Origin of the sequence: Streptomyces clavuligerus, assembly GCF_005519465.1 — a bacterium.
Taxonomy (GTDB): domain Bacteria; phylum Actinomycetota; class Actinomycetes; order Streptomycetales; family Streptomycetaceae; genus Streptomyces; species Streptomyces clavuligerus.
Genome location: NZ_CP027859.1, coordinates 346,029 through 403,699 on the forward strand (window position 1 = coordinate 346,029; position 57,671 = coordinate 403,699).

The 57,671-nt window shown below is 70.6% G+C and carries 46 protein-coding genes (1 of these 46 only partly in view); 15 read left to right on the forward strand and 31 right to left on the reverse strand.

All coding sequences use genetic code 11. The features are described from left to right. The 4 genes from CRV15_RS29820 to CRV15_RS29835 form a co-directional block, all read right to left on the reverse strand. A protein-coding gene (locus CRV15_RS29820) for a GNAT family N-acetyltransferase (protein WP_003963042.1) crosses the window boundary here: on the reverse strand, nucleotides 1-379 show its 5' portion. 608 nt of this gene lie to the left of the window's left edge; the window shows 379 of its 987 coding nt (coding positions 1-379); it begins with the start codon at nucleotides 377-379; its stop codon lies beyond the left edge, outside the window. Continuing rightward, on the reverse strand, nucleotides 376-1,887 hold the full coding sequence (locus tag CRV15_RS29825) for an APC family permease (RefSeq protein ID WP_003954635.1): 1,512 nt from the start codon (nucleotides 1,885-1,887) through the stop codon (nucleotides 376-378). Before CRV15_RS29825 ends, CRV15_RS29820 begins: the two co-directional genes overlap by 4 nt. A gap of 62 nt (nucleotides 1,888-1,949) precedes the next feature. Then, nucleotides 1,950-2,930 carry a fumarylacetoacetate hydrolase family protein gene (locus CRV15_RS29830; protein WP_003954636.1) on the reverse strand — a complete coding sequence of 327 codons (981 nt, stop codon included), beginning with the start codon at nucleotides 2,928-2,930 and terminating at the stop codon, nucleotides 1,950-1,952. Then, nucleotides 2,918-3,901 (reverse strand): MBL fold metallo-hydrolase, encoded by a 984-nt coding sequence (locus CRV15_RS29835; RefSeq protein ID WP_003963044.1) that lies wholly within the window; start codon nucleotides 3,899-3,901, stop codon nucleotides 2,918-2,920. Before CRV15_RS29835 ends, CRV15_RS29830 begins: the two co-directional genes overlap by 13 nt. Before the next feature lie 259 nt (nucleotides 3,902-4,160). Here CRV15_RS29835 and CRV15_RS29840 point away from each other — a divergent pair, with 259 nt between their 5' ends. From CRV15_RS29840 to CRV15_RS29855, 4 genes are all read left to right on the forward strand, one after another. Beyond that, nucleotides 4,161-5,141 (forward strand): GAF domain-containing protein, encoded by a 981-nt coding sequence (locus tag CRV15_RS29840; RefSeq protein WP_003963045.1) that lies wholly within the window; start codon nucleotides 4,161-4,163, stop codon nucleotides 5,139-5,141. Nucleotides 5,142-5,211: 70 nt separating this feature from the next. Beyond that, the gene (locus tag CRV15_RS29845) at nucleotides 5,212-6,462 is read left to right on the forward strand and encodes a metal-dependent hydrolase family protein (protein ID WP_003954638.1); all 1,251 of its coding nucleotides are present in this window, start codon (nucleotides 5,212-5,214) and stop codon (nucleotides 6,460-6,462) included. Between the two features lie 173 nt (nucleotides 6,463-6,635). Continuing rightward, on the forward strand, nucleotides 6,636-6,929 hold the full coding sequence (locus tag CRV15_RS29850; protein WP_009999065.1) for a hypothetical protein: 294 nt from the start codon (nucleotides 6,636-6,638) through the stop codon (nucleotides 6,927-6,929). After that, on the forward strand, nucleotides 6,926-7,306 hold the full coding sequence (locus CRV15_RS29855; protein ID WP_003963047.1) for a hypothetical protein: 381 nt from the start codon (nucleotides 6,926-6,928) through the stop codon (nucleotides 7,304-7,306). The genes CRV15_RS29850 and CRV15_RS29855 overlap by 4 nt, the downstream gene beginning before the upstream one ends. Nucleotides 7,307-7,739: 433 nt before the next feature. Here the strand turns inward: CRV15_RS29855 and CRV15_RS29860 are convergent, their stop codons facing one another. The 3 genes from CRV15_RS29860 to CRV15_RS29870 all read right to left on the reverse strand — a co-directional run bounded on the left by CRV15_RS29860 (nucleotide 7,740) and on the right by CRV15_RS29870 (nucleotide 10,165). Continuing rightward, nucleotides 7,740-8,567, reverse strand: a complete 828-nt coding sequence (locus CRV15_RS29860) for a hypothetical protein (RefSeq protein WP_003954641.1) — start codon at nucleotides 8,565-8,567, stop codon at nucleotides 7,740-7,742. A 443-nt stretch (nucleotides 8,568-9,010) separates the two neighbouring features. After that, nucleotides 9,011-9,499, reverse strand: a complete 489-nt coding sequence (locus CRV15_RS29865; RefSeq protein ID WP_029183234.1) for a GNAT family N-acetyltransferase — start codon at nucleotides 9,497-9,499, stop codon at nucleotides 9,011-9,013. A 216-nt stretch (nucleotides 9,500-9,715) separates the two neighbouring features. Continuing rightward, the gene (locus tag CRV15_RS29870; protein ID WP_230864327.1) at nucleotides 9,716-10,165 is read right to left on the reverse strand and encodes a hypothetical protein; all 450 of its coding nucleotides are present in this window, start codon (nucleotides 10,163-10,165) and stop codon (nucleotides 9,716-9,718) included. 168 nt (nucleotides 10,166-10,333) lie between these two features. Here CRV15_RS29870 and CRV15_RS29875 point away from each other — a divergent pair, with 168 nt between their 5' ends. Next, the gene (locus CRV15_RS29875; protein WP_003963050.1) at nucleotides 10,334-10,747 is read left to right on the forward strand and encodes a hypothetical protein; all 414 of its coding nucleotides are present in this window, start codon (nucleotides 10,334-10,336) and stop codon (nucleotides 10,745-10,747) included. A gap of 860 nt (nucleotides 10,748-11,607) precedes the next feature. Here the strand turns inward: CRV15_RS29875 and CRV15_RS29880 are convergent. Beyond that, nucleotides 11,608-12,450, reverse strand: coding sequence for a helix-turn-helix transcriptional regulator (locus CRV15_RS29880; RefSeq protein ID WP_003954647.1), 843 nt, complete (start codon nucleotides 12,448-12,450; stop codon nucleotides 11,608-11,610). Between the two features lie 125 nt (nucleotides 12,451-12,575). Here CRV15_RS29880 and CRV15_RS29885 point away from each other — a divergent pair, with 125 nt between their 5' ends. Both CRV15_RS29885 and CRV15_RS29890 read left to right on the forward strand, forming a co-directional pair. Beyond that, a complete protein-coding gene (locus CRV15_RS29885) occupies nucleotides 12,576-13,313 on the forward strand; it encodes an SDR family oxidoreductase (protein WP_003954648.1) in 738 nt (245 codons plus the stop codon). A gap of 14 nt (nucleotides 13,314-13,327) precedes the next feature. Next, nucleotides 13,328-13,804, forward strand: a complete 477-nt coding sequence (locus CRV15_RS29890) for a nuclear transport factor 2 family protein (protein WP_003954649.1) — start codon at nucleotides 13,328-13,330, stop codon at nucleotides 13,802-13,804. Nucleotides 13,805-14,111: 307 nt separating this feature from the next. Here CRV15_RS29890 and CRV15_RS29895 read toward each other — a convergent pair whose 3' ends face one another. Continuing rightward, nucleotides 14,112-18,026: an nSTAND1 domain-containing NTPase gene (locus CRV15_RS29895; RefSeq protein ID WP_009999069.1), complete on the reverse strand. Its 3,915-nt coding sequence runs from the start codon at nucleotides 18,024-18,026 to the stop codon at nucleotides 14,112-14,114. A 395-nt stretch (nucleotides 18,027-18,421) separates the two neighbouring features. On the opposite strand from CRV15_RS29895, the gene CRV15_RS29900 reads away from it, so the two are divergent. After that, nucleotides 18,422-18,748 (forward strand): hypothetical protein, encoded by a 327-nt coding sequence (locus tag CRV15_RS29900; RefSeq protein WP_009999070.1) that lies wholly within the window; start codon nucleotides 18,422-18,424, stop codon nucleotides 18,746-18,748. A 1,098-nt stretch (nucleotides 18,749-19,846) separates the two neighbouring features. Here CRV15_RS29900 and CRV15_RS29910 read toward each other — a convergent pair. Both CRV15_RS29910 and CRV15_RS29915 read right to left on the reverse strand, forming a co-directional pair. Beyond that, nucleotides 19,847-20,311: a hypothetical protein gene (locus tag CRV15_RS29910; RefSeq protein ID WP_003963057.1), complete on the reverse strand. Its 465-nt coding sequence runs from the start codon at nucleotides 20,309-20,311 to the stop codon at nucleotides 19,847-19,849. Nucleotides 20,312-20,473: 162 nt separating this feature from the next. Continuing rightward, nucleotides 20,474-20,926, reverse strand: coding sequence for a hypothetical protein (locus tag CRV15_RS29915; RefSeq protein ID WP_003963058.1), 453 nt, complete (start codon nucleotides 20,924-20,926; stop codon nucleotides 20,474-20,476). 28 nt (nucleotides 20,927-20,954) lie between these two features. Here CRV15_RS29915 and CRV15_RS29920 point away from each other — a divergent pair, with 28 nt between their 5' ends. Further along, nucleotides 20,955-21,293: a hypothetical protein gene (locus tag CRV15_RS29920; protein WP_029183236.1), complete on the forward strand. Its 339-nt coding sequence runs from the start codon at nucleotides 20,955-20,957 to the stop codon at nucleotides 21,291-21,293. A gap of 180 nt (nucleotides 21,294-21,473) precedes the next feature. Here the strand turns inward: CRV15_RS29920 and CRV15_RS29925 are convergent, their stop codons facing one another. The 7 genes from CRV15_RS29925 to CRV15_RS29955 form a co-directional block, all read right to left on the reverse strand. Then, nucleotides 21,474-22,604: a hypothetical protein gene (locus CRV15_RS29925; protein ID WP_003963059.1), complete on the reverse strand. Its 1,131-nt coding sequence runs from the start codon at nucleotides 22,602-22,604 to the stop codon at nucleotides 21,474-21,476. Further along, nucleotides 22,601-24,307 carry an S-adenosyl-L-homocysteine hydrolase gene (locus CRV15_RS29930; protein ID WP_003963060.1) on the reverse strand — a complete coding sequence of 569 codons (1,707 nt, stop codon included), beginning with the start codon at nucleotides 24,305-24,307 and terminating at the stop codon, nucleotides 22,601-22,603. The genes CRV15_RS29925 and CRV15_RS29930 overlap by 4 nt, the downstream gene beginning before the upstream one ends. A gap of 70 nt (nucleotides 24,308-24,377) precedes the next feature. Then, complete coding sequence (locus CRV15_RS29935) at nucleotides 24,378-25,445, reverse strand: phosphotransferase enzyme family protein (protein WP_003963061.1); 1,068 nt, start codon at nucleotides 25,443-25,445, stop codon at nucleotides 24,378-24,380. An 11-nt stretch (nucleotides 25,446-25,456) separates the two neighbouring features. Continuing rightward, nucleotides 25,457-26,272 (reverse strand): apurinic/apyrimidinic endonuclease family protein, encoded by an 816-nt coding sequence (locus tag CRV15_RS29940; protein WP_009999074.1) that lies wholly within the window; start codon nucleotides 26,270-26,272, stop codon nucleotides 25,457-25,459. Then, complete coding sequence (locus tag CRV15_RS29945) at nucleotides 26,269-26,994, reverse strand: MDR/zinc-dependent alcohol dehydrogenase-like family protein (protein ID WP_003963063.1); 726 nt, start codon at nucleotides 26,992-26,994, stop codon at nucleotides 26,269-26,271. Before CRV15_RS29945 ends, CRV15_RS29940 begins: the two co-directional genes overlap by 4 nt. A gap of 188 nt (nucleotides 26,995-27,182) precedes the next feature. Then, a complete protein-coding gene (locus CRV15_RS37520; RefSeq protein WP_009999075.1) occupies nucleotides 27,183-27,875 on the reverse strand; it encodes a hypothetical protein in 693 nt (230 codons plus the stop codon). 209 nt (nucleotides 27,876-28,084) lie between these two features. Then, nucleotides 28,085-29,185, reverse strand: a complete 1,101-nt coding sequence (locus CRV15_RS29955; RefSeq protein WP_009999077.1) for a hypothetical protein — start codon at nucleotides 29,183-29,185, stop codon at nucleotides 28,085-28,087. An 863-nt stretch (nucleotides 29,186-30,048) separates the two neighbouring features. Here CRV15_RS29955 and CRV15_RS29960 point away from each other — a divergent pair. After that, the gene (locus CRV15_RS29960) at nucleotides 30,049-31,086 is read left to right on the forward strand and encodes a hypothetical protein (RefSeq protein WP_003963067.1); all 1,038 of its coding nucleotides are present in this window, start codon (nucleotides 30,049-30,051) and stop codon (nucleotides 31,084-31,086) included. A gap of 186 nt (nucleotides 31,087-31,272) precedes the next feature. After that, nucleotides 31,273-31,572 (forward strand): hypothetical protein, encoded by a 300-nt coding sequence (locus tag CRV15_RS29965; RefSeq protein WP_003957406.1) that lies wholly within the window; start codon nucleotides 31,273-31,275, stop codon nucleotides 31,570-31,572. A 294-nt stretch (nucleotides 31,573-31,866) separates the two neighbouring features. Here the strand turns inward: CRV15_RS29965 and CRV15_RS29970 are convergent, their stop codons facing one another. From CRV15_RS29970 to CRV15_RS37525, 4 genes are all read right to left on the reverse strand, one after another. Beyond that, the gene (locus tag CRV15_RS29970; RefSeq protein WP_003963068.1) at nucleotides 31,867-32,766 is read right to left on the reverse strand and encodes an FAD-dependent oxidoreductase; all 900 of its coding nucleotides are present in this window, start codon (nucleotides 32,764-32,766) and stop codon (nucleotides 31,867-31,869) included. Beyond that, nucleotides 32,763-33,335, reverse strand: a complete 573-nt coding sequence (locus CRV15_RS29975) for a cysteine hydrolase family protein (RefSeq protein WP_003957404.1) — start codon at nucleotides 33,333-33,335, stop codon at nucleotides 32,763-32,765. Before CRV15_RS29975 ends, CRV15_RS29970 begins: the two co-directional genes overlap by 4 nt. 745 nt (nucleotides 33,336-34,080) lie before the next feature. Further along, nucleotides 34,081-34,323, reverse strand: coding sequence for a hypothetical protein (locus tag CRV15_RS36385; RefSeq protein ID WP_009999080.1), 243 nt, complete (start codon nucleotides 34,321-34,323; stop codon nucleotides 34,081-34,083). A gap of 333 nt (nucleotides 34,324-34,656) precedes the next feature. Beyond that, nucleotides 34,657-34,785, reverse strand: a complete 129-nt coding sequence (locus tag CRV15_RS37525) for a hypothetical protein (RefSeq protein ID WP_003957401.1) — start codon at nucleotides 34,783-34,785, stop codon at nucleotides 34,657-34,659. A 729-nt stretch (nucleotides 34,786-35,514) separates the two neighbouring features. On the opposite strand from CRV15_RS37525, the gene CRV15_RS37530 reads away from it, so the two are divergent. The 4 genes from CRV15_RS37530 to CRV15_RS30015 all read left to right on the forward strand — a co-directional run bounded on the left by CRV15_RS37530 (nucleotide 35,515) and on the right by CRV15_RS30015 (nucleotide 45,518). After that, entirely contained in the window at nucleotides 35,515-42,930 is a 7,416-nt protein-coding gene (locus tag CRV15_RS37530) for a LamG-like jellyroll fold domain-containing protein (RefSeq protein WP_009999081.1), read from the forward strand. A 506-nt stretch (nucleotides 42,931-43,436) separates the two neighbouring features. Then, complete coding sequence (locus CRV15_RS30000; protein ID WP_009999082.1) at nucleotides 43,437-43,970, forward strand: RICIN domain-containing protein; 534 nt, start codon at nucleotides 43,437-43,439, stop codon at nucleotides 43,968-43,970. A gap of 339 nt (nucleotides 43,971-44,309) precedes the next feature. Then, nucleotides 44,310-44,555 (forward strand): hypothetical protein, encoded by a 246-nt coding sequence (locus tag CRV15_RS30010; RefSeq protein ID WP_003957393.1) that lies wholly within the window; start codon nucleotides 44,310-44,312, stop codon nucleotides 44,553-44,555. Between the two features lie 147 nt (nucleotides 44,556-44,702). Further along, entirely contained in the window at nucleotides 44,703-45,518 is an 816-nt protein-coding gene (locus tag CRV15_RS30015; RefSeq protein WP_003963073.1) for a serine protease, read from the forward strand. A 429-nt stretch (nucleotides 45,519-45,947) separates the two neighbouring features. Here the strand turns inward: CRV15_RS30015 and CRV15_RS30025 are convergent, their stop codons facing one another. The 9 genes from CRV15_RS30025 to CRV15_RS30065 form a co-directional block, all read right to left on the reverse strand. After that, entirely contained in the window at nucleotides 45,948-48,542 is a 2,595-nt protein-coding gene (locus CRV15_RS30025) for a TniQ family protein (protein WP_003957390.1), read from the reverse strand. Continuing rightward, entirely contained in the window at nucleotides 48,539-49,675 is a 1,137-nt protein-coding gene (locus CRV15_RS30030; RefSeq protein ID WP_003957389.1) for an AAA family ATPase, read from the reverse strand. The genes CRV15_RS30025 and CRV15_RS30030 overlap by 4 nt, the downstream gene beginning before the upstream one ends. Next, on the reverse strand, nucleotides 49,672-51,852 hold the full coding sequence (locus CRV15_RS30035) for a hypothetical protein (protein WP_003957388.1): 2,181 nt from the start codon (nucleotides 51,850-51,852) through the stop codon (nucleotides 49,672-49,674). The genes CRV15_RS30030 and CRV15_RS30035 overlap by 4 nt, the downstream gene beginning before the upstream one ends. Continuing rightward, on the reverse strand, nucleotides 51,849-52,553 hold the full coding sequence (locus CRV15_RS30040; RefSeq protein ID WP_009999087.1) for a TnsA-like heteromeric transposase endonuclease subunit: 705 nt from the start codon (nucleotides 52,551-52,553) through the stop codon (nucleotides 51,849-51,851). The genes CRV15_RS30035 and CRV15_RS30040 overlap by 4 nt, the downstream gene beginning before the upstream one ends. 166 nt (nucleotides 52,554-52,719) lie before the next feature. After that, on the reverse strand, nucleotides 52,720-54,648 hold the full coding sequence (locus tag CRV15_RS37535; protein ID WP_003957385.1) for an ABC transporter ATP-binding protein: 1,929 nt from the start codon (nucleotides 54,646-54,648) through the stop codon (nucleotides 52,720-52,722). A gap of 179 nt (nucleotides 54,649-54,827) precedes the next feature. Then, the gene (locus CRV15_RS30050) at nucleotides 54,828-55,250 is read right to left on the reverse strand and encodes a lasso peptide biosynthesis B2 protein (protein WP_106428665.1); all 423 of its coding nucleotides are present in this window, start codon (nucleotides 55,248-55,250) and stop codon (nucleotides 54,828-54,830) included. Between the two features lie 5 nt (nucleotides 55,251-55,255). Next, nucleotides 55,256-55,549 (reverse strand): PqqD family peptide modification chaperone, encoded by a 294-nt coding sequence (locus CRV15_RS30055; RefSeq protein WP_003963075.1) that lies wholly within the window; start codon nucleotides 55,547-55,549, stop codon nucleotides 55,256-55,258. Then, entirely contained in the window at nucleotides 55,543-57,294 is a 1,752-nt protein-coding gene (locus CRV15_RS30060) for an asparagine synthase-related protein (protein WP_003957381.1), read from the reverse strand. The genes CRV15_RS30055 and CRV15_RS30060 overlap by 7 nt, the downstream gene beginning before the upstream one ends. 87 nt (nucleotides 57,295-57,381) lie before the next feature. After that, complete coding sequence (locus tag CRV15_RS30065) at nucleotides 57,382-57,564, reverse strand: hypothetical protein (RefSeq protein ID WP_009999089.1); 183 nt, start codon at nucleotides 57,562-57,564, stop codon at nucleotides 57,382-57,384. Between the last annotated feature and the right edge of the window lie 107 nt (nucleotides 57,565-57,671).

The following is a 57,671-nucleotide window of genomic DNA, read 5'->3' on the forward strand; positions in this document are numbered from 1 at the left end:
GCACGGCCACGGCCGCTCCGCGCAGGGTGCGCAGGGTGTGGTGTCCGGAGTGGGTCGTGGCGGCGGTGTCATGGGCCCAGCGGGTCAGTGACGCCTCCAGCGGTCCGTCCGACGGGTCCTCGACGACCAGGTCGCAGAACAGTGCCTCCGTGGACGGCGGGCCGACCAGTCCGGTCGGTCCCACGGTCACGAAGCCCACGGTCCGGCCGCCGACACGGGCCACCCGCGCGTCGCCCGCGCGCTGGCCGAGTACCGCTTCGAGGCGTTCCGGGGCCGGTGTGGTGTCGTACTGGCCCCGGTGGCGGGCGGTGGTGAGCAGGGCGGTGATCCTGGGCAGGTCGTCGGTGTGTACGCGGTCCAGGGTCGCGGTGGCCGTCACCGGGCGGGCTCCGTTCCCTGCTCCGTCTTGAGTGCCGCTTCTGGCTGGGGTGCTGTCAGGACGTCTTCGGTCGTCGCGCCCGTGCCGATGGTGTCGATGGCTTCGGGGCGGCGTCGGCGCAGATGGGCGTAGTACGCGATGCCGCAGGCCAGCCAGGCGGCGACGATCCACGGGGCCAGGCTGAGCGGCCAGGCCAGGGGCGCTATGCCGAGGCCCGCGAAGTCGATGCCGAGGGCGGCGACGAACACCGGGACGAAGATGCCGATGCCCAGCAGGGGGCAGATCAGGTGGACGAACGGTCGGAACTCCGCGCGGCGCTTGCGCCAGTAGTACAGGGTGCTGCTGGCGCAGGTGCCCATGTAGACGAGGATCAGCATCAGGGTCAGGACGGTGCCGAGCAGGGCGAACGCCTTGAGGGGGGAGCCGAGCAGCAGGGGCAGGACGAGTGCGAGGGCGATGGAGACCGCGCCGAGGGTGAGGATGGCGGTGGCGGGGGTGCGGTGGACGGGGTGGACGCGGTCGAAGGGGCCGGGGACGAGCTTGGCGCGGGAGAGGGCGAAGAGGACGCGGGTGGGCGGGTTGATGGAGGCGTTGACATTGGCGGCCTGTCCGCTCCACACCGCCAGGGAGCCGAGGATGGCCGCGCCGCCCCAGACGAGGGTGGTGAGTCCGCCCCAGGGGTCTCCGCCGCCGAGCAGGGCGAATTGGGCGCCGCCGAAGCCGTCGGGGCCGAAGTACACGGTGGCGGCGTAGTAGCACAGGATGTAGAAGGCGCCCGCGACCAGGCAGGAGCCGATGACGGCCTTGGGGATGGTGCTGCGCGGCAGGTCGGCCTCCTCGGCGAGGGTGACCGAGGACTCGAAGCCGATGAAGTTGAGCACGATGAAGATCATCGCGGGGAAGACGCCGCTGCCCTCGGGCAGGAAGACGGAGGCGGCGTTGGCGGAACCGGCCTCGAAGATGAGGGTGAGGGCGATGGCGGCGAACACGACCAGCTCGAACAGTCCGAGTGCGATGCCGACCCGGCTGGACTGCTTGATGCTGCGGTAGGCGAGGGCGAGCGCGAGGAGGGTGCTGACGACCACGATGGGCGCCCAGGTCCAGGACGGGAAGCCGAAGCGGTGCTCCAGGTAGCTGCCCAGGCCGTAGCCGAAGATGAGGGCGGCGATGGTGGGCAGCAGGAGGTAGGCCAGGAGGTAGATCCAGCCGACCAGGAATCCGGCCGCGCGGCCCAGTCCGGCGACGTTGTAGGTGTAGAGCCCTCCGGCGGACGGAAGGTGGCGGGCGAGCTGGCCGATGCTGGTGGCCACCATCAGACAGGCGACGAGGCTGAGGACCACGGCGAACGGGGTGCTGCCCCTGCCGTAGGGGGCCACCAGCAGCATTCCGGCGTAGAGGCTGGCGGCCGGTGCGATGGTGGCGACGGAGACGAAGGCGACCGGGATGATTCCGACGGCGCCGGAGCGCAGACCGGGTCTGGAGGTGGTACGGGGAGGCTGGTCGGGCATGGCGTGGCCCTTCTGGGCTGGCGGTGGGTGCGGGGGAGGGGAGAGGAGGGGAGAGGGTGGGGCTAGGCGCGGTGTTCGGGGGTGAGGGTGCGTAGGGGATGGGGGGCGGGGCTGGGCAGGATGGTCTGGCGGGTGTGGCCCAGTTCCTGGACCTCCAGCCGCACCACGTCCCCGGGCTGGAGCCAGCCCCGGAAGGCGGCGGGACGCTGGACGAACGCCTCCAGGAGACACCCGGAGGGCACGGTCCCGGAACCGATCAGCTCACCGGGGAGCAGGGTGGTGCCGCGTGACATGTAGGCGATCATGTCGGCGAACGTCCAGTCCATCGCGGAGAGCCGGCCGCTGCTCGTGAGAACGCCGTTGACCTCGGCGACCATCTCCAGATCGTAGGTGTCGTAGGTGTCAGGGCTGCCATGGCTGCCATGGGAGCTTGTGGCGCGGTGGTGTTCGAGGACGTCCGGGGTGACCAGGTAGGGCCCGAGGGTGTTGGCGCCGTCCTTACCCTTCGCGGGGCCCAGGCCGAGGCCCATCTCGTGGAGCTGGAGGTCCCGGGCGCTCCAGTCGCAGAAGAGTATGTACCCGGCGATGTGCCGGTGTGCGTGCTCGGGCTTGACGTCCCGCGCCGGGAGGCCGATGACCGCGCCGACCTCCAGTTCGTAGTCGAAGCGTTCGGTGCCGGGGAAGAGCGGGATGTCGGTGTAGGGGCCGGTGACGGCGGCGGGGTTGGAGAAGTAGAACGGCGGGAACTCGGTGAAGCGCGGGTCGAGGGCCCGGGTGGGGCTGGTGTTGCGGACGTGGTCGAGGAATCCGACGCTCTCGCGGATGGACGGGGGCCGCAGCGGGGGGCCGGTGCGGGCGGGGTCGGGGGTGACGATGTCGGCCGGGTCGGTGAGGGCCTGTTCGGCGGCGGCGCTGAGGCGTTCGCCGTCGTCGCCGAGGAGGTCGAGGAGCGTGGTGGTGCCGGGCAGGAGGTGAAGTTCGTCCCCGGACAGGAGCCCGGTCCGCGGTCCGGTGCGGGGGCAGTCGTACGTCATCCAGCGCATCGGTGCGGGACCCCCTCGGGGACGTGGGTCTCGGGGCGGAACGCGGCCTCGTAGTCGCCCATCCGCATCATCAGCTCGGCGTGCGGGAGGTGCGGCAGGGTGGGGTCGAGGTGCCGGTAGACGGCGGCCACGTTCTGCACCAGGCGGCCGGGTTCGCTCCAGGCGCCGAAGCGTCCGAGGCGGAGGGCGGCCACGGTCTCCTGCTGGGAACGGCCCGCGTGGAAGCCCGCGGTGGCGGCCTCCTCGACGAGGGTGAGGTAGGCGCGGGTCTCGCGCAGGGCGTGCGGGCCGGTGACCGGGCCGTGGCCGGGGACGACGGTGTCCGCGCCGAGGGCGAGGATGCGGTCGCAGGCCGCGATCCAGCCGGACAGGGGTCCGGCCCAGGCGACGGGTGTGCCGCCGGAGAACAGCAGGTCGCCGACGTAGACCGTGCGGGCGGCGGGGACATGGACGATGACGTCCCCCTCGGTGTGGGCGGGGCCGGCGGTGAGGCAGCGCACCTCGACGCCCCCGAGGTCGAGGGTGAGTTCGCCGTCGAAGGTGCGGGTCGGCGGGGTGACGGTGATGCCGTCGAAGTCGAAGCCGCCGAAGACATGGCGCAGATGGTCGCCGTGCGGGCCGGGGGCTCGCAGGTCGGCGCGCAGCGACTCCACATCGTCCTGGACCATGTGGGCCGCCGCGCTGCCGGAGGCGATGATCTCGGCGTCGGGCACGAGCTGGTTGCCGAAGTAGTGGTCGCCGTTGGCGTGGGTGTTGACCACGGTGCGCAGTGGGCCGTCCCGCACGGCGGGGGCCATGGCCGCGAGCATCGCCCCGGTCAGGCGCAGGTCGAAGAGGGTGTCCACGAGCAGTGAGCTGCTTCCGCCCACGATCAGACCGGCGTTGCTGTAGCCCCATCCGGCGTGGTCGGCGATCCAGGCCGAGCAGGGGCCGGTGAGCCGGTGCAGTCGGCCCTGCGATCCGTACGGCATACCATCTCCCGAATTTCGGAGGCGTCGGTCCGAATCTCGGCCGACGAGTGGAAGGTAAGGGCCGTATTTCGGGGCCGTCAAGGGGGTGGGTGGCGTATTCGGTCGATGGTTTCGGTCGATGTGCCCGGCGACGCATTCCTCCGCGTCGGCCTCTTCCGTCGCCGCTTCCTGTCCCCTAGGGTCCGAGAAGCGGACTGTGGGCGCCGGAATGGGTCCGATAATCGGCGCGCGAGGGAGTGAGGGAGGGTAGGGTCGGCGCATGCTGGACACCATCGACCAGGAACTCGTGCGCTGCCTCGAGCAGGACGCCCGGATGACCAATGTCGCCCTCGCCCGCCGTCTGGGCGTCTCGGAGAAGACCGTACGGACCCGGATCGCCCGGCTGCTCGGCAGCAAGGCGGTACGCCTCGAAGTCGTGGTCGCCGAGGGCGCCGGGGAGCGGCCCAGCCGGATGCTGTACCTGGTGCACGCCGAGCCGGGACACCGGTTCGAGGTGGCGCGGTCGCTGGCCCGCAGGAGCGAGGTGGACAGCGTCCACCTGTCCACCGGCGCCTACGACCTGACCGTGCTGGCGGCCTTCCCCGACGACGCGAGCGCGCTGGAGTTCTTCGTCCGGGAGGTCGAGGGCCACCCGCAGGTGCGGGCCGCGCAGTCCTGCCACCTCATCTCCGAGGTGGCCGCCGACGGTTCGCCCCCGCAGACGGAGGGGGACCCGGACGTCGACACCGAGCAGATCACCGCCTTCCTGCTGCGCCGCCCCGCGCCCGGCGGCGCCGAGGAACTCCTCGACGAGGCATGCCGGCTGGCGACCGAGGCACTCTCCGCCGACCGCGCGCTCGCCTCGATCCTCGACCCCGAGGGCGAGGAACTGCGCAGCACACGCGCCCGGGGGCTGTCGGCGTCGTACGTGGACGCGACGATCAGCCGGGCCAAGGAGCAGCGCGGACTGCCGGTCGTGCAGAAGGTGATCGAGACCCGGCAGCACGTCCTCGTGCCCGACGCCCGCACCGACCGGCTGATGGCCTGGGCGCACGACCTGGTGCGGGACGAGGGGTATGTCACCTTCCTGACCCTGCCGATGCTCTCCGGGGAGCGGGTGGTGGGCGTCCTCTCCCTCTATCTCGACCGCCCGACGGCCCTCAGTGACAGCTATGTCGCCACCGCCCAGGCCCTCGCCGACCATCTGGGCATGGCGTGGGGACGCCTGGAGCGGACGGCACCACCGGTGTCCGGGGACTGACAGCGGGGCGTACACCAGGGCCCGGCCGGTCGGGCCGGGCTCATCACACCGAGCGGAAGGCAGCACACCCATGCGCAGCGTCCTGTACGGAGCCACGGTCTTCGACGGCACCGGGGCCGCCCCGTTCGCCGCCGACATCGTGGTCGACGGCGCCACCGGGCTGATCACGGCCCTCGCGTCCGCCGGTACGGGGGACGGCGACCTCGCCTTCGACCTCGCCGGCATCACCGTGCTGCCCGGCCTCATCGACACCCATGTGCACAGCGTGCTCTCCGGCGCCGACACGCTGGCCCGGCTGGACGAGCCGTTCTCGTACCAGTTCTACGCGGCCGGATGGAACCTGGAACGCACTCTGGACCGGGGCATCACCACCGTGCGGGACGCGGGCGGCGCCGACCTCGGGGTGCGGCAGGCCGTCGCCGACGGGCTGATATCCGGCCCCGATCTGCGGATCGCGGTGACCATGCTGAGCCAGACCGGCGGGCACGCGGACGGCTGGCTGGTCACCGGCGGCTGTCTCCCGCTGTTCGCCGCCCACCCCGGCCGCCCGGAGCCGGTCGTGGACGGACCGGAGGACATGCGGCGCCGGGTACGGGAGTTGGTGCGCGCGGGCGCGGACGTCATCAAGGTGTGTGCCAGCGGCGGTGTCCTGTCGCCCCGCGACGACCCCAGGCATCCGCAGTTCAGCGCCGAGGAACTGACCATGTGCGTGACGGAGGCGGCGGCGGCCGGACTGTCCGTCATGGCCCACGCCCAGGGCGCGGCGGGCATCAAGAACGCGCTGCGCGCCGGGGTGCGCTCCATCGAGCACGGGGTGTTCCTGGACAACGAATGCATCGAACTGCTGCTGGAGAAGCGGGCGTGGCTGGTGCCGACGCTGCTGGTCGCCACCTCCCTCGTGGAGGCCATCGACGCGGGCGCCCGCCTGCCCGCCGCGGTCGCCGAGAAGGCCCGCGCGGTGCGGGACGTGCACCTCCGCTCGGTCGAACGGGCCGTCGCCGCGGGCGTCCGGATCGCCATGGGCACCGACAGCGGTGTGGTGGCCCACGGCGACAATCTCCGCGAACTGACCCTCATGCGCGGTGTGGGCCTCACCCCGCAGCAGACCCTGTACGCGGCCACCGCGTCCGCGGCCGACCTGCTCGGCCTCGCCGCCGACCGCGGCGAGATCAGCGAGGGCCGACGCGCCGACCTGACCCTGATCACCGGAGACCCGTACGATTTCGACGGCTACGCGGAGCGGATCACCGGGGTGATGAAGGCGGGGAAGTGGGTACGGGGCGGTGTGCCGGTGGGTGGTGCCGTGGACGGGCTGCCGTAGCCGAGTGCGTTTCCGGCGCGGCGCCTTCCCCGGCTGCCCGCTGCATCAGCGGCGTGTCAGTCGGCCCCCGTAGCACCGGGAGCCGGTCAGGTACCGCTGTCCAGCCGCGACGGCTCCGGCAGGGTGAGGAGTGCAGCGCGACCGATCCCGACGGGCGGTCCATACCCACGCGGATGGGCAACGGCGAACTCGCCTGGAACCACTTCACGGGCAAACACAACGTCAAGAAGTGCGACCTCGTGAACATCCCGCTCTCCGGCACAGTCGACAGCGTCGACGGGCACAACATCCAGTACTGGGGATGGGCGACGAACCGCGCGTACGGGCGAGCGAAGATCGTCGTCAAGGCCCGCCACGCCCGCAGGACCGCCGACCGGCGCTACGATGCCGGCCCCGGTGAGGTGATCGGCGCCATCACCGCCTACTGCAAAGGCATACGGAAGTGTCCCGACCGGGTGAACGAATGAACACGAGCGACGAGGACGACGAGGTCACAGAACTCCAGACCGAGATCACCCGTCTCCTCCTGGAGTTCGTCCACGCCCCGCTGCTGGAGGACCAGTACGTCCGCAGCGTCCTGCCCGCCCCCGCCGGCGCCCCGGCGGTGCGAGGTGTGCTCGGCGGCCGGGGCGAACACGTGCCCGCCCGGCTCACCACCTACGAGATCCCCCTCGGCCAGGGCGAGGATCTGCTCACCCCGCACGACGTCGTCGCCCTGCTGCGCGCCGTCCACACCGGCACCCACATCTACCCCGCGGACCGGGTCACCACCGTCATGGGGATGGACCTCTACCTCGCCGACCCGGCCCATCTCCAGCCCGCCCCGTTCACCACCGACGACTAGACCACCACCCTCCTCACCTGCCTCACCCACCCCTCCGAGGAACAAGGACCGCTCCGCCTGCGCGGCTTCCTCCACCGCGAGAACGGCCTCCTGCGCCTCTACCTGAGCAGCGACGACACCGCCGGGGTCACCGCCGCCGACATCCGACCCGGCGGCGCGCTCACCGCCCTCCTCGCGGCGCTGCCCGACCTGATCACCGAAGACGAGCGCGCCACCGCCACCCCGGACGACCCGCACTGCGAACGCCTGGTGGACCTCACCGACTGGTAGCGCCCTCGGGCGTTCAACCCCCGCAGGCCCCGGATTGTGTTCGCCGTGGTGGCCGTCGGTGTATCCGGCGGACCGGGCCGGGGTGCTGCGCGGCCGGAAGGCGCCGGGCCCGGGCAGTGGGTGGGCAAGGCGGTGCCCGTACCGCGGGTGCCAGGTGGGTTGTTCAGGCCGTGCGTCTGGTGATGTAGTCGGTCCAGGTGTCGGCGGCCTGGGCGATGGAGGCGGCCGTGGGCACCCGCTCGGTGGCGAGGTCGTGCCAGCGCCGGGCTTCGGCCCGGGCGAACACGGCCAGGGCTTTCGGATTGGCCATGCTCCAGCCCGGCACGCGGGCCGCCCATCGCCACGCCTGCTCGGGAGTATGACCGCCCGTGGAGATCAGGCGCATGCCCCACAGTGCCGCGTCGATCCACGACGGGCCGGCCGCGACCCACGACCAGTCGACAAACCGTGCACGACCGTCGTCCACGAGGACGTTGGTCGACGCGGGGTCGGTGTGCAGGAGCCAGGTCCCGTGGAGCAGTTCCTTCTCCTCCGGGGTGCAGTAGTAGCCCCACCGGTCCCAGGCGGACGGCATCCGTACATCCGGCGGGGCGGACAGCGCCGCGAGCTCGGCCAGGGCGGCGGCGACCGGCGCCAGGTCGGGCGAGGCGGGTGTGTAGTCGGCGTCCCGGCCCGAAAGGCCCTCGAAGGCGAGCAGGTGCCAGCCGTCGCCGTCCAGCCGCCACAGGATGCGCGGCGCGCTCGCGGGCAGATGGGGGTTCACCGCCTGCTCCAGGTCGAGTTCGTCCACCGGCGACCAGTCAGGGCCCCACCAGTCCCCATCCTCGCCCACGGGGACCGCCTCGGGGGCAGGTCCGCGCTCGCGCTGCCCCTTCACGAAGACCCTGTCTCCCGAGGACAGGGTGAGCAGCGCGGTCACCCCGGCCGCTGCCGAGTGCTCGGTGTCCGTCGCGGTGAACGGCACACCGAGCCGCGCCCCGACAGCCGCCAACACGGCGTGCGGGAGCTGTGCCCAGCGGATGCGCCCTGCCGTCACTGCGCGGGAGCCGCCGGCGGGGTGGGCGGATTCGGCGGGAAAGGAGGGTTTTTGTCCGGAGTTACGGGGCCCCGGGGACGTCCGCGCGGTGTCGGTGTCACAGGTCCCCTGGGCGGCTTCTTGGCCTCCACGCTCGTCATACCAGCAGCATAGGCAGCAGGGCCCGCAGCCACGTCGGTTTGTCCCGGCACGACCGACAACGGTCAGGAAGTGACCGGTTCTTCACGGAACCCGCCCGGGTTACGGGCAGTCGTCCGACGGGCGCCTGGTCGTCTAGGGTCTCGATGCGGCTTCGAGCCGTCCGTAGGTGTCGTGGAGGTAGTGCTCGTTCTCCTCGTACGCGCCTGAGGCCCGCCTCGCGGTGCGGCGGGCCCGGACGGGGCCGCCGCACCGCGCTCTCACAGCGCGCGATGCATGATGTGCAGCCCCACATACCCGTGCACGGGGTGGTGGAACCCCTCTGGCAAGGTGCCCAGCACATCGAAGCCGAGCGACCGGTACAGGCTCACCGCCCGTACGTTCGTCTCCACGACCGCGTTGAACTGTATGGCCCGGAAGCCGGCTCCCCGGGCCCATTCGATGGTGTACTCGCCGAGCGCACGGCCCGCTCCCCGCCCCTCGTGGGCCGAGGCGGCCATGAAGCTGGCACTGGCAATGTGTCCGGCATTGCCCATGTGGTTCCGGTTCATCTTGGCCATGCCCAACACCGTGCCGGTGTCATCCACGGCGACCACCGTCCGGGCCGGCTCGGATAACAGCCACCAGTCACGTCCTTCCTCTTTTCCCAGGTCCACGGGATAGGTGAAGGTCTCTCCCGCGGCCACGATCTGGTGGAAGAAGGGCCAAACGGCAGGCCAGTCCGAGCTGTCGGCTTCCCTGATCAACATGCGGGCCAGCATGGCAGATGTACCAGACGTGGCCGGGCAGTGGAGCATGGCTGCCAACCCTCTGACAACGATCGCCAAGGCGATGTTGCCCGCCACAGGCTCTGTGGCAAGCAGACGCCGGCCGGCTCTGCGATCAACGAGCCGGCCGCGCTCACGGGTAGAACGCCGAAGCCCCCGGGGAGGGAAAAAGCGTTCCCTCCCCGCGGGCTTCGGTGCTCAGGCCTGCGGCCAGAACTGAAGTACGTAGACCTCGATGCCGTCGGCCACGTCGTCCGCGTCGTCCGCCTGCGCCACCTCGGCCCGACCGGCGCAGTACGCACGGACCCTCCAGGTGCCCGGAGCGAGCAACGTCAGCTCGTGGTGACGTCCGTCGGACCAGATCGCTGCCACACCCGACGCCGAGACGAAGACCGCCTCCGCCACTTCGTCCCAGACCGTCCGACGGTCAGGCTCGGGCTCGGCACCCCAGTGCTCCACCGTGACCACGGCATAGTGGGTATGCCCCGCGCTGCAGAAATCGAGCCGCCGCTCGAACTGGGCCAGAAAGCCACCGGCCGGGGAGTCATCCGGGAACGGCACCGGCACCAGCGCCTCATCCGACTCCTGGACACACCACCCGTGAGACACCACACGGACCTTGAACTCATCCGCTCGCACCGGCTCCATGCGCCGCCCCTCCAGGCCAGACATCCTCATGCCAGCAGACAGACCCCTGCAACGGCTCCCCCACGATCCCACCATTCCACGCCAACCTCCACACAAGCCAAAGAGCGCCCACCAGGCGGCAGCAACGGTTCAGTCATATCCGCAGCACGGACCCCGCCCCCAACAGCCGTGCGCGAGACCGCTGTGCCCAACGCGGAGTTCCAGACCGCACAAGCAGCACCCACCGCCCGCGAAAACCAGGCCGCGATCGTGGAGAATGGGCGCATGCGGAAGCTGTGGGTCCCCGTGGCCGTGAACCTGCTCCTGGGGATTCCGGCGGTCATCCCGCTGTTCCTGGCCTGGTACATCCTCACCAACGGCCCGCTCGCAGCCCTGGGCTGGACCATGCAGAACCCCAACGAGAACGACGGCATGCTGCTCTGGCTGGTCATCGCGGCCCCGGTATTCTGCCTCTTCGGCCTCGCCTGGGCACTGGCCAACGCCTCGCTGCGACGCCGGACCCCGGTCCGGCCCTCCCGCTACTGGCCGGTGTGCGCCGTCGCCTCCCTCGCCCCCTTCTTCGTAATCTTCGGTCTGTTCTGACAACGGTCAAAGAGAGACAGGAAGTATCAATTGAGGCTGATCCTTCGGAGTGGACACTCTGACAGTGGATCTTGATAGTCGAGGGAGGGGTGTCCAGGTGGGACGCAGGTCTCGGTATCACCGCGGAGTCGCTGCGGACGTGGGCCCGCAAGGACGGGGCACAGGCCGCGCCTGCTCGCCGCGACGGCAGCGTCAGCGCGGCGGAGGAGCTTGCCTGCCCGCGCCCGGCTGCCCAAGGCCAGGCAGGAGTGGCGCCTGGAGCACGAGATCCTGCGCCGGACAGCCCCGTATTTCGCCGCAGAGGTGAAGTGGGCTCCCGCCGCTGGGCCTTCACCTCCAACAACCGCGCCGACTTGGCGTCAAGCGGATGTGCCGGGTGCTCGGGGTGTCCCGTGCGCCCCGGCCTGCCGGCCACCCGCAAGGCACTGATCACCCGAGAGCTGGAGCGGGCCGAAGCCGTTTGTCGGCATACACGTGAAGGCCCGTACGCCGACACCGTTCTCACCAAGGTTCGCGAGGGGACGCCGTGACCGCACCGCACAACCGCTCTCTCACCGAAGACGGGCCTTGGCCCAAGGCCCGTCCAGCGGATCTCCCCCTCGTCCGCACTGGAATCCCCCGGGTATCCGACTCACCGGAGACGCACGGCGCGGGCCGGACCGGCGCCGCATGCGTGTAGGTGGAGCCAGTAGCGGTGATTGCGGCGAGGAGAGCGGCTGCCGTACGCGGGCGCGGCATGGCCAAGTGGGAACCCTTTCGGAGGCTGGGTCTGTTCAGCGCTGGTCATGCGGCGGCCCGGCGGTGTACGTCCGGCGTGGGGTCCGTAGATCCGTTGTGCTCACTGTGCCGTGCACGGGCTGTCACCTGGCGGATCGATGGGCGCGGTTCGCTGTGGCGTGCACGGAGCCGAGCAGGCTGAGTGCCTCGGCGCTGGGGCTGCGGTGTTCGGCATGGTAGATGATTAACTGCTGGCCGGGGGCGTCCCGTACGTCGAATGCGTGGTGGGTGAGGGTCAGACCGCCGACGTCCGGGTGGTGGAAGTGCTTGTTCTCCCGGGTCTTGCCGCGCACGGTGTGGGTGTTCCACAGCCGGGGGAATTCCGTGCTGTGCGTGCTGAGTTCGCCTACGAGATCCCGTAGGCGCGGACTGCGCGGGTCGATGCCGTATGCCTGGCGCAGGTGCCCCACCACCGTCTCGGCTGTCCGGTCCCATCGGGGGTGGAACGGCCGACCTGCTGGGTCGAGGAAGACCATGCGGGCCAGGTTGTCCATCGTTTCAAAAGGGGAGTACAGGGTCTCGGCCGGGGCGTTGGCGGCGAGGATGTCCAGGACCGGGTTGATGACGAACGCCGGAGTGCCGGGGTAGCCGTCCAGCAGGACGCGCAGGGCGGGGGCGACCTGGTCGGTGGCGGTGAGGGGTCGCTGGGACGGTGCGGTTGCGGACAGTTGGTGAAGGTGCGCCTGGGCGTCGGTATCCAGCAGCAGCGCTCGGCTGAGCGCATCCACCACCTGCGCGGACGGGTGGCGTTCGCGGCCCTGCTCCAGTCGGGTGTAGTAGTCCGCGTTCACCCCTGCCAGGACGGCGACCTCTTCGCGGCGCAGCCCGGTGACCCTGCGCACGCCGTGGCTCGGCATCCCGACGTCGTGCGGCTGCACGGCCGCACGGCGCGCCCGGAGGAACTCGCCCAGTTGGTTGTCGGTCATGTGCCCAGGCTAGGCCGCGGGCCCGGTGTGCTGCCTGGGTGCGGTACACCCAGGCAGCGCACGGCCTGGGCCATCTGGAACACCTGGCCCAGACTCGGTGCCCTACCAAGGGATAAGGGGCAGTCATGCCGGACCAGAGAATCAAGGCCGTTGCGATCACCGGTGCCAGCAGTGGGATCGGCGAGGCGACCGCCCGTCGGCTCGCCGCCGACGGCCACCGCCTGTTCCTGGGAGCACGGCGCACCGACCGGCTGGACCGACTCGTCGGGGAGATCACCTCCGGGGGCGGCACGGCGGCGGTCCAGCGCCTGGACGTGACCGAGGCCGCCGACGTGCGGGACTTCGTGGCAGCGGTCGAGGAGCGATACGGTCGCGTGGACGTGATGGTCAACAACGCCGGGGTGATGCCGCTGTCGCCGTTGGCGGCGCTCAGGACGGAGGAGTGGGACCGCATGATCGACGTGAACATGCGGGGTGTCCTGCACGGTATCTCCGCCGCCTTGCCTGTGATGCGCGCCCAGGGTGGCGGGCATATCGTGAATATCGCCTCCGTCGGCGCCCACGAGGTCTCTCCCACCGCTGCCGTGTACTGCGCCACGAAGTTCGCGGTCCGTGCGATCTCGGAGGGCCTGCGTCAGGAGTCCGCCGGTGACGTCCGGGTCACGCTGGTCTCGCCGGGCGTCACGGAGTCGGAACTCGCTGACGGCATCGCGGACCCGGCCGCCCGGGCGGCCATGCGGACCTATCGCGCCGTGGCTCTGCCGGCGTCCGCGATCGCGGACGCCGTCGCCTACGCGATCTCCCAGCCGGCGCACGTCGACGTGAACGAGATCGTCGTACGACCTGCGGCGAGCGCCCAGTGACGGAAGGAACCGGAATGCTGCCCACCCCCGCTCTGGACGCCCTGACGCGCAGAGTGCGGGACCTGGAGGACCGGGACGCCCTGCACGCCCTCATGATCCGCGGCTGGCGGGCGCTGGACCGCAAGGACTGGCGGGCCTGGTCCGCCTGCTGGGCCGAAGATGCCGTGCTGGAGTTCGGGCCCTGGCAGCGAATCCAGGGAAGGGCGGCCATCCGCGCGAAGGTGGAGGAGGCCGAGTCGCCTTACACGAGTATCCAGCACCATATCCTCAACATGCAGGTGGACGTGGCGGGCGACCGAGCGACCGGCATCGGGTACATGTGGTTCGTCGCCGTCACTGCTCCGGGGAGGGCATCTGCCCCCTATTCCATGGGCGGTCCCTACGACTGGGAGTTCCGCCGTGACGGGGATGGATGGCTCTTGGCCCGGCAGCGGCTCGGGATCTTGTGGACCGACGGCGAGGACACCCTGCGAGCCTTCGAAGCGGAGTGACCGGAACTACGTTGTCGACTGCTCGGTGGCGTCCGGCGGGAGCTGAACAGGGCCGGGCCCGCGGACGGACGTGCCTGCGGGTACCCGCTCCCGGGCATCGCGGACCCCGGCCGGAATCCGTCCCGCGCACGTCACCGGGCCGACGACGTACGGCTCCGGCACCCCGGCGAGCCTGCCCCCGGGAACCGTCGTGGAACCCGGCGTCTTCGGCAGGCACTGGATGGTCCTGGGGGGGGACAGGTGAGGCCGAGATCGCGGCTGCCGGGCGCCTTTCGCATGGTGCTGAACCAGCGTCCCGCATCAGGATTCACGCGTCCCGCCGTTCGGGGATTCCCGGCCCAGGGCAGCAGGACGGAGCAGCGGAAGTGGCGATGGTCGCCGTGACTGCCCGGAGGTCCGCCACAGGGCGTCGCGGGGTGCGTCTACGGGGATCGTGGGCCGTGCGGTTGTTTCGGCTCTGTGTGGGGAAGGGGGCCGGGGGCATGCGGAGTTGGGGGCATCCAGGTCTCCGGGGGCCTCGGTGTCTTTCAGGAATGGATGGGTCGTAAATGGCCTGGCAGAGCCGGGTGACGGCGGTCCTTTTGTCGGGCAGGTCGGTATTCCAGAATTGAACGGTTCCGTCGCTGATGCCGACGGCGAGGGTGGGAGTGTCAGAGCTGAAGGCGAGGGAGAGGAACCGCTTGCTGCTGTCGCTGAGGGTTTGACGCAGGGTTCCGGTCTCCGTGTCCCAGAGGCGGATGCGGGATCCGGTGGTTCCGGCTGTGGCCAGGGTTCTTCCGTCCGGGCTGAAAGCGACTGAGCTGACAGTGCCGTCAAGGCTGGTGATGGTGCGGTGCTCTTTGAAGGTTGTGGTATTCCACAGCCTCACGGATCCGCTTCCCGCTCCGGCTGCGAGGAGTCCGTCAGAGCTGAGGGGCAGCCGGTCGCTGTCGTGCTGGCCCGTTCCGAGGGTGCCACGGAGTTTGCCGGTGGCGACATCTCTCAGTTGCACCTCGGCGCCGTCGCTGTTCATCACGACCAGAGAGGCTCCGTCGGGACTGAAGGCGAGTGAGCTTACGGCCACGTTGCGGGTGTTGATGGTGCGGAGCGGTTTTCCCGTGTGGGTGTTCAGCAGCATCGTGCGGTCGGACCCTGCGATGGCGAGGATGGTCCCGTCAGGGCTGAAGGCGAGCGCTTGAACGAAAGGCTGATCCGAGGGGGCATCACGCACCTCGGCGGGAATGGTGAGGCGGGTTCGTCCAGTGCGGGTTTCCCGCAGGTCGACGGAGCCGTCACTGCTGCTGGTGGCAATGGCCATGCCGTCCGGACTCAGGTCGAATGGCGCCATCACATCGTTGATCGTCAGGCGCCGCCGGTGGGACGGTAGGTTCCAGATATGCAGGGTGTGTTTGGACAGCAGTCTCAAGAAAGGGTCCCTGGGCCCTTCGGTGCCGAAGGCTGTGGCGAGGGTTCTTCCGTCCTGGGCAAAGTCCATGGAGACGATGCCGGTGGCGTGGCCGCTGCGGAGAGTGCGCCGGACCGGGTGGCTGGAGGCCCACTGGCGGATTCCTAATCGGTCGACGGTGACCAGGACGCTGCTGTCCTTGCTGAAGGCGAGCGCGGAGATGAGGTCGAAGTACGCGGTGAGGGTGGTGTGGACCGCTCCTTTGGCGAGGTCCCACAGACGTATCGTCGTGTCCTGGTCATCAGTGGTGGCGAGGGTCTTTCCGTCGGGGCTGAAGTGCACCCGTCGCACCTGTCCGCGGTGGCCGACCAAAACCCGTCGTAGCGTGCGGGTGGCAATGGCCCACAGGCCTACGGTGCCGTCCCGCTGGCTGACCGCTAGGGTCTCTCCGTCCGGGCTGAAGCCGATCAGGGATGTGTGCAGTGGCAGTCTGTGGCCGTCATACTCTGGCTCAGCGGTCTGGTCGATGCCCTGAGCCTTGCGGGTGAGCATTCTGTGGCTGCCGGTCGTGGTGTTCCACAGACGTACGGTGCCGTCCTTGGCGCTGCTGGCGAGGGTGGTGCCGTCCGGGGCGAAGGTGACCGTGTGGATGGCGTTCGAGTGACCGGCGAGAGTCCGGGCACTGCCTGAGCGGATGTCCCACAGCCGGATCACTCCCTGAGTGTCGCCCGTGGCCAGGACATGGCCGTCGGGGCTGTAGGCGAGGGCGGTCACGTCCTTGCGGTGGCCGGTGAATGTGGCGCGCAGCTTGCCGGACAGCGCGTCGCGGAGGAGCACTCTGGGTCCGATGTTGCCGGCGAGTGTGGTGCCGTCGGGGCTGTAGGACAGTACGGAGGCGGCCTCGGACCTCTTCGGGGCAGAGTGGTTCAGTGTCCTGTCGCCGCTGACGGTGCCCAGCAGAACGGTCTTGTGGCCGTCCTGAGAGAAGGCCACGGTCCGCAGATCCGGGCTGATTGCGGCCGCTCTGCTGGAGAAGATACGTCTTGGGCGGCCGTCGAAGCCCGCTTCCACTGAAGCGGAGCGCTCGGTTCTGAGGGGTAGCGTGGCTGCACGGTAGAGATTGCCCACCGCTTCGGCGGTGGCGGCGGTGTGGTGTGCCTGGACGGCGAGGCGAGTCGCTTGTTTCGGGTCGCCTTCGAACAGGGAGGCTGACTCGGCGGCGAGTTGGCGGGAGTGGGCGGTCCGTTCGGAGGCGCGGGCCCGGTCGCGTTCCCGGGTGCTGGTGCGGTTCTGGTGCCAGGCGGTCAGGCTCGCCAGGAGCGAGAGGGTGAGGAGGACGGAGAGCCCGGCGGTGGAGCGGCGCAGGCGGCGGGTGGTGCGGGCGCGGGCCTGCTGTTCCTCGTCCTGGGCGGTGGTGGCGGCAGTGAGGAAGGCGTGTTCGGTGGGGGTGAGGTCGTGGTGTGGGCGGGGGAAGGCGTCCTGGGCGGTGGCGAGGCGGGTGCCGCGGTAGAGGGCGCCGGGGTCGTGGTCGAGTTCGGTCCAGGTGGCAGTGTCGGTGGTGAGGCGGCGGTGGACGATGAGACGGGTGCGTTCTTCGTCGATCCAGGTGCGCAGGCGTGGCCAGGCGGTGATGAGGGCTTCGTGGGCGAGGTCGGCGGTGTCGTCGTCGAGGGTGATGAGGCGGGCGCGGGTGAGGTGTTCGAGGACGGTCGCGGTCTCCTGGGGGGCGGCGGCTTCGAGTTCGGTCCGGGGTGCGGGGCGGCGGGTGTCCTGGGCGCCCTGTCCGGGGGTGATGAGGCGGAGCATGATGCGACGAGCATGATCAGCTTGTTGGGGGGTGAGTTGGTTGTAGGTGTGTTCGGCGGTGTCGGCGACGGCGCCGTGGATGCCGCCGATGGCCTCGTAGGCGGCGAGGGTGAGGGTGCGGCCCCGGCGCCGTCGCCAGACCTCCAGGAGAGCGTGGGACATCAGGGGCAGCCCGCCGGGTTCCGCGGCGGTCTCCTCGACGATGCGGGCGGTCAGCTCCCGTTCCACGATCAGTCCGGCGGCCCGTGCCGGGCCGACCACCGCCTGGCGGAGATCGGCCGCCGTCATGGGGCCGAGGGCCAGGTGCGCCGTCCGCAGCACCTCCACCAGACCGGGATGTCCGGTGCAGTGGCCGTAGAAGTCGGCGCGGACCCCGATCACGACCCGCAGCCGGCTGTCCGGCGCCTGGGCCGCTAGGAGCAGCCCGACGAACCGGGCCCGCTCGTCCGCGTCCTGGCAGAGAGTGAAAACCTCCTCGAACTGATCCACCACCACGACCGTGTCCCCACCTCCACCCCCGGCTCTGGCTTCGGCGGCTCCGGCCGCTTCCGGCACGGCAACCGCCTCGCCAGGGGTGCCCGATGCGGGGACGAGGACGTGGGCGTGGGTGGCGGCGGGGCGGGATCCCGGCGTGATGACCCGGATCGCCACGCAGTCCACCGGCCGGTTCGCCGGGTCCTGAAGCACGGGGATGAGGCCGGCGCGCAGCAGGGATGATTTGCCGCTGCCGGAGGCTCCGGCGAGGAGGACGAGGCGGTGTTCGGCGAGCAGGCCGGTGAGGCGGAAGAGGAGTTGCTCGCGGCCGAAGAAGAGGTCGCGGTCGCCGGGCTCGAAGCGGGCCAGTCCCCGGTACGGCGCGTCCCAGGCCGGGCGGTCGTCGACGACACGAGCTGCTTTCAGTTCTTCCAGCGCACGGGCGGTCTCCCGCCAGCGGGCCTCCCACTCCCCCCGGTCCCCTCCGCAGACCGTCACATACGCGAGGGCCAGTGGGAGCGACGGCAGTTCGTCCCCCCGCGCGGCGGCGGCGAGCATGCTCACCGAATACCCCGCACGGGTCGCCAAGGCCCGGTACGTCGGACCACCCGCTGCTCTACGTAACTCCCTCAGTTCGTGTGCGAACCGTTCCACCGGACCCGCCTCCGGGTCCAGCGGACGCTCCCGGCGACCCGCCATCACACCCCACCCCACTCCCTGATATCGGTTCCTGTCCGTGCTGCGCGGCCGGGATATCTGCCCGGCACCTCTATCGAACCGCCCCCGGGCATTGTGCGGACAGCACGGAACAGGCTTTCCGCACAATGCCCGGCCCGCTGGAATCAAGGTGTCTGCCCCGGCAGGCGCCCAGTCCGCAGAGCCGGACGACCGGACGCCACCGCCGGCGCAAGACCGAAGCGAACAAGATCACAACCACTGAGAGGAGTACGACAATGTCGTTACGCAAAGTTCTCACCACCGCGGCCGTGTCTGCGGCCATCATCGGGGCCGGAGTGATGACCGCCCCCGTCACCCAGGCCGCGGAGAAGCCCTCCACCACCGCAACGGCCCCCACTTCGGTGGCGGCACACGAGTCCGCTCAGGCAGCCCTCATCTGGCAGCCCACTGGCGAGAGCTACACCCGCCTCAGCCTCTGCAACTCCAGCGGGCGCTACTGGTCCAACAACCGCCCCGATGTGGTTACTTGGGACTGCCGACTGCGCGGTGGCAACTACTACCTCTACCTCCTGATCGACACCGAGCGCTTCGCACGAGTCTGACCCCACTGCACGGCCGGGCGGAGAACGCCTACGAAAACGGAAACCGGCAACGGCCACCCGAGTGGTTCGCCGAGCGGACCACACCTCAAGCCACAGCGTCAGCCACTGGCCGCCGCTGAGCACGAAACCTGAGGACCCGGCCGCACCACGGGTGGTGGCCCGGGCGTAGCGACCCGGGCCACCACTCGCCATCACACCCAGCCCTTCTCCGCCCGGCCGCGTGCCTGCCTGGACCAGAGATCACCGGCTTCCGGGAAAACGCCGGCGTCGATGCGGGAAGCACCGGCCGTAGCCGGCGGGCATGACCTGGCCTCGGACCAACTCGATCTCGTCGAGCCTGTGCGCGCTCAGCATCCACAGGGCCCGGATGGCCAGAATCAGGGCCGGGACCGCGTCCGCCGCGAGCACCCGCTCGGGCGCGCGGGTGGTTGGGCGAAACCGGCCCCCACCGGACGCCGCGGGATGGGTCCTCGCCCGGCGGGGACAGTGACCAGGCCGGTGCCCGCCCAGACGTGGACGGAGCCTCCCCGTACGCGCCGTGGTGGCCGTCGACGTAGCCGGTGGACCAAGGGATGGGGCAGGCGCCGTTGTGGCCGGGGTCCGGGCACAGGACGCGGGCGAGACCTGCGCGGAGCCGGTCCATCTCCTTTCGGGACGGCAGGAGCACGCCGATGCGGAACTCGTGGATGCTCCGGGTGCCGGGGTCCTTGCCGGGCCAGTGGCCGGTCCACTGGGAGGGGAGCTCGTCGTAGAACTCGGCGAGCGTCATCTCCCCGTCCCGGGTCGTCCGGTCCCCGGTCCAGCACGGCGAGCTCGTACCGGACCGTCCTCTCGTCCAGGACGCGCCGGAGCCCCCGTTCGGTGTCCTCCACACCAGCGGGGGTGGCGTAGACACCGATCTGGATCTCGAAGAGAGGCACAGCAGGCTCCGCCTTCCGGCTCTGAGGTGACTACCGCCCGCCGGGTGTCTTTCACCGCGTAAATGTACGGGCTGATACCCGCCTGTTCGGTCTACGACGAGGACGAGGCCCTCGTCCAGCGGCTCCCCGGGCCCCCTCGAGCGCGTGCAATATGCCCCCGCCGACGGGTTCCGTGGGGTCACCCGGTGTTCTTGGTGGCGGTGTCCAGGGCGGCGAGGCGGGCCCAGTGCTCCCCGATGGTGGTCCCGGGCTTCTCCCTCGGGGCGCGGGTGGGGTCGGTCGCCGCGAGGTCGGGGGTCTCCCGGGGGCGGGTCTCGGCGAGGACGGCGTGGCCGTCGCGTCCGGGGTCGGCCCAGGGCACGGTGGGAAGGACGTACCGCTTCCCGGGCTCAAGCGCGGGCTTCGACGCGCTCTGGGTGACCGTGACCGTTCCGGTCATCGTGCCCTTGAAGACCCGGCCCACCCTCACCTCGTACAGCACCTGGGGCAGGTGCTCGACCGTCCGGGTCCCGGTCCGGCGCAGCACGGTGCCGTGCCAGACGGCGGTGGCAGCACGGGTGACGGCCTGGTCGTCGGTGGGATCGAAGAAGGTGAGGCGTTCGGTCGTGGTTGTTGTGGTGGGGGTGGTGAGGTGGTCGTACACGCGGTCCAGGCCGCAGCCGTGAGGACGGTGGTTGCCGTGAGGGCCACCAGGGCGGTGCGGGCGGAGACGGGCATGTCATTCTTTCTGGCCGGACCGTACCCACCCGGGCCCGCTCGGTTACGGGCAGTCGTCCGGCGGGCGCCGGGTGGTGCGAGGATGCCTTTACGGTCTCGGTGCGGCTTCGAGCCGGCCGTAGGTGTCGTGGAGGTAGCGCTCGTTCTCCTCGTACTCTCCGTGGTGGCCGTCGACGTATCCGGTGGACCAGGGGATGGGGCAGGCGCCGTCGTGGCCGGGGTCCGGGCACAGGACGCGGGCGAGACCTGCGCGAAGCTGGTCCATCTCCTTCCGGGACGGCAGCAGTACGCCGATGCGGAACTCGTGGACGCTCCGGGTGCCGGGGTCCTCGCCGGGACGGTGGCCGGTCCACTGGGAGGGGAGCTCGTCGTAGAACTCGGCGAGCGTCATCTCCCCGTCCCGGGTCTTCCGGTCCTCATCCAGCACGGCGAGCTCATACCGGACCGCCCGCTCCTCCAGAAGGCGCCGCAGCCCCCGTTCAGTGTCCTCGACGCCGCCGGGGGTGGCGTAGACGCCGATCTGGATCTCGAAGAGGTGCATGGCCGGGGTTCCCTTCGCTCATGTACCGATGACCGGCCTTCTCCTGCGGCGCGGACACGAGGAGGGCGGCCCGGACGGTTTCGACGCCGCGGTCGATGCGGAGCTCGCCCGCCGTGGGATGCCGGTCCTGGGCAGGCTGCCGCACCGGCCCCGTGGCGGCCCTCACCGCACCGTGCTCGATTATCTCGCGGACGAGCAGCGCGCGTTCGTGATCCAGCAGAGCATCCGGGTACGCCAGGGTCTTGGTCCAGCGCGCGCTGACGCGTCGGTGTTCCTCACTGCCCCGCGCGAGTACGTCGAGTTCTGCCCCTGGCCCTGGGGCCGGGCCGGTGATCCCTTTCACCGCGCCCGGCCGAGGCTGCGGTGAAGCGGTAGGAAGCTGTGAGAGAACTTTCTGATTGCTCCGCTTGAGGGTGGGCTGGGGTGTTGTGACCAGCTCTGAGGTACGCCGTCGACGCCGGGTTCAGGCCGTTTTGCAGCTGAGACGCTACCGCCCCACGGGCGCCATCTGACTCGACCGTGCGGCAGCCCGGGTGGGTTCCGGGTCTCACTCGGGCAGGGCGCACGGTGTGCTCGCCTGGTGGATGAGCTGGGCGTTGGTGCCGTGGTGGTGGCCGAGGGCGAGACCATGGCGGGGCAGCAGGCGAAGGCGGTGCAGCGTCCGGTGCTGGTGGGCGGTCACCGGATGACGGATCAGGCCGAGGAAGTCGGGGTACCGGTCGGGGCCGGTGGTGAAGACATCGGGCGCGGGCGGTTCGCACGGGCCGGGTCCAGGGGTGCCGGTGGCGGAATCGATTCGGGTCTGGAGGACCCGGTCAGCGGTGGCCTGGGTCGCGAGGGTGAGGCCGAACCAGTGCTGGAGGTGGTGGGGCCAGAGCTGGGCTTTGCGTTCGCGGCCGTCGGGGCCGTGCAGCGGGTCCAGACTGGTGCCGGTGGTGAGGGCGTGGGTGACGGTGGGGTGTTGGGTGGGGTGGGGTGGTGTTCCGTTGTTGAGGTGGTGGCGGATGGTGGGGGTCCAGCCGAGGGCGTCGAGGAGGCCGAGGCCGATGGTGGTGGCGGAGGGCCAGGGCAGGAGGTCGAGGGTGCCGTCCGGGTTGGGGCGGGTGTAGCAGCAGTCGGTGGCGAGGAGGGTGGCTCCGGTGGTGGCGAGGGTGAGGGCGGTGGTGGTTTTGCCGGCGCCGGGGCTGCCGAGGGTGAGGATGCCGTGTCTGTGGGGCGGGGTGGCGGCGGAGGCGTGGAGGAGGGTCCATCCGTCGGTGGTGAGCCGGGTGTGGAGGAGGTGGCGGGTGAGGCGGGTGGCGGTGGTCGCGAGGGCGCAGGGGTGCCGGTGTTCGGGGTGGTCGGGTCCGGTGTGGGTGATCTCCAGGTGCTGGTGGGTGGGGGTGTAGCGGTAGGTGAGGGCGGGGTGGGTGAGGTTGCGGGCGGTGACGGTGCCGTCGGGGTGGGGGGTGTAGGCGAGGTGGTCGCGGGCGTAGACGGCGCGGTGGGTGTGGGGGTGGTCGTGGTCGAGGGGCGGTCCGTCGTGGAGGGCGGTGACGCGGGGCCCGGCGGGCGTGGTGGGTGTGGGGGTTTCGGGCCAGTGCGGGGTGAAGTAGGTGCGGGCCCAGTCGGTGATGTGGGTGGTGTCGGAGTTGAGGGTGATGGGGTGTCCGCCGGTGGTGAGGGTGAGGGTGGTCACGGGCGGTCTCCGTCTGGGTGGTCGGGCGACTGGTGGGGGGTGCGGGTGTGGAGGCGTCCGGTAGTGCCGTAGCCGACGACCGCTGCCCGCCCGGGGCGCCGGCCGGGCACGGCGCCCGGTACGGGACCACCCGTCGGCGCGGCGGCGGTGGCGGGGTGGTTGGTGCAGTGGAGGGTGTAGTAGGCGTCCCACAGGCCGGCGGCCTGGATGGCGGTGTCGGCCCAGGCGGTGTGCACGCCCGGCGGCGGGGGTGTCTTCGTGGTGGTGAGGGCGTGGGCGGCGATGAGGGTGGCGGCGCGGTAGGCGTCGTAGCCGCCGGTGGGGATGGAGTCGGCTTCGTAGAGGTTGAGGGAGCGGCCGTCGCCGAGGAGGGTGATCGTGCGGGGGCCGGGGAGTGTGAAGCGGACCCCGAGGCCGGGGACGGTCGTCCGGCTGTACCTGGGGTGTTCGGTGAGGTGGGAGAAGTCGGCGGTGGCGAAGGGTGCCAGAAGTACTTGGTCGGGGAGGAGGGGGATGTCGTCCGCGGTGAGGGCCTGTTCGCCGGTGGTGCCGATGATCACCGTGGGGGTGGTGGCCAGGAGGGCGTCGGTGAGGGTGCGGCAGGTGGTGTATCCGTCTTCAGCGGCGCCGATGAGGGTGGGCAGGTCGGTGTCGACGACCGTGAGTCGGCAGCCCAGGGCGCGCAGTTGGGCGGCGAGGCGGGAGCCGAGGACGCCGTAGCCGAGGAGGACGATCGGGCGGCCGATGAGTTTGCGGTCCGGGAGGATCGTGCGCAGGCGGCGCAGGCAGGAGTCGGCGATCTCCCGGTACCCGAGCCTGGTTTTGGCCTGGGAGCGGGCGAGGTTGAGGACGGGGATGGCGAGCGGCGGGGCGGCGGCGATGCGTTTGAGGCCGCTGACGGTGAGCTCCAGCGCGGCGTCCGCCCGGTGGCGCGCGGCGTGGGTGCCGTAGCCGCGGGCCAGCAGTCCGCCGTCGTCGACCACCAGGACCCGGCGCCCCGCCCGGTGGGCGGCGTCGATGAACGCGTCGACCGTCTCCCCAACGGCCGCGAGCTCGGGGGTGTGGGCGGCCGGGTTGTTGACGTGGGCGTTGTCGAGGAGGGTGGAGGTGTAGCCGCGGGCGGTGAAGGTGGCGTGGACGCGGTCACGGCCAAGCGTGCGGTCGCCCTTGTCCAGGGTGAGTATCCACCGCGCGGGAATCCCGGCGCGTTCCATCGCGGTCACGAAGCCGACGCTGTGCTTCAGGTAGTGGTCGCGGAAGATCATCGCCCAGCCGGTGAGCGGCGGGGCGGGGGTGCTGTAGTGGTTGAGGAGCGGCATCCCGGTCCGGATGCCGTTGAGTTCGGCGGGGGTATATGGCAGGGCGTGGTGGTCGGTGAGGTGCCGGTGCAGCGCCTCGGCCGGTAACCGGCCTTCCGGGCGGGGCTCGATCAGGACCTCCGTCCCGGCGCCGCTCTGCGGGGACTGCCTGATGGTGAACGGTTCGGCGGGCGCGGCTGGTTTCCACCGGACGTCCGCCATCGGCTCGCCCGCCTCCGTCCGCAGCCACAGGGTGCGAGGACCCGCCAGGTCGGCGGTGAACCCGTGGGCGTGGGCGAACACCGTCACCGCATCCCGGATCTCCTCGCAGGGCAGGGGAACACGGACCGTGGTCCACCGGTCGTCGGGCTGCTCGTTCGTGGTCGCCGTACTGGTCACACTCATCGGAACGCTCCGGACGAAGAGGAAAGATGAGGAGGAAGTGCTCGGCGCCTGCGGGGCGGGCGCCCCGCGGCTACTGGGGCCCGGCCGCTTCGGCGAGGGCCTGTTCGACGTCAGGCAGCTGGTCCAGGAGGCGGGTCGCGGCCTCGTGCCGCAGAAGCCAGAACGCGTCGAGGTCGTCCTGGAGCAGACCGGGCTTGAGGTAGTGGTCCTTCACCCCGTACAGGCTCGTCGTGAGCTGGATCAGCGCGATGCGGGCGCAGCCGGTGGTGTCGGCAGCCGTGTGGTGGGGGTTGGCACGCCGGTAGGCGTCGACAAGGCGGACGCCTGCGCCGATCCAGTCGGGGTCGTGGACAACGGTGCGTGGGTCGAAGGCGATCCGTCCCAGCTCGTACGCGATGAGTTCGGGTGCGGGCGGGAGGAAGTCGAGAACACCCGTCAGGGTGTCACCGTCGAAATGGAGGTTGACGGCCGAGTAGTCGCCGTGGAGAACCTGAGTCGTCATCCCGTCGGGCAGTCCCGCGATCAGCCCGGGCAGGTGTCCGAGTGCGGCGCGGCGCTCGGTCAACGTGCGGACCGCCTCGGTGTCGAAGCTGTCCGGGGTGGGGCGGTCGGCGATGGAGTCGAGGAGCTGATCGACGGTCGCCGTGGCCTTGGCCGCCGGGTCGGTGGTGCGCCACTTGGCCAGCCGCCGCGATTCGCCCCCTGCTGCGGCGGGATGATCGGCGAAGGCCGTGTGGAGGAGGCCGAGCGTGCGGCCGGCGGCCTCCTGCTGCCCCGGGGTCAGCCCGTCTTCGACGGTGCGGCCGGGCATCCACTCCCAGACCGATACGGCGAGCTGGTCGGTGGTGGCGATGGTGCCGCCGGTCCGGGTGGGGCGCGGAACGGCGACGGGGACGCCGTGCTCACCGGCGAGACGGCTCTGGCCGATCGCCTCGCGCTCCGCTGCGAGGTCTGTCCCGGGCAAGTAGTGCTTCACGAACAGCACCCCACCGGCATCGTCGGCACGGTAGTTGATGGTGTTCTGCCCGGCAGGAAGACGGGTGAGGCGGACACCGTCCAGGTCGTAGGCGGTCTCCAGCAGCGCGCCGAGTTCTGTGGCCGGGTCCGGAGCGGCAGTGTGAGCGGTCGGGGTGGGCACGGGCTGGCTCCTCAAGGCGTGTGGATGGGGGACGAACACCCTAGGCCCGCGGGCGGGGTGGTGGTGACGAGGTTCGTCCACCAGGTGACGGCCTTGCGGTATCGGGCCAGGCACGCGGCCGGGGTGCGGGGGTGGCCGGTCCACTCGAAAGCGGTCTCCACCATCTGCCCGGCCCGGATCCGCGCGAGGACGCGGGCGGCCACGGACCGCGAGCCGGGGCTGGTCAATCCGGTGCCGGGGTCGGACAGGTGCAGCACCCGCACCGCGCCAAACACCCGTGCGAGCACGGCATCCTCCTGGGCGTCCGGGAGGGCGGGGGCGAGCTGAGCGGTGTCTGCCAGCAGACCGAGCCCGCCTTCGAGCAGCGGCCGGAGCTCTGTGTGCGGGGTGGGGGTGAGCCAGGCGGGGTGGTGGAGTTCGGCGAGCAGCGGCACGGCGACCGCGGGCAGCATTTGGTCCGCCCAGGCGCCGGGTGTGTCCGGTGGGTGGGCGGCGAGGAGCCGCACCCAGTCGGCGCCGAGCCGGACGGCGGCGTCCGCCAGGCGCTCCAGCTCTGCGCGGGACGAGTTGCGTACGGCGGGGTCGGGGTGGAGGAGGTCGGCGAGGTCGAGGTCCGCGGTCACCCCCGTGATCGGCACCGTCTCTGCCGCGGCCCGCGCCCAAGCGTCCAGCTCCGGGCCGGGCCGGCGGGTGAGGTCGTATCCGCGCGGGCCGCCGCGCAGGTGCACGAACCCGATCCCCGCCCGGTGGGCGACGTTCAGGAGGCCCGGTACGTCCAGGCCGCGAATGCCGATGCTGTAGAGCCCGACCGGCGGCACCATCGTCATCGGGTCGTCCAGTCGAAGACGATGACCGGATCAGCGGGCCGGGACGGGGAGTTCAGCAGGGCGTAGACCCCGGGGGCCTTGTCGCCGGGTACGATCCGGCACCAGGCGGCCAGCAGACCCGGGTCCACCACCTGCGTGATCCACTCTACGCACTCCGTGAACGCCTCCCCGTACACGCCCGGCGGGGCCGGGGCGAGCTCGTGCATCCCGACGACCACGATGCCGTTGCGGTGCGCCTCCCGTACGGGCAGGACCGTCTCAGGGCCGGGGGTGCCGAGCAGGCCGAGGACCCCGCCGGGCGCGGTCAGCTCCAGTGCCTGCCCGGGCTCCCCGGTCGCATCGACCACCAGCCCCGCAGGGCGCGCCGCGTCCGGTGCGGTGAGGGTGACGTAGGGGGCGCGGCCGATCGGCGGATGGCGGCGGCCGGTGACCACGGTGACGCGGTCGGCGCCGCGGCGGTGGAGCTCCAGGACGCAGCCGAGCGCGACGGCCCCTGACCCGACCACCACCGGCCGGTCGAAGTCCGCGGCAGCTGGGAGGCGGTCGAGGGCGAGGCGGGCGATGTGCTGGAACCGCGCGACGGCGAGCGCGGTGACCGGCACGGTGCCGGGGGCGGTGAGCGTGCCGGGGGCGGCCGGGTCGAAGGCGGCGCCGTGCGGGGCCGGGGCCAGCACCCACCTGCCCGGTCCGTCACCGGCTCCCAGGGTGCGGCCGATCGCCATGTAGCCGGCGTCCCGGCCGGGCCCTGCGAGGTGACGGCGCTCCGTCCCCGGACTCAGTACGCTGAACAGGCCCTGTACCCATCCGTCCGGGAGCCGTTTCGCCGGTGGTGGGCGGAGGAGGGCGTGGCCGTGGGCGAGGTGGACCCGGGCACCGTGGTATCGGGGCCGGGCGGGCGGTTCGGGTGTTATCACGACGGGCCTCCGACAGGGGCGTGGGTGAGGTGTTCGATCTGGTCGGCCAGTTGGCGGGGCGTGCCGCGGGCGGTGTGGAGCGGGGCCCGGTCGGCGAGCGCGCGGACCAGGAGGAGACGGCGGTTGGCGAGCGGTTCCGTTTCGAGGGTTCGCAGGACGAGGTCGCCGTGGTCGAGGACCCGGTCGAGGAGGTGGGAGCTGGCCCGCCACCACACGGACACCGCGGTGTGGGCGTCCAGGAGCTCCGGGGCGGCGCGGGCCCGGGGGTCGCCGTCGACGTCTACCGCCACGGCGGCGGTGAGCGGCACCGGCCCGCCGGGGGCCCGGCCCCGGAGGCCGGGGTGGCCGGCCAGGTCGACCCGGTCCCCGGGGCTGGCGGGCAAGGGAAGGTGGGGAAACCAGCGGCGCAGGGCGCCGGGGCGGACGCTGAACGCGCTCGTCCCGCCCACCACCTCGTATCCGGTGCTGCCGGGGCGTGGGGTGTCGAGGAGGGTCACGTCCCCGGCGAGGACCCGCCAGCCGTGCCCGGCGAGGGCGAGCGCCGTCATGGTCTTGCCCGCCCCGTGCCCGCCGAGCAGCAGCACCGCCGCCCCGGCCCGCTCGACGGCCACAGCGTGCAGGGCCAGAGTGCCGCCGGCCAGATGGAGAAGGTGCAGATGGGCGTTGACCAGCCGCCGCCTATCCCCCACTCCAGCGCCTTTGGGCAGCCGCGCCACGGCACCGGCACGGTCCGGGCAGGGTTGTGGTGAGGCGGTGACGCCGGGAAGGTGCGGAAGGTCCGCCTCCCACGTGCTGGCGGACATCGGTCGGGTGCGCACCGTCAGCGGGCGCCCGGCGCTCACCAGCTCCCACACCCCGGCCCGGCCCGAAGGCGTCTCGACGGACGGGTGGTCGCAGTTCATCGGTGGCCGCCGACCGACGGAACGAACGGGGCCAGGGCGTCCCAGATGGCAGCCGTCGGCAGCGCGCGGGCAGGCACCGCCAGCCGGACCACCGGCAGCCCACCCCGGGTCAAGCAGGCCCCCGGCGGCGTGGTGGTGTGGTCCGTGAGACGCGGGCCGCCCATCAGCCCGAGCACGTCGCTCACATACACCCGTTGGCGGTCCACCGCAGCGGCCCGGCGGAGCGTGCCGGTCACCGTCTCCGGTCCGGCCGGGGCGGCGGTCACCGGCCCATCACCGCCGGGGTCCTCGACGACGATCAGCGCGCCGGGCGGAGTAGGCCCCGCGGTGCGGACGCCGAGGGCACGGCGGTGCCCGGCTGGGGTGAACAGCACCCGGTCCCTGAACCATCCGTCCATCGGACGCTGCTCGCGCCGCCCGGCGGCCGGGTCGACGCCGTCCAGGGCGGCCGGGAGGGCGATCCGGGTCGGCCAGCCGATCACCGGCCGCCCGGGGCGGACGAGGACGAGGTCGTCGGCGAGGAACCGGGCCCCGAGCTCGCGCACCGCCCGGTGCGCCAGCGTCGACTTCCCCCCGCCGCTCCCGGCCAGGAACAGCAGTGCGCGACCGCCGAGTTCAACGGCGGAAGCATGCAGCATCCGCCATCCCCGGGCGAGGAGCCGGGAGGCGAAGAACACCCGGCCGAGCCAGTCCGCCCACCGCACCCCCACCCGGTCCCCCGGGGCAACCAGCAGCCGGGTGGACCGCGCACGGCCGTCGACCTCGATCCGCGCCCAAGGGGCGTCCGGCCGGTAGCGGGCCGCCAGCCGCAGCACCCCGCCCGCAGTGTCCCGGACCGCGAGACAGCGCCCGTACGGCAGGTGCACGACGAGGTCCCCGGCGTCGTCGTACCGGGCCGCGGCCGGGTCCGGGTGGATGTGCAGTGTCCAGTCCGGTTCTCCCGCTGCGGGGTTCTCGCTGGTGCACGGCGGCGTCAGCATCGCCTCCACCGCCCCGGCCGCACCGGGCACGCCGGAGCGCACGAACAGCCGGTGCCCTTCCAGGGCCAGCGCCCCGGTCTCCAGGGCCGGTACAGCGCCCGGTCCGGACACGGTCATCCCCTCCTCTTCCCTGGTGTCGTGGTCTCGTCGCCCGGGACACTCCTCCCGGGTGGGGCAGGGGGCGGTGGCCCGGTCTGTCCTGCCGGGCCGTCCGACGCCCCGCCCGACTCCATCGCCGGAGGTGGCCGGAACCAGCGGCATACCGGTCCCGCCGCCAGTGGTACGGCGGCGGGACGGCCCGGGTTGCTCGTCAGCCGCCCGGCGGGGGCGGGGTGGGCACCGGACCGGGAGGCGGGGGCGGAGGCGAAGGCGGTTGGGGCACCACAGGTTTCTCCTTCCAGAGCAAGCGGACCCGTTCCGGGGCTTGGCCCCGGGAGGGTTGGCCGAACACCGCCACAGTGCGCTCCCGGTACGGCGCGAACCCAGAGGAAGGCCCTATAGGACCGCGCCCTGCACGCTCCCTCTGCGCCCCTGACAACCCGTCCGGCCCCGCCTACGCTCGATCGCGTCCCTGTCCGACACCCCTGGTTCCGGGAGAGGACTCGTGCACCCCGACTTCACCGTCCCGCACGAGCTGTGGGACCGCCCCGCCATGCGCCGCGCGCTCGCCGACCGCGACATCGCCACCGTCTTCCGCCTCGTCCGCCGGCACACCGGCGCGAGCCAGACCCGCCTCGGCGCCGTGACCGGCCTCGCCCAGTCCGACGTCAGCGCGATCGAACGCGGCGTCCGGACGGTGACCAGCGCCGATGTCCTCGACCGCATCAACGCAGGGCTCCACATCCCGAACGGCCTCACCACACCGGCCGCACCGGCAACAGACATCCGGCCGGGTGGAACCGTGCGCTTCGCCCCCACCAGGCCCACCAGCGGCACTAGGGTGGGCCCGGCACCAGGCCCGGCCGACGCGGAGGACCCTGTTGAAACGACGCGACCTCGTCAACGGAGCCCTCGGCATCAGCGCCGCGCTCCTCACCACCACACCCGCCCACGCCGCCCCCACAGGCACGCCCACCGCGGCCCTCGAACGCGCCCTCGTCGAACCCTTGGCGGCTCATCCGGCCGCGCACGCCGACCTGGCCCGCGGCCTCGCCGGGGCTCGTGCCGCGTTCAGCGCCACCCGCTACCAGGCCCTCGGCCGGGCGCTGCCGCACCTGATCGCCACGGCCGAGGCCACCCGCGACCGAACCCGCCCCGGGCACGCCCGCGACCAGGCCCACGCCCTCGTCGCCCGCTCCTACGTCCTCGCCGCCGAACTCGCCGTCAAGGACGCCTCCGAGATCGCCTGGGTGACCGCAGACCGCGCCCTCGCGGCCGCCCGCGCCAGCGGCGACCCCCAGGTCATCTCGGAGGCCGCACGGATGGTCGCCATCGCCATGCGCCGCGCCGGCAGGGGCGAGGAAGCCATCGGATTCCTCACCCGCACCGCACTCACCTTCGACCACCACAGCGACCCGCCCCCGGCCGCACTCGCCGCCAAGACCTGCCTGCTGCTCACCGCCGGATACACCGCCGCCTGCGGCGGGCACCGCACCACCGCCCTCGACCTCGTCGCCGAAGCCGACGAGACCGCCCACCGCATCCCCCACGACCAGCCCCACCACGGCCTGTTCACCATCACCGCAAGCCCCGCCCAGGTCGACCTCTACCGCATCGGCATCCACACCCAGCTCGGCACGCCCGACGAGGCGATCACCCACGCCCGCCGCGTCATCCCCGGCCGGCTCCCCACCGCCGAACGCAAGGCCCGCTTCCACACCGACAGCGCCCGCATGTGGCACAAAGCCGGCCGCCCCGAACGCGTCTACGCCGACCTCCGCGCCATCGAGCACGTCGCCCCCGAAGAACTCCGGCGCCCCTCCCTGCGCACCCTCACCACCGACCTCCTCTACACCTCCACCCCACAGACGCTGCCCGGCATCCGGGCCTTCGCCGCCCGCCACGGCGCCCTCCTGTGAACCCGTTCCGGTATCCGGACGCGACCACACCCCGTCCGCCCTCCCACCGGGCACGCACCATGACCCAGCACGCCCCCCCGGGGGGCACACACCGGACCGGCAATTGAGCATTCACCGTGGTCGTCCAGTCGCTAGGCTCCAGGCTCTGCGAGCCGGGCACGTCCCGGCCCGGCCCGAGGAGGACATGTGGGATACGTACCCGTCAAAATCGTCACTCCCGAGGAGGAAGCGCGAGAACGGCGCGCGTTCCTCCACGTCGTACTGACGTCAGCCGGAATCGGGCTCCAAGGCGGGGGCACGGTCTTTCTCTCCATGTCCCTCGGTGACGGGCGTTCCGGGAGAGCGGCCCTGGCAGTGTTCTGCATTGTCCTGGGCGCCTGGGGGATGACGTATGTGCGTTCGAGGAGATCCCGGCGCCCGTTCAGAAAGTCGACGTTCGTCGCCAGCGTGCTTCTGGCGATCGTTCTGGGTGCCGCGATCTCCTGACGACGTACCTCCGCGGCCCGCCGGGGTACCCGCCAGCCGCCCACCGCCCGTACACCCCAACGCGGTTACGGTGAAGGCTGGAGTCCCTCGCCTGTGAGGTCAGTGGACTCCCCAGAGGGCGGTCCGGTGGCCGGTCTGAAGGGCGTCCAGACGGTGATCGAGTTCGTCGGCGGCCCCCTGCACGGTGGAGGGTGTCGGCGACGTCGGGTTCGCGGGGCCGAATCTTGCGTCGCCCCCGTCGCTGTGGATAACCGGTGCCCGGGAAGCGACGGCCCGACAGGTGTGGACAGCCCCTCAGGAGTGGTCCCGGTAGTAGGCGGTCAGGGCGGCGCGTCCTCCATCTCCCATCGCGATGCCCACGCGCTGCATCCGGGCGCCTTTGAGGTCGCCGGCGACGTGGACGCGGGGGTGCTGCCGGTCGGGCGGGCAGTAGCCGTCCGGGCCGCGGTTCAGACCGGCCAGGGCGGCGGGGCTGCTGCCGAGGTTGGTCACCACCGCCCCCGCCGTCCGCCGGTACCCGCCCGGGGACGGGCCGTCGGCGGTGACCCGGACCTGTCCCTGGACGAGCGGTTCGACCAGGGCCCGGGTGACGGGAACGAGACGGACACGCGGGTCGTGGTGGACCTCGGCGGTCTTGTAGGTGTCGGCAGGGGGATGGAGCACCTCTAGATGGACCGGGGCGTCGGGGTGCGCGCGCAGCCAGGTGCCCAGGGGGCGGTCGGCGCCGAGGACGATGGTGGTGGGGTCGGTGAGGTCGTCGGGGGTCGTGCGCCACAGCGGGGGGAGCGCTAGGGGCTGGGGGGTGGTGATCCAGGGGACGTCGGTGGTGGTGAGGGCGGTGACGCCGGTGGCGACGATGATGTCGCGGGCGGTGAGGGTGCGGCCGTCGTAGAGGGTGAGTTCGGCGTGGTCGTCGTGGCCGGTGACGCGGTGGGCCCGGGCGGTGAGGAGGGTGAGGCGTCCGTTCTGCTGGTGGCGGGTGATGTCCCGTTCGAGTGCGGCGGCGAGGTCGGGGCCATTGGTCCAGGCTCCGGGGACGTTGTTCAGGGCGCCGATCGCGGTGAGCTTGGAGCCGATGGCGGTGGCTTCGACGAGGAGGGTGCTCAGGTGGAGCCCGGCGGCCATGACCGCGGCGGCGACGCCGGCCGGGCCCGCTCCGACCACGATCAGGTCCGTGTCGGGACGGGTGGTCACGCACACGCTCCAGGGCCGGGACCGGGGTGGGTGAGAAGTTCGCCGAGTCGGCCGGTGGTGAGGAGCTGGCGGGGGCCGAGGTTGCGGCGGGCGAGGAGGAGCGCGGCTTCGTGGTGGTCGGGGCCGCCGCCGGAGGCGCAGGCGTCGGTGACGATCCAGGGAACGAATCCGCCGTGGTGGTAGGCGGTGGTGGCGGTGTCGTAGACGCAGGCATCGGTATCCATCCCGGCGAGTATCAGATCGCGCCACCCGTGCAGCCGGGCGAGACAAGCGAACTCCGGGGTGATGGCGCTGGAGCCGGTCTTGTCGACAATGTGCGCGCTCCTGGTCCAGGGGGCGAGTTCGTCGATGAGCTGCTGCTCGGCCGGGGTGCGCATGCGGGTCCAGCCGGTGATCCTCTCGTACGGGGAGGCGGGCGGGTTGCGGAACCGGGTCAGGACCAGCGGCCGGCCCGCGCCGGTCCAGCGCCGGGCAAGCTCCACCAGCGCGAGCACCACCGGCCGGGTGTGGGGGTTGATGAAGCCCCGCTGGGCGTCCACGATCACCAGTACGGCTCGGTCAAGGTCCATCCGCTGTCCTCCGCTTCGTCACGGCCGGGGTTGTGGGGTGTCCACGGAAGGCCGGGGCGGTGCGTGGAGCTACCGCAGGGGGCGCCGGGGGCGGTGCGGGGGCCCGGCTGGAGGGGTCAGCCTACGGGTGTCCAGCCCCAGGGGCGGGGTCCCCGTTCTCCGCGGAGGCAGGCGAGGCGGTGGTGTGCTTCGGGGAGGGCGTCCGGGTTCTGGGCGGCGGTCTGGAAGGCGAAGGTGACCAGGCGCATTTCCCGGATGGCCTGGAGGAGGGGGTAGTGGTTCCAGGTGCGGACGTCGGTTCCGTAGGCGGTGGTGAAGCGGTGGTAGGCGTTTGGGGTGAGGGTGCCGAGGGTGTCGGCCGAGACGGCGGTGGAGGTCAGGTCCCACTGGAGCGGGCCGGGTGTGGTGCGTTCGAAGTCGAGGAGGACGACGGAGCCGCCGGGGGGTGTCAGCGCGGTGTGCCGCCCTGGGGGTTGACCCGTGTGGGTGGCCGGCTCGGATGCAGTTGCTCACCGAACCGCGGAATTGCTCATCCACTGCTGACGAACCGCCCTCATTGCTAACGAAGTCGCGGATCCTGGATGAGCTGTAGGTTTCACCTTCTCGTGCGCACTGACTCCGGCGGAAATACCGGATTCCGCGTGAAACGAGCACGGCGGGTGTCGGTCCTCCCTGCGCAATAGGAGCCCTGCTGGGCAGGCTGCCCATCACAGTCAGTGACGGTGTCCTGTGGGCCGTCGCCTGCCTACTTGTCCTCTGTGGCCCCACCCGCGGGCTCGTCTTCCCGGGGATCACCACGGTGCCGCCGTCCGTCCCCTCCGGCCGGCTCGCCGGTCTTCTCGGTCACGCGCGCACCGCGTTCGACCGCTTCGTCATTGTTCTGGTTTGCGTCCACGCGCTGAACGGCACCGATGTCCGCCGTCTGCTCCTGGCCGATCTCGACCTGCCGAGAGAGCGGATTCTGGTGCGTCGTCCCAGCCTGCGGCACACCGTCTACCTTGATGACGTGAGCTACCGGTTCGCTTCCGAGTGGACTCGTGAGCGGCACCGCCGCTGGCCCGTGCCGGGCAGACGGCTCGCTCAGACCGTATCCTCCATGAGACCTTCGAGACAACGGCGCCCCTGCGTCTGATCCGCCTCTTCGGGATCAGCGCCACCACCGCAATGCGCTACATCGCCTCAGTGCGTCCCGAGCGCACCGCGCACCTTCCGCGCGGATAACCAGACAGCCCTGTCCCGAAATGCCTCGTCCGTGCCCCAGAGCGCGGAGCCGGCGCTCGCCATCCAGCGCCACGCGCCGTCGGCGCGGGGCCCGGGTCGGTCAGCGCGGCCCGACGGAGACGTTGAGGGTGAAGATCTCCCGCACCGACGCGCCGTAGGTGATCACCGAGGTCCGGCGCCGACGACACCAGGCCGGTGTGAGTGCGACAGCGGCGGCCCGCTCGTCCACGACGGCCGCCCGTCCGCCGTCGTCAGCCGGGGCTCCACCACCTGCAACCCCGCCTGGCCCTCCGTGACACCGGCACCGCCGCCTACCGGACATGGATCATCACCCGCACCGGCATCTGACCCCTGCGCCGCGTAACAGCCACGGTTGCGGAGCGGTCGGCCGCTTGGGAGGCCCTGGCCGTGAGCGACCCGCGGCAGCCCTCAGACCGGGGCGGTGACCGGTTCGCCCTGCGCACCACGCGGACCGGGCACCGAGGCCGCGGCGGTGAGGTCGAGATGGGGGTTCCTCTCCGGCTCGAACCGGCCGTAGGGGTTCGCTGGGCGGTTACTCTTTCCAGCTCCCCGATCTGATCTGCCCGGCGGGCTGCGGGCTCTGCGCGACCAGCACGCCACCGACGACGGATAGTCCCCGAGGTGGCCGGGGACAGGGTGATTGACGAGGTCGTCGAGGACGACGGGCGTGAAGGCGGCCTGGTTCGCCGTTTATCCGCCATTGATGCTTTGTTCGATATACGGGCGTGCGGGTGGTGTGCTCAAATCTCTTCCGCTTGTCCACAGTTCCCGCATGCCGTTCCTCGCCTGGGGCGGTTGCGTCGTCATGCATACGTGCGCCGGCCTGTTCCGAATCACCGGGAGCGGGGCGGCCCTACGGTGAACGGGATGGCTGATGACTGCCTCTGATCAGGGTTTATTGAAGTCGTACAGTGACCGGTCCTACACCTTTACGACGATGGTGCGGCATCAGGGGACGGTGCTGGCGTTCGCGCTGGATGATGCGCGGCGGATCGTCTACACGGTGCTGGATCTGTCGTCGTACGACGAGAAGCGGGGTGAGCTGGACGCGGCGTACTGGTCGGAGAATCCGGCCGAGCTGCCGTTCCCGTCGGAGATCGTCCAGGTCGGGTTCGCGGTGGTGGGCGCGACGGCGATGCCGGTGGTGAAGAAGGGTAGCCGCGCGGAGGCGGACGGGGGTGAGGAGCTGGCGGAGGAGGAGAGGGACCGGTTCCTGTCGTCGACGGCGCGGCTGACGGCGGGTGATGTGCCGTTCCAGGTGGTCTCGGACGGCACGCATGTGGTGGTGCTGCGGCAGTCGGTCGGTTCCGGCCATGCGGACGCGGTGTTCGCGCTGACCGGCGGGGGCTGCTCGGGTGACGGGACGCGTGCTGACGTTCAGAGGGATGCGGCCGGTGAGAGGGTGCCGGTGGTGTCCGACTCGCTGCTGTGTGACCGGTTCCTGTTGGTCGCCGGGCGGTTGAAGCCGGTGAACGAGGTGCGGTTCAAGCGGAGCCGGCACAAGAGCGAGCCGGAGTCGGCGAAGGACAGCCTGGGTGCGGCGGACATGGACGGCCGGCCGTTCTTCGAGCCGACGCAGGAGCTGGTGTTCGTCCGGAACCTCACGCGGGGGCGGTTCGCGGCGGTGCTGACGCCGACTGCGGTGCAGGGGCAGCGGCGGTGGCAGTTCTTCGCCCACAACTCGGTGACGGGCAGGATCGACTCGTTCAATGTGGAGCAGGCTGGGGACGGTCTGTTCAACACGCAGGGGACCCGTTACTGGACGAGTCCGGACGAGAAGTACCGGTCCTCGGTGTTCGAGCGGGAGCCGGGGACGTGTCCGTTCACCGGGCTGGCGCTGGTGCCCGTCGCGTCGGAGACGCTGTACGCGGAGACGGCGCTCAAGTTCAACGGCACCGATGCGTATGTCGCGGTCGCGGCGGGGCCGGGGTTCGGTGGCGGGGCGTATGCGGTGGAGGCGTGGATCAGCCCCGGCGCGGCGGGCGGGCCGGTGGTGGCCCGCGGGTCGGGGTCGGGCGTGTTCCGGCTGCGGGTGACCGGCGCCGGCGCGGTGGTGGTGGACCACGGTACGCAGTCGCTGACCGCCACGCAGTCGCTGGGGGCCGGGGAGTTCGCGCATGTGGCGGTCTCTTATGACGGGTCGGTGGCCACGGTGTATGTGAACGGCGCCTACAGCGCCAGTGGCGAGCTGCCGCTCGTGGCCGGGGCCGGGGAGCTGCGGATCGGTGCCGACCGGGATGGGGCGTTCTTCGCCGGGGTGGTCGACGAGGTGCGTGTCTGGGACCGGGCCAGGGCACAGGTGGAGATCGGCGACGAGCGGGCGCACCGGCTGATCGGGAACGAGCCGGGTCTGGCCGCCTACTACCGGCTGGACGAGGGCAGCGGGACGCGGGTGTACGACCAGACCGATACGGCGGCGCACGGTACTGTCGCCGGTGGGGCGCGGTGGGTGACGTCCCTGGCACCGGTGGGTGACCACCCGGGGGTGCGGCGGGACAGCTTCACGCTGGAGGGGCGGGAGGTGGTCTCGGGTTTGTCGGCGTCGCTCTATTACCAGCAGGAGGACGCGGTCTCCGGGTACGGGGAGGCGGCCAAGCCGGCGAAGCGGCAGGCCCGGGTGCTGCTGGCCTGCGCCACCCGGCCCAGCGGAGACAGCGCCTCACCGGCGCATGTCGCGACGGTCGACTTCGGGGTGGGGGTGGACGGGCGGCTCGCGGACCTCCCGGATGTGGTGGTCCTGTCCGAGGTGGGCCGCCCTGTGGAGGAGACCGCCGACCAGGTGACCGCGCAGGAGCGCAAGGTCGAGCAGCTCGTTCTGGAAGAGAAGGCGGTCAAGGACGAGATCACCGCGCTCGGGGTCGAGAAGGCGGGCCTTGAGGCCGAGATCGCGCAGGCGCAGAGCGACCCGTCCGCGGCCAACGATCCGACCAAGTGGGCCGCCTGGCTGGCTGACGACTACCTCAGAAACTTCTTCTACACCACCACGTACCGGTCTCCCTACCCGTCGCGGCTCGTTCGGCTGGACACACCCGACCGGTGGCACGTCATGCGGGTTGCGGGGGTGGCGGGCCGGTACGGGAATCCGGCGGTGGCGCTGGTCAACCTCGACGACGGCAGCAAGGTCCTGGACGCGGTCGCCGAGCCTTCCCGCGGCGAGTTGTTTCCCGCCCTGCGGGCGTACACGCTGACGGACCCCCTGCCGACGTCCGCCGTCTGGTACGTGAAGGGCGACATGCGGACCAGCATGAAGCTGCAGAGTGCGGTCAACGACTACTGGATGGCGACGATCACGGTATTGGCCGGGGAGTCGAACGCCTTCGCGCGGCGGCTGGTGAAGGTCGGGATGGCTCCCGACCCCTTCATTCAGGTCAAGCAGGCCCGGGTGGCCGCCGTCACTGTCCTGGTCGAGCAGCGGACGCGGGATCTGGCGGCCAAGCGGGCGCAGTTGGTGGCTGAGCGGGCGGAGCTGGCGCGGCTGAGCGGGGTGCTGCTGGGTGCGGCCGATCTGGTGCTGCCGGTGCCGCATGTGTCCCTGAACGCGAGCGGGCTGAGCTGTGCGGGGGCGGTGCTGAAGTTCGCGTGGACCTCGGAGACGCCGTTCGTGGTGGACAGCGCGGCCGACCGTGTGGCGTTGTACTTCCGGGGGGCGAACGGGCAGTTGTTCGCGGCGTATCTGGACACCACGGCGGTGCGGGGGGTCCAGCAGCTGGCGGCCGGGGGTGTGACGGCGCTGTTCACGGCCCGCGACCCCGGGGTGGACCTGGGCTCCGGCACGCGGATCACCGTCTCGGACTCCTCCGTGGCGGGCGCGGGCGGTGACCGGGCCGCGAGGCTGTGCGATCTGACGATCACCCGTGGCGGGGAGACGGAGACGTTCACCGGGCTCCCGCGGCGGGCCCGCGACCTGGCGGCGGTCGTCAACGGTGTCCCGGACCAGCCCGTGCAGGTCGGGACGGTCGCCAGCGTCACCGACGACCAGGTTCAGCTGACGGCGGCCTCGGCGGTGGCGATCCCCGCCTACAGCTATCTGTGGATCGGGACGGCGTCGCATCTGGTGACGCGCGCCGCCGTGGCGGGGGCGACCGCCTTGCGGGTGACCCCGGCGCCGTCGGCGGGTCTGACGCCCGGTACGAAGGTGACGCTGGTGCGCTACGACTCCGCGGGCGCCAGCGTGTCCCGGCCGGGCGCGTCGCTGGTCAGGGGTTCGCGGTGGATCACGGTCAGCGCCGACAAGGCGGAGGAGCCGGTGCCGAACGGGACCGCGACGGTGCGGGTCACCGGGCACGGCAGTCAGTGGCGCGGGGACGCCCCGGGTCGGGCGTTCCAGTTCGACGGCACCGCCCAGCGGCTGTCCCTGCCCGCCGGCCGGCTCGGTGAGGTGAGCGTCCCGGCCGGCGACCTCACTGCGGAGGCGTGGGTCAAACCACTCCTCGTCCCCTCCTCTCGGTCACGGATCGTGCAGGTCAGGAGCGGGGACACGAAGGCGGCGCTGGCGCTGGCCGCCTCGGACGCCCTGAGTGGCGGCATGCTGCTGGACGGCACGGACGACGCCATGAAGATCGACAACGCTGATCCGAGCGGCGGGGACCTCACCATCGAGTTCTGGTTCAAACGCGGCACCCCCCGAACCCAGCAGGAGACCGTCGTCTCCTGCGCGACCAGCGGACTCTCGGTGGGATTCACCGCGGACGGGAAGTTCCGCTTCATCCTCGTCGCAGGCACTGGTGCCCAGACTCTGACCACCACGAGCGCGTACACGGACACCGACTGGCACCACTGGGCGGTCACCTTCGACCGCACCAGCAAGATCCAGACCGTCTACCGCGACGGGGTGGAGGTCGCCCGGCGAACCGCCACCGCCGTGCCGGCCGCCGGCTCCTATCTGATCGTGGGGCGTTCGGACTTCGGCACCATGCAGTTCTGCTCCGGACGCCTTGCGGAGCTGCGGACGTGGAGCACCGTGCGTTCGGGCGGCGACATCGGTGCCGACCGCTACCGGCGCATCGGCTCTGCCGAACCCGGGCTGGCCGGATCGTGGGTGTACGAGAAGGACCGGCTGGGCACCGCCTTCGCGTCCGGGCAGCTCCTGTTCGCCGACCGCGGTCCGCACACCCGTCACGGCGGAGTATGGGGGGACCCGGCGACCGCGGACTCGCCGCTGGCCAAGTACAAGGTCGTGGCGGCCGTCGGGGACAAGACCCGGATCAGCCGCGACAGCTACGAGTGCGGGGACTGGGCCCACCTGGCCGCCGTGCACGAGCAGTCGTGGGCGCTGACGTTCGACGGCGCCTCGTGGGCGGAGACCCCGGACGCGGATGCCCTGGACATCACCGGGGACCTCACCATCGAGGTGTTCGCGAAGATCGACGCGATCGGCACCCGCCAGGGCCTCATCTCCAAGGGGCGCCTCGGCGACGGCACCGGCGGCAGCGTCCCCTACCAGCTCTCCGTCCTGGCGAGCGGGAAGCTGGAGTTCGCGTTCGAGGAGCCCGGGCCCACCGTCAAGCGGTACACCTCCACAACCGCCGTCACCGCCGGATTCCGCCGGATCGCTCTCGTCCGCAAGGCCGGACAGACCACCCAGGAGGTCAAGGGCAAGCGGAAGTTCCCCGTCACCAACTCCTCCGGCACCACTACCGAGCAGGAGTTCGACGTGGTGGAGCGGGTCGACGTCGAGGAGTGGCAGGACATCCGCTTCGTCGTCGACGGCACGGAACTCGCCGTCACCTCACCCACCGGATCGGCCCTCCCGCTCGGCCTCACCGTGGACCCAGGCCGCTACACCGGCCCCGGCCCCCGGGGCAACGACGGCCCGCTGGAGATCGGCCGCGTCCGCGAGGGCACCACCGCGTACCCCTTCAAGGGCACGGTCGGGGAGGTACGGATCTGGGGCAAGGCCCGGGAGAACAACCAGCTCGGCACCGCGCTCCAGCCCCGGGACGACGGTCTGATCGCCCGCTGGACCTTCGAGGAGAACGAGGGCAACACCACCGCCGACCTCGCCGGCGGTTACGGCCTCAAGCTCCGCGGCGCCCGCTGGACCGCCGACCCCGACCCCAAGGCCAGCAGTTTCACCCTCCACCGCAACGGCGAGGCCATCCCCACCGACACCCCCACGACCAGCCCGCTGACCGAATGGAGCCAGGAACAGCTCACCCTCGGCGCCCTGAAGACGAGCGCCACCGACTTCGGCGAGTTCTTCCACGGCGCCCTGGAAGAAGTCCGGCTGTGGCGCACCGCCCGGACCCCCGAGCAGCTCCTCGACAGCCTCTTCACCCGTCTCAAGGGCGACAAGCAGGATCTGATCGGCTACTGGCCCTTCGACTCCGCCTCCACCACCCCGACCTCGGAAGCCGTACGGGACCACTCCCTGCGCGGCAACCACCTCGACCTCGGCGACGAGACCAACCGTCCCGCTATCGTGCTCTCCACCGCCCCCGTCTCCACCGACACCGCGGCCGTCCGCTCCGCGCTGGCCGGGGTCCGCACGCGCTTCCACCAGAGCGCCACCGCCGGACCGGCGGCGAGCGAGTACGCCGACCTCCAGTACACCCCCACCGGCGAGGCGACCGGGGTACTCAAACGCGCCTATGCCCACATCACCAACGGGACCTGGCACCTGACCACCGGCTACAAGGTCGGCGATCTGGTCAGCGAATGGGTGAGCCAGGTCCAGTTCGACCCCCAGCTCATCGGTTACATCGAAGGCGCACCCCCCGTCCCGTCCGAGAACCTCACCGGCGGCACCGACCCGGCCGGCTGCGCGAAGGTCACCTTCCAGGAAGCCGACGAGGTCACCTCCGCCCTCTCCTCCAGCAGCGAACGCAGCGTCGACACCAGCTTCAGCGTCACCGCCGCCAACGAGGTCGACCAGGACACCCTCCTCATCCTCGCCCCCCTCGGCTTCGGTGTCGCCAGCCCCCTGTTCGAGGTCGGCCTCCTCGGCAGCCTCGGCGGCAGCCTGGAATTCTCCAACGCCTGGACCAGCGAGACCTCCGTCTCCCAGGGCACCTCCACCCAGCGCGACACCACCGCCACCCTCACCGGTGCCTGGGAGGACGACACCCAGCAGCTCAACGACGCCATCGGCCGCCGCTGGGTCCCCAACAACCACGGCTACGCCCTGGTCCAGTCCGAGACCGCCGATGTCTACGCCCTGCGCCTGGCGCACACCGGGGCGCTGGTCGCGTACCGGATGATGCCCAACCCGGACATCCCCAAGGACTGGAACATCATCAGCTTCCCCATCAACCCCCAGTACACCAAACAGGGCACCCTTGACGGGGCCGTCGGCTTCGACGACCGGGGCAAGGTCCTCGACCCCGCCTACGCGAACGCCACCGGCCGCGGCGACCACAGCTACTTCAAGCCCCGCGAGGCGTACGCGCTCAAGCGCCGCATCCTGCGCGAGCGCCAGCAGCTGGAGAACTACTACCAGAACGTCTCCACCGACACCGGCCGCAGCGACCCCACCGAAGGACGCGCCGAAAAGCTCCTGGAGTCCTTCGTCGGCCCCGTCCCCTCCCCGGACGCCAAGCAGCCCACCGCCACCGCCGACTCCTACGCCAACCGCAACATCGCCAACACCTACGTCTGGACCGCCGACGGCGGCTTCTTCGCCGAAACCACCTCGACCACCGACGTCGTCACCCAGACCACCGGCGGCTCCTACACCCTCACCGGAAAAGTCACCGGCACCCTCGAAGCCGGCTTCGAAGTCGGCGGCGTCGGCATCGGCCTCCAGTTCGAAGCCAGCCTCGGCGGCGGCCTGACCGTCACCCGCAGCCGCACCAAGGAATCCACCCGCACCCACAGCCTCGAAGTCGAGTGCAACCCCACCCGCGACCTGCAGAAATACACCGACGGCAAACCCGACTACAGCGGCAGCAAGCCCGTCCTGGTCCCCGGCAAGGTCGACGCCTACCGCTTCATGACCTTCTACCTAGGCCAGGACACCACCCACTTCGACGACTTCTACAACAAAGTCGCCGACCCCACCTGGCTCGCAGGCAGCAACGACCCCGCCGCCACCGCCCTGAGGCAGGCCCAGCACAGCACCCGCAAACCCCCCTGCTGGCGGATCCTGCACCGCGTCACCTACCTCTCCCGCATCCTCCCCGCCATCCCCACCGCCGACGCACCCCCGCTGGAGAAAGCCCTCCACGACGTCGACGTCACCAGCAACTACGAACTCATCCGCCGCCTCGACCCCTACGTCTCCACCGCCACCACCGACCAGGCCGCCCTCGCCGACGCCACCCGCACCGCCCTCGCCACCCACCTCCCCGAACTCCTGCCCCACGCACCTGAGATCACCCAGTTCCTCGCCGACTACTACGGCATCGCCGACTAGGCAACAACCGGCGTTTCGGGTCCGCCCACGCGGCGGGCCCGAAACGGGAACCGCCGAACCTCCGGTTCGCCAGCCGTTCGCGCCCGCACGGCCCCTCCCCCCTCACAGGCAAGACGTACCGCCCCCGGTCCCTGGCCATCACGGACGGGGAGCGCCGCTTCCACCCCGGCCGTCCCGGTGACACCTCAGATCACGGACCCTGGCCCCAAGACGGCAGCGGGCGTCGGCCAACGGCATGGCCCTGCCGCCGCGCGGCTTCTCCCTTTAGCGCATCAGGAAGGCGGCCGTCCCGGTTTTGCTCCAACCTGTCCCAGCTGGGGCGCTGCCCCGTCACTCTGGCCAGATCCGGACGACCGGCAGGAGCGACCGTGCCCTTCGCGGCCCAGTTCCCGTGGCCGTCTGTCCGGCCATGTCGACAGCGGGCCCATGTCCGTGTGCCCACCGACCCAAGGAGCACCCTCATGGGGAATCCGATGTGCCGTTCCAGGTCCGCACGGGCCCTTTGGGTGGCGACGGCCGCTCTGCTGCTGTCGGCGGCCACGGTGCCGTCGGCGTCCGCGGGCAGCCCGCCGCTGGAGGCCGGCACCTACACCGTCCGCACCGCGCACGCTGGCAAGTGCCTCGGCCCCCAGGGCGACGGCAGTGCCGGCGGGGAGGCGGTCGTGCAGCAGCCCTGCGACGGCCGCCCCTCCCAGAGGGTCACCCTGATCACCGCCGGGGGCGACATCCCGCCGAACAGCTTCTTCGTCCGCACCGCCGCCGGGCTGTGCTGGAACGTCAAGGACGGCCTTCACCACCAGGGCACCCCGATCATCCAGTGGCCCTGCGGACCGTGGTCCAACGAGGTTTTCACCGCCTACGGCGACCGCCACCCCTGGACGGGCCACATGCTGCGGACGCACACCACCCGCCCGAAGTACTGGAACTGCCTCCACATCCGTGACGCCTCCGCCGCCGACGACGCCCCACTGATCCAGCACCCCTGCAACTCCAGCGGAGCGGGCGGACAGAACGACACCCTCCACTTCACCCCCGCCTGACCACCCCCGCCACAACCGGGCAGCCCGCCCCCGAGGCGACGGCCTCCCTGCGGGTCACCATCACCCGATCGGGTGATCTTCACGTCGCGGGGCTGCCTCCCGGCCATCCGCCCCGCCCACACTCATTTCCCAGCCGGGCGCGGCTCGCGAACAACCGCCGCGCCCTCTCACACCGGGGAGCCGATCACGGACATTGCCGAACTCATCAAGATCATTGAGGCTCTGGGGCCGCTCCTCGTCCCGCTGTTCCAGTGACCAGCCCCCGTTTCTCTCGCAGCGCCCCCTGGGGTCGGTTCCCTGCCCGGGACATTCGCCCAGGATTGGTGGCAAGGAGTCTCCGTGAACCCACCCCGTTGTCCCGCCTCACACCGCGAAGTCCGCCGGGTCGCGGCGGTCATGACCGCCGTACTCGCCCTCACCACGATCACAGCCGCAGACCCGGTCCCGGACCGCACCCGGGCCCGGAGTGCGGCCACGGCCGTGGCGCTGACCTACGGCGTCACCGTGCGGCACATCTTCGTCCTCGACCTCGGTACCGGCCCGAGCCGGCCGGCCGCCTCGGCTCACAGCGGGACCGGGCCGTAGAGGACACGCACCATCACAGTGAGAACTCCGGCGCGAGCGGATCCGGGAACGGCCTGTTCGGGACTTGGCCGGTTCGGCACACACGGCCGGGCTCCGGGGCGGTCGCGTCCTGGCCGGAGCGCGACCACCGGCAGAGGGGAAGCCGGCATGGCAGGTACGGGTGGCTGGTTGCGGCGGGTTGTTCCGGTGGTACTGGGGATGGTGCTGGCCGCCGGGTCGGCCGGGAGCGCGGTGGCGGTCCCGGTGCCGCCGCCGGGCGTGCTGGTGGTGGGCGGCACGGACGCCCCCGCGGGCGCCTATCCCTATCAGGTCTCGCTGCAGGTCCAGAGAGACTTCGGCTGGTACCACGTCTGCGGCGGGTCGGTCATCGACGCCCGGTGGGTGCTGACCGCGGCCCACTGCCTGACCGGGACCCCTGCCGGCCGGATACGGGCGTGGGTCGGGGCGAACAACCTCTTCGTCCCCGGCGGCACCACCTACCCGGCGCAGGAGACGATCACCCACGAGAACTACAACCCCCGCGCCGCCGGCAGTCCGAACGACATCGGGCTGCTGAAACTGGCCACGCCCATCGCCTTCACCCCGCTGGTCCAGCCGATCGCCCTCCCCGACCTGCCGGAACTCTCCGGCGGCAGCGCGACCCTCACCGGCTGGGGACGGCTCCACGGCAACGGCCCCACACCGGAAACCCTCCAGCACGCCACGGTCACCGTCCTGCCCGTGGCCACCTGCCGGCTGCGCTGGCCCGGCCACAACCTGCACCCGCTCAACCACCTGTGCACCTTCGACAGGGAAGCGGGCCTGTCCGCGTGCGAGGGCGACAGCGGCGGCCCCCTCGCCCGCGACGGCCGGGTGATCGGCATCGTCAGCTGGGGCGCCACCACCTGCAACGGACAGACCCCCTCCGTCTACACCAACACCGGCGCCTACCGGACCTGGATCACCACCAGGACCGGCATCTGACCGAACCGGCCGTCGTCGCCGAAGTACCGTCCCGAGTGATGCGCCTGGCCATGGACGGAGCGAAACCTCCGCCACGGCACCGACCCGGTGAAATCCGCCAACCGCAGATCCCTGAAGGGGATCTTCCGCACCGAAACGTCGTCGTGCCGGATCGACACCATGGGCTGTTCGAGCTCTCCACGCCGGCGGACTGGACTCTGAACAGGCGTACGTAAGAGCGTAGTTACTATTCGCAGTCATTGCGCACCAGATCGCGAAATTGCGCATCTCGTGCGACCATTGCGCACTCAAACGCGGAACCTACAAGGGTGTCGGTTCCGCGGATTCATGAGCACTGCGTCCTGCGGAAACGTTGGAATCCGCGAGTGATGAGCACTGCTTGTGTCGGCTAGAGATGAGCATTTCCTCGCTCCTGCGCTGGTTTCGCGGTCACGTTGCATGACCCTCCAGGAGAGCGAGGAGTCGTGCGGCTTCGTCGAGGAAGCTGCGGCCCGCCCTGGTGACGGTGAGTGGTCGGGATCGCCTGTCGATGATGGTGAAGCCAGCCGTCCGCTCGATCTGCTTCAGCTGATAGTTGAGAACATTCCATCTGACTCCCAGCGTGCGGGCGGCGGACTGGAGGGTGGCGTGCTCGGATAGCGTGGTGATGTGCTGCAGACGCTGAATGCAGTTCTTTGTCCGGCTCACTGATTGCATGGCGGGCGAAATGGCGACATGAAGCTGCGCGAAGGAGCTGTTGTACTGACCTGCGGAGTGCTTCGGGATCTCCCATTTCTTGACCAGCTTCATGACGGAGCCTTTACGGACGCCCAGCTCGCGGGCAATATCGGGCGAGCTCCTGCCCTTGTGGTGGTACTCGACCTCCAGCCATTCGCGGGAGACGGTCCTTTCGAGGAAGCGGGCCGGTCTGCGTGACCGTTTAGGAATTCCGGCCTCATTGATAGCGAGGCTCACGGTGGTGACGCTGCATCCTGCCATCACCGCAATCTGCCCAAGTGTCCTTCCTTGGGCTTGATAGAGCTGGCGAAGCTGAGCAGGAGCGAGTGGACCAATACGAGGAATTGCTTTGCGTCGAGGACTTGGAGAAGCGCGTCGTTTCCGTGGTCGGCGAGGGGTTGGAGGTGGAGTGGGGATGGAAAGGTCGCGACTTTCGAAGTAGAGCCGCAAGTGCGTCGTGGTGAGCCCCAGCTCCTTCGCTAGTTGCTGTTCGACCGGAGAGTGGGAGGCGAGTTCGGATGCCTGGGCCAGGTTCACCGCTGCCTCGTCGAAGCCGGGCCAGCCCGGGTTTTCTGCCCAGCGAGCGGGTGGCTCCCACCGCAACGGCTCGTCGATGCCGTGTTGCTCCAGGGCAGATTCGGCTTGGAGGTAAAGAAATTCTCTGACCTGAGTGGGCAGATGCTGCCGAAAATGATGAAAGGAGGAGAGCTTTCCTGATTCAATTTCCGGTTCGACTCCCAGCAGGGACAGCAATATCCACCGGAGTCGTTCGGTTACGGCCGGAGAGGGGTCATTCCAGCCTGCTTGGCGGCAGGCGTGCAGCAAAGCAGGCTCGTCCATGCAGATGGAATCGGAGTGGAATACTTTGCGTCGGCGAGCGTAATCAATAGGTGCACCGTTCTCGTCCAGGGCCCAGGCGATCTGGGTAATAGCTGCGGCAAGGGAAGTGAGGGAAGATGGGGAGTAACAGTCGAACGAGCGAATCGCGGCGATCCGTTCGTTTCGGGAGAGCTGCTGACCGAGCAGGGATGCGGCGGGGCCGTAGTCCATTTGACTCCCGGGAAACATGATCAGAGTGCTGACAGCTTTTCGAAACCGGTCGACCGATCTGTAGTTGGCGAGATTGGGACTGAGTAGGCGCATTGTCCACGAGGGCCAGAGCTTGGAAGGGACTGAAGCGGCCCGTCTGTGGACATCCTCGTCTGCCAGCTTCTTCCAGAAGGGCTGGGGAGATGCGGTGCCGTAACGGAGGCGGGGCAGAAGGGTGAGGTCAGCATCGCTATGAGAGAGAGCCAGACCGGCTAGTCGAGGGCTCGTCCGCTGCCAGTTGAAGGCTCGCTGGTTTGGACTGGCGTTCGGGAAGAGGCGGTGGTCCGAGCGCATGATCCAAGCGAGGACCTCCGGTTGTTGTCGCACGTCGGAGCCGGGGAGCGCAAGCCGGGCGATGGCGGTCGCGGTGGCAATGCTGTGGGCGTCGGTAGCGTCCTGCGTGCTGGTCTGAGAGGGAAGCTGCCCGCCAGTCTCCTCGATTACCTGGTTCACGATCGGTGGTGTGGATCCCGGGTCGGCCGCGATGGCGGCGAGAGATCGCCATCCCAAGGCGTAGAGGTCCAGCAGTTTGGGCCGGATGCGGTTGGGGTGGAGGCGGGCTTCGTCGAGCAGACCGGTGACGTGCTGCTGAGAGGCCATCACGAGACCGTGCGCTGGCAGCCCGGGAGCAGTCGCCTCGCCGAGTGGGTATCCGCAGGCGATGCGGAGGCGTCGCCGCCCCTCGGTCTTGTGGTGCCCCCTGGTGCAGAGTGTCGGCTGGGTCGGACCGCCGAGACGGGTTCCGTGCGCGCGGACCGGTTGCTCGCAGCCTGGACACCGCTCCAGCAGCAGACATCGGTGCGACGTACATGCGAATACCCACGGCTGCCGCCAGGCCAGGGGCCACCGGCCCGCGTTGTCACTGAGACAGCGTGGGCAGAAGCGGCTGTGGCTTCCGTAGGCCCGCCAGGTCGACGGCCGGCCCATGCCGTGCTTGTAGGGGTGGAAATTGACGGTGATGCCATCAAACGGCTCCAGCGTCATCTCTGTCAGGGCCTGTTGACTGACACCGGTGACCTGGTGCAGCCGGTGTCGCTGCCGATCGTTGAGACGCAGAACCATCTGAGAAAGGCGGGAGCGCTCAAGTCCAACGAAGTGCAAGAACGTAAACGTGGTCACCCTGAGTCTGCGTGCGTATGCCTCCAACCAGCTGTCAAGGGCTTCACCCTCAACGGGGGCAAGCCAGATCGGGATCCGCTCGTTGGTCCATTGCGTCATGCCGACTTCCTGCGGCGCTGCGACGAGGACGCCGGGTGAGTGGTGAGTAAGCCGGATTTGATGGAGGCTTCGAGTTCCGTGCGAGCCCCCTCCGCGGCAGCATCGTTCTTCACCTGATTCATCAGATCGATGTCAAGACGTTCATGACCAGAGCGGATCGCACGCAGGCAGCCACGGTTGATCAGCGCCATAAGGGAGGCAAAATGTCCGGTGGAGCGGGCGTAGAGGTAGTCGGACAGGTCGTCGGCGAGCATGCCTGGGTGTTTGTCCGCCAGGACAAGGTTCTTCTCGATCGTCTTCAACAGCGTGCGCCACTGCTGTCGTCCACTCTCGTCCTCGACCTGGAAGGGCAGCAGCGTCAGCGGGGTGGTGCGTCGCCCGAATTGAGCGAGCAGAGCCTGGTGGTCAGTGAATCCTTCGCGCAGCAGCCCGCGACTCTGGACGCCCACCCCGACATAGATCAGCGTGACGGGGAAGACGTTGGCCAGGTACTTCAGCTGGTTGGCCATGCGGGTCTGGTTGCTGTGCGAGCCGGCCAGGAAGTGCACATCGTCGATGATGATCGCGATGGTCTTCATGCTCAGCACCGCGTCCACCGCCCGTTCGGCGAGAGTGTCGGCGTTTCCCGAGGTCGGCAGTCCGTAGAAGCGGCAGATCGCCGCGTTCAGCCCGCGGATCTGGGTGTTCCCGGTGAGCGCGATGTAGATCACCGGAACGCGGCGATCCCCTCTGGGCGCGGATTCCCCGCGCAGAGCGATCTGCTTGCGGAACAGGGCGCGGCCGTAGGCCCGCACTGCTGTGCTCTTGCCGAGTCCGGGGTATGCGTCCACCAGGGCGGCGGGCTTGGTCTTGTCCCCGTCCTGCCGGTTCGACTCCACGACCTCCGCCAGATCCTCATGCAGGGCCAGCAACTGGGGAGTATCGATCGGGCCGAGGTTGGCGTGCCATACCTCCCGCCGGTCGTTGTGGACCAGGAGCGGCCCCGGTGACATCTGGGCCAGCTGAGCGCGGGTGTAGTGCTCGGGCCGCTGCCGGTCCGGGCCGTTGACCTCCTGAAGCCAGCCGTCCAAGCGGGTGGGTGAGTACTGCCGGTCATCGCCCTCGAACGGCGCGGGGCCCTCCGCCGTGTTCAACGGGTCTCCCAGACATCGGCGTAATAGTCATCCTCGTCGATGAGGAAGGCGCCCTCCTCGTCCGGCGAGACGGCCTCGCACTCTTCGTCCTCGTCGTCGTCTCCGCCCAGGTCCGCGGTTTCGGCCGCCACCACGTGCAGGTCTGGCGCGGCCTTCCCGCCAGCAGTTTCGTCCGGTGCACTCAGAGCGGCCAGGCGGCGCACGGAAGGAAGCTCGGAGACCTCGCCGCCTTCCGCGGGCTCCTCGCCGACCAGCCGCAGCCGGTCCTGCGACAAGCGGACCGCCATGCGCCGTTCGGTTCTGTCCTCGGTCAGCCCGGCGCCCCAGCGGTCCAGCAACTCGATCAGGGCCCGTTTGGTGTCCGGGAATCGATGTGTCCTGGCGGCGATCCGGCGGGCGTACTTCAGCGCCTCCAGACTGGCCGGCCCGTTGAGGGCTGGGGCATGCTCCCAGTCGAGGGTGTGCCACAGGTGAGGCTGCTGCGGATCCTGGAAGTAGATCTTCCTGATATCGGCACGATCGACGGCGACCGGCCACTTGCCGGCCTGTTCGCCCCGGTGAGGGCTGATCCGATTGCGGTAGTCGTCGAGCCCGGCGCCGTTGTAGCGGAGCCCGTTCACCTCCACCCCGTAGTGGTGGACGGGGCACCACTCCTCTTCCAGGAACTCGAAGGCGAGACCCGGCCTGGACGGAATCCGCAACGGACCCGCTCGTGTCACCCCGTGCTCGAACATCTCCAGCGGGCTCAGCTTCAGCCCCGGGACCTCCGGAACCGTCAACCCCCGGTGGTGCCGCCTGTGGTAGATCAGGGTGATCCACTCACGGATGATCATTTCCAGCTCGTCGAGGAAGAAATACGCCTCCTCCTCCACCTTCTCTCCCCGGCTGTGGACATCCGGTCCCTTGTAGCCGGGCAGAGCGGCCAGCAGCCCCTGGTTCAACGTCTTGAACCACCGCTCCACCGGCTTGTCGGTCGGCGTATGAGGGCGAGCCGGCTGCAAAGAGAGGCCGAGCTTCGCGCTGACGCTCGCGATGTGGTTCGAGACGTAGATTTTGCCGTGGTCGTAGACGATCGTCTCCGCCGCGACCGCGGGCAGCAGCGGCTGGCCGTGCGCGTCCACCAGCTTCTCCGCGTCGAACACCACCGTGGAGGGAACCCCGCAGTACGGAAGCGGCTCACCCGTTCCGCCGGACGGCACTTCCCGGGGACGGATCGTCTCGAACAGGACGCCGGCCACATCGGTCGACTTCGTCGACACCGGTGTCAGCCGAAGCCCCGTGATCACCTTGCTGTAGAGGTCCATGGCGACGGTGAGCTCGCACTGTACCCACCGGCAGGTCACCGGCTCCATCGCGAAGACGTCCAGGCTGTTGGTGTCCAGCACGATGTACTCGCCCGGCCGCGTTGCCCGCAGCCGGCCGAAGACGCCCTGCGGGCGGTTCGCGATGGACCGCTTTCCCTTCGTGCTGCCCTCGAACGCGTTCGTCCCCCGGCTGAGTTCCTTGAGCAGCGCGTATCCCGTGGTCTGCTTCGGAATGCTCACCACGTCGCGGCCGTACTTCTTGACCACGCGTTCTTCGATCTCCATCAGCACCAGGCCGCGGACAGGGCGACTGGACCTCTCCAGACTTCCGATCACTGAACGGGCCATATCCAGCCAGCGCGGATCAGCGCGATCCAGCACGCTGGTTGGCTCGCGCTTGCTCACCAGACCGGCTGGTCCCGACTCCTCGACCAGAGCCACCCACCGCCGTACCGTCGTCACGCTGACGCCGAGTTCCGCGGCCTTCGCCCTGTACCGGTGCATCAAAGGCACTTCCGGCGCGTAATCAGGCCGCGGTTCACCCTCCAGCGCCAGTTCCGAGGAGCCCAGCTGATAGCTGAAACGCACCTCCTGGACATGCCGGAACCGGGTGGTGAGTGCATCGTCCTCCGCACCACTGAGCTCGCTCAGCGATGTCCCGATCGCCGGCTGTGCAGGCGGAGCTTCCACCAGGAACTCGGTGGATGGGTGGGCCATCAACGCCGACAGGTCGACCTGCCGCCAGCTGGGACGGCCGTCGGCCGAGAAATGCTGCAGGAGGATACGGCGGCCCTCGATCTCCGCGATCGTGAACTGCTGACCGTCATAGAGCAACGGAAGCCCCGTCCGAAGCGGCGTGGTCCAGACATTCACGCCGACCTCCTCAGAACCCAGTCACCACTCAGCGGACGGGACAGGTCGGTGGTCAGCCGCCCCGACCACAACAGAGCCAGAACCGGCGGCCGTGCCTCATGGTCAGGCCGTCCGGCCGCTAACCGCCGCTCAGCTTCGGCCAGCCGGTCCCCGTCCTGGACGCTCCGCCAAGCTCGCTCAATGACCGCTGCTGGGACCACGTCCGGACGGCGATAAGCCGCCAGGAAACGGACATTCTCCAGCACCGTGCGATCCACTCCGGACCACACTTCGTACTCCCAGCCATGCCGCTCGATCAACTCTCCAGGCCAGGCCAGGGCCTCCACGATCTTCGGATCGGCGAGCCGGTCCGCTGGTTTGACGTTGACTACCCGCACCGTCCCCGAGGCCATCGCCAGCAAGAAGTCCGGCACGTGCTGACGCACCCGCCCGCCGACGCGAGCAGTCAGACGGCACGGCTGAGCGTAGATACCGCGTACCGCAGGATCCATATCGGCCAGAAGGAGCCGGGCGAGCTCCAACCGACTCTCATAGACCACAGGCCCCGCTGTCGTAGCCGATGCATAGCGCCCCGAGTAATGCGTTTGACCCTGGACGGAACGAAAGCTCCGCCACGGCATCGACCAGGTGAAATCCGCCAACCGCAGGTCGCGGACGGGTACCTCGCGCACCGACGCGTCGTCGTACCTGATCGACGTCATAGCCAAGACATGCTTCCGGCCGGGAGGGGTTGAACCCGTGATTGCCATGCACAGGACCGTAGTCACTCAGAGGAGTCAGTGACCACGGAACCGTGAAATTGCCCATCCATTGCCCATTTCACGGCTCTGCTGTCCATCAGAACGCGGAACCTACATGAGCGTGATGTCAGTTCTCGCGGCCTTCCTGAAGTCGGTGAAGCTCTTGGTAGAGCCCGCCGTCTTCGTTGAGGAGTTGTGTGTAGGTACCGGACTGGATGAGGCGTCCGTGGTCGAGGACGAGGATGCGGTCGGCGGTTCGGGTGCTGGCGAGGCGGTGGGTGATGAAGAGGGCGGTGCGGCCGGCCGCGAGGTCGCGCAGGCGGGTGAGGATCTGGTGTTCGGCGCGGGCGTCAAGGGCGGAGGTGGGTTCGTCGAGGACGATGAGGGGTGCGTCGCGGTGGAAGCCGCGGGCGAGGGCGAGGCGTTGCCACTGGCCTCCGGAGAGGTCGTGGCCGCCCCAGAAGGAGCGGGCGAGGCTGGTGTCGAGGCCGTGGGGGAGTTTGTCGATGACGGTGTCGGCTCCGGCTTGGCGGGCTGCTTCGTGGACGGCCTGGTCGCCGGTGGGGCGGGGCTGGCCGAGGGTGATGTTCTCGCGGGCGGCGAATTGCCAGCGGGTGTAGTCCTGGGGGACGACGCTGGTGGTCTGCCACACATGGTGGGGGTCAAGGTCGGTGAGGGGGATGTCGTCCCAGGTGAGGGTGCCGTGGGTGGGGAGGTAGAGGCCGGCGAGAAGCTTGGCGAGGGTGGTTTTGCCGGAGCCGTTCTCGCCGACGAGGGCGATGACTTCGCCGCGCCGGATGTCGAGGTCGACGCTGTCGACGGCGGGGGTGGTGGCGCCGGGGTAGGTGTAGGTGAGGCTGCGGGCGGTGATCCGCTGGGGCCCGCCGGCGGGGACGGGGGTGGTGCCGCGGCGGATGGTCCAGGTGTCGGCCTGGTCGAGGAAGGTGGTCCAGTCGGTGATGTAGAGGCTGGTGGTGAACAGGTTGGCTGCGGCGCGGACGCTTGCGGTGAGGGCGGCGTTGGCGGTGCGGACGACGAGGGCGGTGGTCGCGGCGGTGGCGACGGTCATCCGTCCGGTGAGGACGAGGTAGGCGGTGCCGCCCCAGAGCGCGGCCATCGCGAGGGTGGCCAGAAGGTCGCCGGTGCCCTGGGTGAGCGTCGCTCGGCGGGCGGCATGGTGCTGTTCGGTCTCCAGACGGCGGGAGACGGTGCGGTACTGGCGGGTGAGAAAGCCGGCCATGGTGCCCGCGCGGATTTCTGCGGCGGTGGCGCTGTCGGTGGCGTACTGGGCGAGGGAGCGGCGCAGGCGGGTGTCGGCGAGGGTGCGGTGGGCGGCGATGTGGTCGATGCGGGCGGCGCGGACGGCTCCCCAGATGCGGGGTGCGGCGGCGAGGAGGAGCAGGGGCAGGAGGAGGGGGTTGAGGGTGGCGGTGATGACAGTGGCGGCGGTGAACTGGGCGCAGGTGAGGGTGAGGTGCTGGGTCTGGGTGATGAGTTCGGGGGTCTTCTCGGCGCCGGTGGTGGCGGCGAAGCGGGTGTCCTCGAAGGCGGGGTCGTGGTAGGCGCCGAGTTCGGCTTGGGTGGCGGTGGTGATGACGGCGAGGTCTGCTTCGCGGTGGACCTGGGGGGCGAGGCGGGCGGCGGTGAGGCGGGCGGCGGCGTCGGCGAGGTAGGCGGTGCCGGCGGTGGCGGTGAGGAGAACGAGGGCGGGGAGCGCTTCGGTGAGACGGGCGGAGGGGGTGCCGGGAGCGAGGAGGGCGGTGAGGAGCGTGTTGGTGCTGTGGAGGGCGGTGGCGGTGAGGAGGGCGTAGGCGAGGGTGCAGGCGGTGAGGGTGAGGACTGCGGGGCGGTCGGCGTGCCAGCTCAGGAGCCAGGCGCGGTGGAGGGTGGCGGGTAGTTGGGCGGCGATGGCGCGGGTGGTGACGGTGGTGGTCTGATCGGTGTGGGCGTCGGTCTGGAAGCGGTACGCGGGTGGTGGGCCGGGAGCGGGAGCAGGGATTTCCGGGGCGGTCGTGTTGGTGGAATCGGTGGTCGGGGTGAGGGTCACGGTCCCCATTGGCAGGGGTGGTGGTGGTGTGTCTCAACCGGCTTTCCCGGGCTGGTGGGTGGGTGGGCTGGTCAGGGCGGTGCCGGGATTGGATGGCGCGTGGAAGGTTCGCGCGTTCGGGTGAATGGCGCAGGATCGTTCACGGCGTTTGTCTCCACCGTGTAGTGGGGGTGGTCGGTGGTGTGGGTTCAGCGGGTGGTGTGGACGGGGGTCCACGGGTGGTCGGTGCCTCCGGCTTCGTCGGCGCCGGCCGGTGTGCCGTCGGCTGCTACGGCCCAGGCGTGGAAGGCGGCCGGGAGGGTGCGGGCGCCGAGCACCAGGTGGCAGCTGCGGCCGGTGAGGGCGGTCGCCAGGACGGTGGCCAGGGCGCGTTCCTTGCAGTCGATCTGTCCAGGCCACCAGGAGGGCTGGCGGGCCGTCACCGCCGCATAGGCGCGGACGACCCGGTCACCGGGCGAGGGCGGGAGGAACCGGGTGGCGCGGGCGAGGGTGATCCGGGCCCGCATCCGGTGGCGGGTGGGCAGGGCACGGACGGTGAGCGCGATGCACAGGGCGAGGGCAGCAGCAGGTCGCGGGAGGCCCTTTGTGGAAGCGGGGGGAGCTGTGGTCATCCGGGTCATCGGTGTCGCCTCCACCAGCGTGGCCGGGAGCGGGGGTTGGGGGTGAGGAGGCAGAGGGTGCACAGGTGGTTCAGGTAGGTGTTGACCGCGGCGTGGGCGTGGTCCGGGGTGGTTCCGGTGCGGGAGGCGATGTTGTGGACGAGTGCGTTCAGGTCGCCGCGGGTGGTGAGCGTCTGCCAGATGCGGTGGCCGTCGCCGTCGAGGATGGTCCAGTCGCCGTGCAGGTTGAGGACCACTGTGGTGGTGGGGCCGCATGCGGCCCAGTGGACGTGCGCGGGCGGGGTCAGCACGCTTCCTCCGTCCGGCGGTCGTTGGTGTGGGCGGTGAGCCACTGGCTGGTCATCGTGAGGCGGTGGAGGTCGTACAGGGCCTCGCCACGGGTTCCGGTCCGGGCCAGGGTCTGGAGGGCGGGCCGGGGGTCGAGGAGACCTGCGGTGACGAGCGGCCCCGTGGCGATGAGGCGGGCCACTTGGTGCTGATGGTGTAGGAGTCCGGTGAGGAGCTGACGGGTGAAGCTGCCTTTGGTCGTCCGCCGGGTCAGCCAGCCCGGGAGCCGGGGCAGCGCCGCGCCCAGCAGAGGTTTGAAGACGGTGGTGCCGTGCCGTTCGGCCGGGATGATGGCGAACGCGGAGCGGACGACCTGGCTGTCGAGGTAGGGGTGGACCAGGCGCACATTCCAGGACGCCTCCAGCGGGACGGTGTCGCGGGCGTCGGCGGCGATCAGCCGGAGCGAGGACTGCTGCTCGGCAAGGTCCGCGCGTGCGGCGGTGTCCGCGGTACGGGCGGCTTCGCGCAGCAGGGCGGCGACCTGGTGGCGGGCGTCAGGTGTGAGCCAGCGGGCGGCGTGTCCCAGGTGGCACCAGGTCCACACACCCGGCCTTCGGGGGTCGGTGATACCGGTTTCGAGGCGTTCGGCGGCCTCCAGGAGTGCCCCGGGGTATCCGGTGGCGGCGGCCTGGGTGATCACGGACCACAGCTCGCGCGGGGACCGGTTGCGGCTCCGGGCCCAGCCGGTCACCTCCCGGCGCGCCGCGCGGCGCCGGCCGTCCTGGACCATGGCGGTCCACACGGCGCTGGAGCCGTCGAGGACGACGTCCCCACCGTGCCCGGTGAGGTGGAGCGGCAGCCCGGCCGCAGGCCGCAGGTAGAGGGCGTGCTGAGCGGCGTCCAGGCTCGCGGCGGCAGGCTGTTCGGTCACCGGCTGTCCGGACGGCCAGGCGAACGGCAGCTCGCCCGGCCCACCCTCGCTCACGTGGAGGGGGGTTTGGATGTGGTCGCTGACCCGGCGCGCGTGACGCAGGTCTTCGGCACTGGTGTGGGGGTCGGTGTAGGTGACAGCGCGGAGGGTGCCCGCTTCGGCGGCGAGGATGGCCAGCGTGGAGGAGTCCAGGCCCCCGGACACATCGGCCCCCACAATCCCGGCCGCTTTCACGCGGCTGTGCACGGCGCGCTCCAGGGCGGCAGCGAATGCGGGAGCGCCGTCGGTGAGGGTGAGGTGCGGGTGGATGCCGCTCACGTCGATCAGCCGCTGTGAGCCGTCTGCGGCCAGCAGGAGCCCGAAGCCGCCGGGGACCGCTCGGATGTTGCGGTAGGCGGTGCGGTGGGGCCAGTGCTCGGCCCCGGCGGTGAGCCGTGCGGCCAGCAACGTCAGGTCGGGCTGCGCCCCGGTGCCGGTGGCGAGTCGGCGGGCACTGGTGGACCACAGAGTGCCCCCATCACTGTCCGTGGTGTGGAAGACGCTGCGGAGCCCGGACACGTCTCCGCACACGAACCGCGCCCGGGGGTTCTGTGCGACGACCCAGTATGAGCCGTCCAGTGCGGTCAGTGCCGCCCAGCGTCCTCGCCGGGCGGCGTCCAGCAGCGCCCGCGTCCTGTCTCCGGGGGTGCGGACGTCGCCCGCGAGAACGATCTGTGCTTCCTCGCCGGCCAGCACGTGCACCCGGCAGCCGGAACCGACCGTGATGCCTCGCAGCGGGTCCACCACTTTACCGGGGCTGCGGAATGCCGGGCCGCCGCTGATCCACTCCTCGCTCACGAACCGCTCCCTCGTGTCTGCCGTGACGGACCACGGGGGCCGGCGACACCAGCCGGCCCCCGTGGAGGTTTCACCTGCTCATCGGGCTCACGTGAAGTACATGGCGCCTGACTTGTCCGCGTCGTCGTTCGGCAGACGCCCGAGGGTCGATCCCTCGATGGGGAAGGACTCAGGCAGCGCGAGGAGCGGAGTGGAACTGTCGGTTCCCGGTGCCGCGGACTGCGTGTCCGCGGCACCGGGCGGGCGGGTACGGGTGAACTGCTCGGCCATGACCGGCCTCCCCTTTGTGGTCGGTGGATGCGTGCGGTGGTGCTGTCTCCATGTCACCGCGGCCGCGGCCCGGTCGCCAGAGACACGGCTGAGCTGTTCCTGGGAGC

Coding starts and splice junctions, on each gene's coding strand:
- CRV15_RS30065 (WP_009999089.1), bottom strand. CDS start 57,564: ATGGCCGAGCAGTTCACCCGTACCCGCCCGCCCGGTGCCGCGGACACG.
- CRV15_RS29835 (WP_003963044.1), bottom strand. CDS start 3,901: ATGCCGTACGGATCGCAGGGCCGACTGCACCGGCTCACCGGCCCCTGC.
- CRV15_RS29940 (WP_009999074.1), bottom strand. CDS start 26,272: ATGACGATGGTGCCGCCGGTCGGGCTCTACAGCATCGGCATTCGCGGC.
- CRV15_RS29885 (WP_003954648.1), top strand. CDS start 12,576: ATGCCGGACCAGAGAATCAAGGCCGTTGCGATCACCGGTGCCAGCAGT.
- CRV15_RS29830 (WP_003954636.1), bottom strand. CDS start 2,930: ATGCGCTGGATGACGTACGACTGCCCCCGCACCGGACCGCGGACCGGG.
- CRV15_RS29895 (WP_009999069.1), bottom strand. CDS start 18,026: ATGCTCGCCGCCGCCGCGCGGGGGGACGAACTGCCGTCGCTCCCACTG.
- CRV15_RS29840 (WP_003963045.1), top strand. CDS start 4,161: ATGCTGGACACCATCGACCAGGAACTCGTGCGCTGCCTCGAGCAGGAC.
- CRV15_RS30015 (WP_003963073.1), top strand. CDS start 44,703: ATGGCAGGTACGGGTGGCTGGTTGCGGCGGGTTGTTCCGGTGGTACTG.
- CRV15_RS29890 (WP_003954649.1), top strand. CDS start 13,328: ATGCTGCCCACCCCCGCTCTGGACGCCCTGACGCGCAGAGTGCGGGAC.
- CRV15_RS37535 (WP_003957385.1), bottom strand. CDS start 54,648: ATGGGGACCGTGACCCTCACCCCGACCACCGATTCCACCAACACGACC.
- CRV15_RS30025 (WP_003957390.1), bottom strand. CDS start 48,542: ATGACGCAATGGACCAACGAGCGGATCCCGATCTGGCTTGCCCCCGTT.
- CRV15_RS29955 (WP_009999077.1), bottom strand. CDS start 29,185: ATGACCGTGTCCGGACCGGGCGCTGTACCGGCCCTGGAGACCGGGGCG.
- CRV15_RS29850 (WP_009999065.1), top strand. CDS start 6,636: ATGGGCAACGGCGAACTCGCCTGGAACCACTTCACGGGCAAACACAAC.
- CRV15_RS29945 (WP_003963063.1), bottom strand. CDS start 26,994: ATGGCGATCGGCCGCACCCTGGGAGCCGGTGACGGACCGGGCAGGTGG.
- CRV15_RS29845 (WP_003954638.1), top strand. CDS start 5,212: ATGCGCAGCGTCCTGTACGGAGCCACGGTCTTCGACGGCACCGGGGCC.
- CRV15_RS29855 (WP_003963047.1), top strand. CDS start 6,926: ATGAACACGAGCGACGAGGACGACGAGGTCACAGAACTCCAGACCGAG.
- CRV15_RS30040 (WP_009999087.1), bottom strand. CDS start 52,553: ATGACGTCGATCAGGTACGACGACGCGTCGGTGCGCGAGGTACCCGTC.
- CRV15_RS29865 (WP_029183234.1), bottom strand. CDS start 9,499: ATGTTGATCAGGGAAGCCGACAGCTCGGACTGGCCTGCCGTTTGGCCC.
- CRV15_RS29870 (WP_230864327.1), bottom strand. CDS start 10,165: ATGGAGCCGGTGCGAGCGGATGAGTTCAAGGTCCGTGTGGTGTCTCAC.
- CRV15_RS29880 (WP_003954647.1), bottom strand. CDS start 12,450: ATGACCGACAACCAACTGGGCGAGTTCCTCCGGGCGCGCCGTGCGGCC.
- CRV15_RS37530 (WP_009999081.1), top strand. CDS start 35,515: ATGGTGCGGCATCAGGGGACGGTGCTGGCGTTCGCGCTGGATGATGCG.
- CRV15_RS29930 (WP_003963060.1), bottom strand. CDS start 24,307: ATGAGTGTGACCAGTACGGCGACCACGAACGAGCAGCCCGACGACCGG.
- CRV15_RS29900 (WP_009999070.1), top strand. CDS start 18,422: ATGTCGTTACGCAAAGTTCTCACCACCGCGGCCGTGTCTGCGGCCATC.
- CRV15_RS29915 (WP_003963058.1), bottom strand. CDS start 20,926: ATGCACCTCTTCGAGATCCAGATCGGCGTCTACGCCACCCCCGGCGGC.
- CRV15_RS29825 (WP_003954635.1), bottom strand. CDS start 1,887: ATGCCCGACCAGCCTCCCCGTACCACCTCCAGACCCGGTCTGCGCTCC.
- CRV15_RS30050 (WP_106428665.1), bottom strand. CDS start 55,250: ATGACCACAGCTCCCCCCGCTTCCACAAAGGGCCTCCCGCGACCTGCT.
- CRV15_RS29920 (WP_029183236.1), top strand. CDS start 20,955: ATGACCGGCCTTCTCCTGCGGCGCGGACACGAGGAGGGCGGCCCGGAC.
- CRV15_RS29975 (WP_003957404.1), bottom strand. CDS start 33,335: ATGGACCTTGACCGAGCCGTACTGGTGATCGTGGACGCCCAGCGGGGC.